This is a genomic window from Occultella aeris (assembly GCF_902703175.1).
In the GTDB taxonomy this organism is placed as follows: domain Bacteria; phylum Actinomycetota; class Actinomycetes; order Actinomycetales; family Beutenbergiaceae; genus Occultella; species Occultella aeris.
Window position 1 is genome coordinate 1 of record NZ_CACRYJ010000067.1, and the last position, 56923, is coordinate 56923.

54 protein-coding genes (1 of these 54 cut by a window edge) are annotated in these 56923 nt (G+C 70.1%); 17 read left to right on the forward strand and 37 right to left on the reverse strand.

Annotated elements, in window-relative coordinates; translation table 11 throughout:
- Positions 1-32 precede the first annotated feature (32 nt).
- The gene (locus HALOF300_RS23240) at positions 33-464 is read right to left on the reverse strand and encodes a hypothetical protein (protein ID WP_331716255.1); all 432 of its coding nucleotides are present in this window, start codon (positions 462-464) and stop codon (positions 33-35) included.
- Positions 461-817: a hypothetical protein gene (locus HALOF300_RS23245; RefSeq protein WP_156743273.1), complete on the reverse strand. Its 357-nt coding sequence runs from the start codon at positions 815-817 to the stop codon at positions 461-463. Before HALOF300_RS23245 ends, HALOF300_RS23240 begins: the two co-directional genes overlap by 4 nt.
- An 85-nt stretch (positions 818-902) precedes the next feature.
- Between HALOF300_RS23245 and HALOF300_RS23250 the strand changes: the two genes are divergently transcribed.
- The 4 genes from HALOF300_RS23250 to HALOF300_RS23265 all read left to right on the forward strand — a co-directional run bounded on the left by HALOF300_RS23250 (position 903) and on the right by HALOF300_RS23265 (position 6924).
- Complete coding sequence (locus HALOF300_RS23250; RefSeq protein WP_231955716.1) at positions 903-2405, forward strand: leucyl aminopeptidase; 1503 nt, start codon at positions 903-905, stop codon at positions 2403-2405.
- A 117-nt stretch (positions 2406-2522) separates the two neighbouring features.
- Positions 2523-3908 carry a dihydrolipoyl dehydrogenase gene (gene lpdA / locus HALOF300_RS23255; RefSeq protein ID WP_331716256.1) on the forward strand — a complete coding sequence of 462 codons (1386 nt, stop codon included), beginning with the start codon at positions 2523-2525 and terminating at the stop codon, positions 3906-3908.
- A 25-nt stretch (positions 3909-3933) separates the two neighbouring features.
- The gene (gene sucB / locus HALOF300_RS23260; protein WP_156743276.1) at positions 3934-5853 is read left to right on the forward strand and encodes a 2-oxoglutarate dehydrogenase, E2 component, dihydrolipoamide succinyltransferase; all 1920 of its coding nucleotides are present in this window, start codon (positions 3934-3936) and stop codon (positions 5851-5853) included.
- 183 nt (positions 5854-6036) lie between these two features.
- On the forward strand, positions 6037-6924 hold the full coding sequence (locus tag HALOF300_RS23265) for a TIGR01777 family oxidoreductase (RefSeq protein WP_156743277.1): 888 nt from the start codon (positions 6037-6039) through the stop codon (positions 6922-6924).
- A 17-nt stretch (positions 6925-6941) separates the two neighbouring features.
- Here the strand turns inward: HALOF300_RS23265 and HALOF300_RS23270 are convergent, their stop codons facing one another.
- The 12 genes from HALOF300_RS23270 to HALOF300_RS23325 all read right to left on the reverse strand — a co-directional run bounded on the left by HALOF300_RS23270 (position 6942) and on the right by HALOF300_RS23325 (position 22597).
- The gene (locus HALOF300_RS23270) at positions 6942-8279 is read right to left on the reverse strand and encodes an NAD(P)/FAD-dependent oxidoreductase (protein WP_331716257.1); all 1338 of its coding nucleotides are present in this window, start codon (positions 8277-8279) and stop codon (positions 6942-6944) included.
- Between the two features lie 99 nt (positions 8280-8378).
- On the reverse strand, positions 8379-9839 hold the full coding sequence (locus HALOF300_RS23275; RefSeq protein WP_156743278.1) for a protein kinase domain-containing protein: 1461 nt from the start codon (positions 9837-9839) through the stop codon (positions 8379-8381).
- Between the two features lie 67 nt (positions 9840-9906).
- Complete coding sequence (locus HALOF300_RS23280) at positions 9907-10887, reverse strand: hypothetical protein (protein WP_156743279.1); 981 nt, start codon at positions 10885-10887, stop codon at positions 9907-9909.
- The gene (locus HALOF300_RS23285) at positions 10884-11234 is read right to left on the reverse strand and encodes a PadR family transcriptional regulator (RefSeq protein WP_156743280.1); all 351 of its coding nucleotides are present in this window, start codon (positions 11232-11234) and stop codon (positions 10884-10886) included. The genes HALOF300_RS23280 and HALOF300_RS23285 overlap by 4 nt, the downstream gene beginning before the upstream one ends.
- Before the next feature lie 123 nt (positions 11235-11357).
- Entirely contained in the window at positions 11358-12290 is a 933-nt protein-coding gene (locus HALOF300_RS23290) for a glycoside hydrolase family 43 protein (protein ID WP_197522803.1), read from the reverse strand.
- Positions 12287-14602 carry a family 43 glycosylhydrolase gene (locus HALOF300_RS23295; protein WP_156743282.1) on the reverse strand — a complete coding sequence of 772 codons (2316 nt, stop codon included), beginning with the start codon at positions 14600-14602 and terminating at the stop codon, positions 12287-12289. Before HALOF300_RS23295 ends, HALOF300_RS23290 begins: the two co-directional genes overlap by 4 nt.
- A 173-nt stretch (positions 14603-14775) precedes the next feature.
- Entirely contained in the window at positions 14776-17055 is a 2280-nt protein-coding gene (locus HALOF300_RS23300) for a hypothetical protein (RefSeq protein ID WP_156743283.1), read from the reverse strand.
- Positions 17056-17063: 8 nt separating this feature from the next.
- Positions 17064-18686 (reverse strand): type 2 periplasmic-binding domain-containing protein, encoded by a 1623-nt coding sequence (locus tag HALOF300_RS23305; RefSeq protein WP_156743284.1) that lies wholly within the window; start codon positions 18684-18686, stop codon positions 17064-17066.
- Between the two features lie 59 nt (positions 18687-18745).
- Positions 18746-19657: a carbohydrate ABC transporter permease gene (locus HALOF300_RS23310; RefSeq protein WP_156743285.1), complete on the reverse strand. Its 912-nt coding sequence runs from the start codon at positions 19655-19657 to the stop codon at positions 18746-18748.
- Entirely contained in the window at positions 19654-20571 is a 918-nt protein-coding gene (locus tag HALOF300_RS23315) for an ABC transporter permease (protein WP_197522790.1), read from the reverse strand. Before HALOF300_RS23315 ends, HALOF300_RS23310 begins: the two co-directional genes overlap by 4 nt.
- A gap of 207 nt (positions 20572-20778) precedes the next feature.
- On the reverse strand, positions 20779-21834 hold the full coding sequence (locus tag HALOF300_RS23320; RefSeq protein ID WP_156743286.1) for a LacI family DNA-binding transcriptional regulator: 1056 nt from the start codon (positions 21832-21834) through the stop codon (positions 20779-20781).
- A gap of 142 nt (positions 21835-21976) precedes the next feature.
- Positions 21977-22597: a histidine phosphatase family protein gene (locus HALOF300_RS23325; RefSeq protein ID WP_156743287.1), complete on the reverse strand. Its 621-nt coding sequence runs from the start codon at positions 22595-22597 to the stop codon at positions 21977-21979.
- A gap of 186 nt (positions 22598-22783) precedes the next feature.
- Between HALOF300_RS23325 and qcrB the strand changes: the two genes are divergently transcribed.
- From qcrB to HALOF300_RS23345, 4 genes are all read left to right on the forward strand, one after another.
- A complete protein-coding gene (gene qcrB, locus HALOF300_RS23330; RefSeq protein WP_231955717.1) occupies positions 22784-24418 on the forward strand; it encodes a cytochrome bc1 complex cytochrome b subunit in 1635 nt (544 codons plus the stop codon).
- A gap of 53 nt (positions 24419-24471) precedes the next feature.
- Positions 24472-25167: a lipoyl(octanoyl) transferase LipB gene (gene lipB / locus HALOF300_RS23335; protein ID WP_156743288.1), complete on the forward strand. Its 696-nt coding sequence runs from the start codon at positions 24472-24474 to the stop codon at positions 25165-25167.
- Between the two features lie 94 nt (positions 25168-25261).
- A complete protein-coding gene (gene lipA, locus HALOF300_RS23340; protein ID WP_156743289.1) occupies positions 25262-26263 on the forward strand; it encodes a lipoyl synthase in 1002 nt (333 codons plus the stop codon).
- 54 nt (positions 26264-26317) lie between these two features.
- Positions 26318-27031 (forward strand): DUF4191 domain-containing protein, encoded by a 714-nt coding sequence (locus tag HALOF300_RS23345; protein ID WP_156743290.1) that lies wholly within the window; start codon positions 26318-26320, stop codon positions 27029-27031.
- A gap of 73 nt (positions 27032-27104) precedes the next feature.
- Here HALOF300_RS23345 and HALOF300_RS23350 read toward each other — a convergent pair whose 3' ends face one another.
- The 6 genes from HALOF300_RS23350 to HALOF300_RS23375 form a co-directional block, all read right to left on the reverse strand.
- Positions 27105-28349: a hypothetical protein gene (locus HALOF300_RS23350; RefSeq protein ID WP_156743291.1), complete on the reverse strand. Its 1245-nt coding sequence runs from the start codon at positions 28347-28349 to the stop codon at positions 27105-27107.
- A gap of 195 nt (positions 28350-28544) precedes the next feature.
- Positions 28545-29717 carry an NAD(P)/FAD-dependent oxidoreductase gene (locus HALOF300_RS23355; RefSeq protein ID WP_156743292.1) on the reverse strand — a complete coding sequence of 391 codons (1173 nt, stop codon included), beginning with the start codon at positions 29715-29717 and terminating at the stop codon, positions 28545-28547.
- Between the two features lie 114 nt (positions 29718-29831).
- Positions 29832-30677 (reverse strand): class I SAM-dependent methyltransferase, encoded by an 846-nt coding sequence (locus HALOF300_RS23360; RefSeq protein WP_156743293.1) that lies wholly within the window; start codon positions 30675-30677, stop codon positions 29832-29834.
- Between the two features lie 77 nt (positions 30678-30754).
- A complete protein-coding gene (locus HALOF300_RS23365; RefSeq protein ID WP_197522791.1) occupies positions 30755-31138 on the reverse strand; it encodes a type II toxin-antitoxin system VapC family toxin in 384 nt (127 codons plus the stop codon).
- A gap of 5 nt (positions 31139-31143) precedes the next feature.
- Positions 31144-31389, reverse strand: a complete 246-nt coding sequence (locus tag HALOF300_RS23370; protein WP_156743295.1) for a type II toxin-antitoxin system Phd/YefM family antitoxin — start codon at positions 31387-31389, stop codon at positions 31144-31146.
- 56 nt (positions 31390-31445) lie between these two features.
- Positions 31446-31838, reverse strand: a complete 393-nt coding sequence (locus tag HALOF300_RS23375) for an RDD family protein (protein WP_156743296.1) — start codon at positions 31836-31838, stop codon at positions 31446-31448.
- Between the two features lie 162 nt (positions 31839-32000).
- Here HALOF300_RS23375 and glnA point away from each other — a divergent pair, with 162 nt between their 5' ends.
- Entirely contained in the window at positions 32001-33425 is a 1425-nt protein-coding gene (gene glnA / locus HALOF300_RS23380) for a type I glutamate--ammonia ligase (RefSeq protein ID WP_156743297.1), read from the forward strand.
- 111 nt (positions 33426-33536) lie between these two features.
- Here the strand turns inward: glnA and HALOF300_RS23385 are convergent, their stop codons facing one another.
- Positions 33537-34463, reverse strand: coding sequence for a LysR family transcriptional regulator (locus HALOF300_RS23385; protein WP_156743298.1), 927 nt, complete (start codon positions 34461-34463; stop codon positions 33537-33539).
- Between the two features lie 100 nt (positions 34464-34563).
- On the opposite strand from HALOF300_RS23385, the gene HALOF300_RS23390 reads away from it, so the two are divergent.
- From HALOF300_RS23390 to HALOF300_RS23400, 3 genes are all read left to right on the forward strand, one after another.
- Positions 34564-35427: an aldo/keto reductase gene (locus HALOF300_RS23390; protein WP_156743299.1), complete on the forward strand. Its 864-nt coding sequence runs from the start codon at positions 34564-34566 to the stop codon at positions 35425-35427.
- Positions 35428-35468: 41 nt separating this feature from the next.
- A complete protein-coding gene (locus tag HALOF300_RS23395; protein WP_156743300.1) occupies positions 35469-36404 on the forward strand; it encodes an aldo/keto reductase in 936 nt (311 codons plus the stop codon).
- A gap of 86 nt (positions 36405-36490) precedes the next feature.
- Positions 36491-37537, forward strand: a complete 1047-nt coding sequence (locus tag HALOF300_RS23400; RefSeq protein ID WP_156743301.1) for an aldo/keto reductase — start codon at positions 36491-36493, stop codon at positions 37535-37537.
- 23 nt (positions 37538-37560) lie between these two features.
- On the opposite strand, the gene HALOF300_RS23405 is transcribed toward HALOF300_RS23400, so the two are convergent.
- The 6 genes from HALOF300_RS23405 to HALOF300_RS23430 form a co-directional block, all read right to left on the reverse strand.
- Entirely contained in the window at positions 37561-38181 is a 621-nt protein-coding gene (locus HALOF300_RS23405) for a VOC family protein (protein ID WP_156743302.1), read from the reverse strand.
- A 135-nt stretch (positions 38182-38316) separates the two neighbouring features.
- A complete protein-coding gene (locus tag HALOF300_RS23410) occupies positions 38317-39150 on the reverse strand; it encodes an alpha/beta fold hydrolase (RefSeq protein WP_156743303.1) in 834 nt (277 codons plus the stop codon).
- Between the two features lie 5 nt (positions 39151-39155).
- The gene (locus HALOF300_RS23415; protein ID WP_156743304.1) at positions 39156-39719 is read right to left on the reverse strand and encodes a dihydrofolate reductase family protein; all 564 of its coding nucleotides are present in this window, start codon (positions 39717-39719) and stop codon (positions 39156-39158) included.
- Between the two features lies 1 nt (position 39720).
- Positions 39721-40617, reverse strand: coding sequence for an NmrA family NAD(P)-binding protein (locus tag HALOF300_RS23420; RefSeq protein ID WP_231955718.1), 897 nt, complete (start codon positions 40615-40617; stop codon positions 39721-39723).
- Between the two features lies 1 nt (position 40618).
- Positions 40619-41434: an alpha/beta fold hydrolase gene (locus HALOF300_RS23425; RefSeq protein ID WP_156743305.1), complete on the reverse strand. Its 816-nt coding sequence runs from the start codon at positions 41432-41434 to the stop codon at positions 40619-40621.
- A gap of 56 nt (positions 41435-41490) precedes the next feature.
- Positions 41491-42213: a helix-turn-helix domain-containing protein gene (locus HALOF300_RS23430; protein ID WP_156743306.1), complete on the reverse strand. Its 723-nt coding sequence runs from the start codon at positions 42211-42213 to the stop codon at positions 41491-41493.
- Positions 42214-42511: 298 nt separating this feature from the next.
- Between HALOF300_RS23430 and HALOF300_RS23435 the strand changes: the two genes are divergently transcribed.
- Positions 42512-43813 carry an erythromycin esterase family protein gene (locus tag HALOF300_RS23435; protein ID WP_156743307.1) on the forward strand — a complete coding sequence of 434 codons (1302 nt, stop codon included), beginning with the start codon at positions 42512-42514 and terminating at the stop codon, positions 43811-43813.
- On the opposite strand, the gene HALOF300_RS23440 is transcribed toward HALOF300_RS23435, so the two are convergent.
- From HALOF300_RS23440 to HALOF300_RS23460, 5 genes are all read right to left on the reverse strand, one after another.
- Entirely contained in the window at positions 43783-44814 is a 1032-nt protein-coding gene (locus tag HALOF300_RS23440; RefSeq protein WP_156743308.1) for a hypothetical protein, read from the reverse strand. The two genes, HALOF300_RS23435 and HALOF300_RS23440, sit on opposite strands and share 31 nt — an antisense overlap.
- A gap of 75 nt (positions 44815-44889) precedes the next feature.
- Positions 44890-45540, reverse strand: coding sequence for a response regulator (locus HALOF300_RS23445; protein ID WP_156743309.1), 651 nt, complete (start codon positions 45538-45540; stop codon positions 44890-44892).
- Complete coding sequence (locus tag HALOF300_RS23450; protein ID WP_197522792.1) at positions 45522-46652, reverse strand: sensor histidine kinase; 1131 nt, start codon at positions 46650-46652, stop codon at positions 45522-45524. Before HALOF300_RS23450 ends, HALOF300_RS23445 begins: the two co-directional genes overlap by 19 nt.
- Positions 46653-46742: 90 nt before the next feature.
- Complete coding sequence (locus HALOF300_RS23455) at positions 46743-47849, reverse strand: sensor histidine kinase (protein ID WP_231955719.1); 1107 nt, start codon at positions 47847-47849, stop codon at positions 46743-46745.
- Positions 47850-47873: 24 nt separating this feature from the next.
- Positions 47874-48530, reverse strand: coding sequence for a hypothetical protein (locus tag HALOF300_RS23460; RefSeq protein ID WP_156743312.1), 657 nt, complete (start codon positions 48528-48530; stop codon positions 47874-47876).
- A gap of 134 nt (positions 48531-48664) precedes the next feature.
- Between HALOF300_RS23460 and HALOF300_RS23465 the strand changes: the two genes are divergently transcribed.
- On the forward strand, positions 48665-49234 hold the full coding sequence (locus HALOF300_RS23465; RefSeq protein ID WP_197522793.1) for a hypothetical protein: 570 nt from the start codon (positions 48665-48667) through the stop codon (positions 49232-49234).
- Positions 49231-49881: a response regulator transcription factor gene (locus HALOF300_RS23470; protein ID WP_156743313.1), complete on the forward strand. Its 651-nt coding sequence runs from the start codon at positions 49231-49233 to the stop codon at positions 49879-49881. Before HALOF300_RS23465 ends, HALOF300_RS23470 begins: the two co-directional genes overlap by 4 nt.
- Before the next feature lie 27 nt (positions 49882-49908).
- On the opposite strand, the gene HALOF300_RS23475 is transcribed toward HALOF300_RS23470, so the two are convergent.
- From HALOF300_RS23475 to HALOF300_RS23490, 4 genes are read right to left on the reverse strand one after another with little or no spacing between them, the layout of a single operon-like run.
- Positions 49909-51510, reverse strand: coding sequence for a dipeptide ABC transporter ATP-binding protein (locus HALOF300_RS23475; protein WP_156743314.1), 1602 nt, complete (start codon positions 51508-51510; stop codon positions 49909-49911).
- The gene (locus tag HALOF300_RS23480; RefSeq protein ID WP_156743315.1) at positions 51507-52487 is read right to left on the reverse strand and encodes an ABC transporter permease; all 981 of its coding nucleotides are present in this window, start codon (positions 52485-52487) and stop codon (positions 51507-51509) included. Before HALOF300_RS23480 ends, HALOF300_RS23475 begins: the two co-directional genes overlap by 4 nt.
- Positions 52484-53452 (reverse strand): ABC transporter permease, encoded by a 969-nt coding sequence (locus HALOF300_RS23485; protein WP_156743316.1) that lies wholly within the window; start codon positions 53450-53452, stop codon positions 52484-52486. Before HALOF300_RS23485 ends, HALOF300_RS23480 begins: the two co-directional genes overlap by 4 nt.
- Entirely contained in the window at positions 53449-54990 is a 1542-nt protein-coding gene (locus tag HALOF300_RS23490; RefSeq protein WP_156743317.1) for an ABC transporter substrate-binding protein, read from the reverse strand. Before HALOF300_RS23490 ends, HALOF300_RS23485 begins: the two co-directional genes overlap by 4 nt.
- Before the next feature lie 108 nt (positions 54991-55098).
- On the opposite strand from HALOF300_RS23490, the gene HALOF300_RS23495 reads away from it, so the two are divergent.
- Complete coding sequence (locus tag HALOF300_RS23495; RefSeq protein WP_156743318.1) at positions 55099-55734, forward strand: DUF1028 domain-containing protein; 636 nt, start codon at positions 55099-55101, stop codon at positions 55732-55734.
- Positions 55735-55928: 194 nt separating this feature from the next.
- Here HALOF300_RS23495 and HALOF300_RS23500 read toward each other — a convergent pair whose 3' ends face one another.
- The gene (locus tag HALOF300_RS23500) at positions 55929-56510 is read right to left on the reverse strand and encodes a helix-turn-helix domain-containing protein (protein ID WP_156743319.1); all 582 of its coding nucleotides are present in this window, start codon (positions 56508-56510) and stop codon (positions 55929-55931) included.
- A 167-nt stretch (positions 56511-56677) separates the two neighbouring features.
- On the opposite strand from HALOF300_RS23500, the gene HALOF300_RS23505 reads away from it, so the two are divergent.
- Positions 56678-56923: the beginning of a TM7S3/TM198-like domain-containing protein gene (locus HALOF300_RS23505; RefSeq protein WP_156743320.1), read on the forward strand. The gene runs 393 nt beyond the window's last position; the window shows 246 of its 639 coding nt (coding positions 1-246); the start codon lies at positions 56678-56680; its stop codon lies off the right edge, out of view.

Consider the following 56923-nt stretch of genomic DNA (forward strand, 5'->3'; position numbering starts at 1 on the left):
GGGCTGGAGACGGGGGCTTGGGCAGGGTGGCGTCAGCCGGCGGCGATCCGTGCCGGGCTGGACCGCCACATCCAGAACAGCCCGAGGATCGGCAGCACCAGCGGCACGTAGCCGTACCCCTGGCCGAAGTTCGACCAGACGGTGTCCCTCGGGAAGTACTCGGGGTGCAGCACGCTCAGGGTTCCGACGGTCAGCACTCCGACCAGCTCGAACGAGACGGTGATCCAGCCGACCCGGCGCATCCGGCGGCCGTTGTGCGCCAGTGCCACGGTCGCCAGGATGTACACGACTGCGGACAGTCCGGACAGCGAGTACGCGAACATCGCCTCGGAGGAGTCCCGGATCAGCTGCACGGTCGCCCGGGCCGTCGCGGCGAGGGCGAAGATCCCGTAGACGAAGATGAGGACTCGGCCGGCCCCGTACGCCGGGCGCCGGGTGTCCTCCGTGTCCTCAGGGGCCGTCACGACGTCATCCATACCTGGTTCACCCGTATCTGCATCACGATCAGGACGGCCCCGGCCACGGCCAGCACCACCGAACTCCACCGGCTGCGCTCGGCGAACGCCACCACCGCGGCGACCGGCATCATCACCAGTGCCGTGATCAGGTAGCCCCAGAAGGTGACCGGGTCGCCGAGTTCGTGTCCGCCGCCGAGGCTCACGCCGGCCACGATCATCTGCGCGATCAGCGCGACCTCGATCACGCCCGCCCCGATGAGCTGGTTGAACGTCACCGAGGTGTTGCGCACGGCAAGCACCAGGGCCCAGACCGCCAGCACCAGGCAGCAACCCACGATGATCCATGACACGACTGACACATCGTGCAGGGTAGTGCCCGCCCGGTCGTCGGCCCGCATCCGCGCCGTTTCGCCCGCGAGGCGCGGGACCTCCTACGATGGGCGGGTGACCGAACTAGTGCTGAGTTCCTCCGACCCTGCCCGCCTGGCCACCGACGCCCTCGTGATCGGGATCACCCCCGACGGCACGGGCGCGCGACTGCTCGGCGCCGACGCCCTGCCCGGCCCCGTCCGCGCCGCCCTGGAGAGCGCGATCGCTGTCCTCGGCCTGAAGGGCACGGTCGACGAGGTGACGAAGATCCCGGCCGGCGACGGCGTCAAGGCGTCGCTGCTCGTCCTGACCGGTCTCGGGGTGGTCGCCTCGGGCAGGAAGTCCGACGGCGCCCCCACGCTCGAGAACCTGCGCCGCGCCGCGGGCGCGGCCACCCGCCAGCTCGCGGGCACGGCCGCAGTCGCGCTCGTCCTGCCTGCCGACGACGTGGCCCAGGCCTCCGCCGTCGCCGAGGGTGCCCTGCTCGGCGCCTACGCGTTCGGCGACTACCGCACGAGCCGACCGGCCGCCGTCGCCCCGGTCGCGACTCTCACCCTGGTGACACCGACGGCTCGCAAGAGCGCCACGAAGGACGCCGTCGCTCGCGCGCGGGTGCTCGCCGCAGCGGTGCACGACACCCGCAACCTGGTGAACACGGCCCCGAACGACCTGTACCCGCAGACGTTCGCCGACCACGCCCGGGCCAGGGTGAAGGGCACGAAGGTGAAGATCAGCGTGCTCGACGACGCCGCGTTGCGCGAGGGGGGCTACGGCGGGCTGATCGGCGTCGGACAGGGCTCGGTCCGGCCGCCCCGGCTGGTCAAGCTCACCTACGCCCCGGCTCGCGTGAAGAAGCACTACGCACTCGTCGGCAAGGGCATCACGTTCGACTCCGGCGGCCTGTCCATCAAGCCGGCGAAGTCCATGGAGACGATGAAGTCGGACATGGCCGGCGCCGCGGCTGTGCTGAACACGGTCCTGGCCGCCGCCGAGCTCGGGCTGCCGATCAAGGTCACCGGGTGGCTCGCCCTCGCCGAGAACATGCCGTCGGGCACCGCGCAGCGGCCATCCGACGTGATCACCATCCGCGGCGGCAAGACCGTCGAGGTCCTCAACACCGACGCCGAGGGCCGCCTGGTCCTGGCGGACGCGATCGTGGCGGCGGGCGAGGAGAAGCCGGACGCGATCATCGACATCGCGACCCTGACCGGCGCCCAGATGATCGCCCTCGGCAACCAGGTCAGCGCCGTGATGGGCACCGACGACGTGCGTGGCGCGGTGATCGGTGCCGCCGAGCGGTCCGGCGAGCAGTTCTGGCCGATGCCGCTGCCCGAGGAGCTGCGCGCGTCCATGAAGACGCCGATGGCAGACCTGGCGAACATGGGCGAGCGCTACGGCGGCATGCTCGTGGCCGGGCTGTTCCTCCAGGAGTTCGCCGGGAGCACGCCCTGGGCGCACCTGGACATCGCGGGCCCGTCGTTCAACGAGGGCGGGCCGCGACACTACGTGCCCAAGGGCGGCACGGGCGTCGGGGTGCGCACCCTGCTGGGCGTCCTCGAGGACGCAGCGGGCGCGTGAGGTGAGCAACCTCACGGGCCCGGTCGTGGACCTGGTTGGGTGAGTGCGGAAGACAGTGCCAAGATGGACGGAGCCGGTAAGCATGGCAGCCCCGGCACGGTGGACGAGGAGACACACGTGACGCAAGCACCAGGCGAGGCCTACGACGTCGTCATCCTGGGTGCGGGCAGCGGTGGCTACGCGGCCGCGCTGCGCGCCGCCGAGCTCGACCTCTCGGTCGCGCTGATCGAGTCGGACAAGGTCGGTGGCACCTGCCTGCACCGCGGGTGCATCCCGACGAAGGCGCTCCTGCACGCCGGTGAGCTCGCCGACGAGATCCGCGAGAGCGAGCAGTTCGGCGTCAACTCGACGTTCGAGGGCATCGACATCAACGGCGTGAACTCCTACCGCGACTCCGTGGTGGCCCGCCTGTACAAGGGCCTGCAGGGCCTGGTCTCCTCGCGCAAGATCGAGGTGATCAACGGGTACGGCCGCCTCGTCGGGCCGGACACCGTCGAGGTCGACGGGCGCCGGGTCACCGGCCGCAACGTGGTCCTCGCGACCGGCTCCTACGCGAAGTCACTGCCCGGGCTGGAGATCGGCGGCCGGGTCATCACCTCCGAGGAGGCGCTGACGCTGGACTGGGTTCCGAAGACGGCGATCGTGCTCGGCGGCGGCGTGATCGGCGTCGAGTTCGCGAGCGTCTGGAAGTCCTTCGGCGCGGACGTGACGATCGTCGAGGCCCTGCCGCACCTGGTCCCGAACGAGGACGAGGCGCTCAGCAAGGGCCTGGAGCGCGCGTTCAAGAAGCGTGGCATCAAGTTCTCCCTCGGCGTGAGGTTCGCGGGCGTCGAGCGCAGTGACGACGGCGTGGTGGTCACCCTCGAGGACGGCACCACCTACGAAGCGGACCTACTGCTCGTCGCCGTCGGCCGCGGGCCGTCGACGGCGGACCTCGGCTATGAGGAGCAGGGGCTACGGATCGACCGTGGTTTCGTCCTGGTCGACGACAGGTTGCACACCGGCGTCGAGAACATCTACGCCGTCGGGGACATCACCCCCGGGCTGCAGCTCGCGCACCGTGGTTTCGGGCACGGCATCTTCGTGGCCGAGCAGATCGCCGGGCTGGACCCCGCGCCGATCACCGAGAGCGGGATCCCGCGGGTCACCTACTGCCAGCCCGAGGTCGCCTCCGTGGGGCTCACCGAGGCCCAGGCCAAGGAGCAGCACGGCGCGGACGGCGTCGAGGTCCTCGAGTACAACCTCGGAGGGAACGGCCGCAGCCAGATCCTCAAGACCACGGGCTTCGTGAAGCTGGTCCGCGCGAAGGACGGCCCCATCGTCGGCGTCCACATGCTCGGCGCGCGGATGGGCGAGCAGATCGGCGAGGGCCAGCTCATCGTGAACTGGGAGGCCTACCCCGAGGACGTCGCCTCGCTGATCCACGCGCACCCGACACAGAACGAATCGCTGGGCGAGGCCGCGTTGGCCCTGGCCGGTAAGCCCTTGCACTCCCACAACTGACCACCCAAGAAGGAGACACCCGGTCATGTCGCAGTCCGTGCAGATGCCCGCACTCGGAGAGAGCGTCACCGAAGGCACCGTGACCCGTTGGCTCAAGGCCGTCGGTGAGACGGTCGAGGTCGACGAGCCGTTGCTCGAGGTCTCCACCGACAAGGTGGACACCGAGGTGCCCTCCCCCGTGGCCGGTGTGGTCGAGAAGATCCTGGTGGAAGAGGACGAGACGGTCGAGGTGGGCGCCGAGCTGGCGATCATCGGTGACGGCTCCGGAGGCGGCGAGTCGGGTGACGCTCCCGCGGCTGCCGCCGAGGCGGCGCCTGCCGCCGAGCCGGAGCAGGAGTCCGCACCCGAGCCGGAGCGGGAGCCCGCACCCGAGCCGGAGCAGAAGTCCGCACCCGAGCCGCAGGGCGAGACCGCCGCGGACCAGGGCGAGGCCAAGGAGGCCGCTGCCGAGGAGGCACCGGCCCCCGAGTCGAGCGCCACCTCCGGATCGGGTGGGGAAGCCGCCGGCGATCGTCAGGCCGTGACGCTGCCCGCACTGGGCGAGTCCGTGACCGAGGGCACCGTCACCCGCTGGCTGAAGGAGGTCGGCGACGACATCGAGGTGGACGAGCCTTTGCTCGAGGTCTCCACCGACAAGGTCGACACCGAGGTTCCCTCCCCCGTGGCCGGCAAGGTCCTGGAGATCCTGGTGGCCGAGGACGAGACCGTCGACGTCGGCACCACGCTCGCGTACATCGGTTCCGGTGCCGCGGCCCCCGCCGCTGCGTCCGCCCCGGCTGCACCCGAGCCCGAAGCCACCCCGGCCGAGCCCGAGCCGGCAGCGGCCGCGCAGGCCCCGGCCGCCCCGTCACCCGCGCCCGCCGCCCCGTCACCCGCGGCCGCGTCGCCCGCACCTGCGGCTCCGTCGCCCGCCCCGGCCGCTCCCAGCCCCGCGGCGCCCGCCCAGGCCGAGCCGGCCCAGCAGGAGCCCGCCAAGGCCGAGACGTCGGAGGAGGGTTCCGGCTCCTACGTGACCCCGCTCGTGCGCAAGCTAGCCGCAGACAAGGGTGTGGAGCTGTCCTCCGTCACCGGTTCCGGTGTGGGTGGCCGCATCCGCAAGCAGGACGTGCTCGCCGCCGCCGAGGCGGCGGAGAAGGCCGCCGCCGCGAAGTCGGCCGCAGCCGCTGCTCCCCCAGCCGCCCCGGCTCCGGCCGCGCAGGCTGCGAAGTCGACGCCGGCCGTCTCGCCGCTGCGCGGCACCCGGGAGAAGATGACCCGGCTGCGCAAGATCGTCGCGTCCCGGATGGTCGAGTCGCTGCAGGTGTCCGCCCAGCTGACCACCGTGGTCGAGGTCGACGTCACCAAGGTGGCTCGCCTGCGTGCCCGTGCGAAGAACGACTTCGCCGCCCGCGAAGGTGCGAAGCTGACGTTCCTGCCGTTCTTCACGCTGGCGGCGACGGAGGCTCTCAAGGAGTTCCCGAAGCTCAACGCCAGCATCGACGGCGAGGAGATCGTCTACCACGGCTCGGAGAACATCGGCCTCGCCGTGGACACCGAGCGTGGTCTGGTGGTCCCGGTCATCAAGGAGGCCGGTGACCTCAACATCGCCGGGATCGCCCGCAAGATCGCCGACCTGGCCGCCCGCACCCGGGCGAACAAGGTCACCCCGGACGAGTTGTCCGGCGGCACCTTCACGATCACCAACACCGGCAGCGGTGGGGCCCTCTTCGACACCCCGATCCTGCTCCAGCCGCAGGTCGGCATCCTCGGTATCGGCACGATCGTCAAGCGCCCGGTAGTGGTCGCCGACGCCGACGGCGCCGAGGTCATCGCGGTCCGCTCGATGGTCTACCTCGCACTGTCCTACGACCACCGCCTGGTGGACGGTGCGGACGCGGCCCGGTTCCTCATGTCCATGAAGAGCCGGCTCGAGGAGGGTGCGTTCGAGGCCGACCTGGGCCTCTGACCACCTCTCGCAAGACGAGCAACGCCCGACGGCGGCCGTCCCCGTTCGCGGGACGGCCGCCGTTTCGTTGTGGTGAGTCCTGGCGGCGCTAGCCGCGTCAGCGGCGGCGCGATCGCGGCCCCCGCCCACGAGGCGGCCGACCGCGCGGCGTGACATGGTGCATCGAACAGAGGGAGGGCAGACATGAGCGCTGTCGTACTGGCCGGGGCGTCCGGGCTGATCGGGACGGCGCTGGCCGATGCGCTGCGCGCGCAGGGCCGCGAGGTGCGGGTACTCGTGCGCCGCGAGCCACGAGCGCCGGGCGAGGTCCGGTGGGATCCGGATTCCGGGCTCTTGCCGGACGAGGTGTTCGACGGCGTCGCCGGGGTCGTGAACCTCGGCGGCGCCGGCGTAGGTGAGCGCCGCTGGAGCCCGGCCCGCAAGGCGCACCTGATCAGCTCGCGCGTGGCGGGCACGTCACTGATCGCCACCCGGCTCGCCAGGCGCAAAGAGCCGATCCGGCTGATCCAGGCCTCCGCCGTCGGGTTCTACGGGGACACCGGCGAGGCGGTGGTCCGCGAGGATCACCCCGCCGGGACCACGTTCCTGTCGGGGCTGTGCCTCTCCTGGGAAGCGGCAAGCGAGCCCGCCGTGGACGCCGGACTGCCGGTCGCCATGGTGCGCTCGGGGATCGTGCTCAGCCGCACCGGCGGCGCCCTGGGCCGACTGAACCTGCTCCTGCGGTGCGGCGTCGCAGGCCCGATGGGATCGGGGCGGCAGTGGTGGCCGTGGATCACGCTCGCCGACCAGGTCGGCGCGATCATGCACCTGCTCGATTCCGACGTCACCGGGCCGGTGAACCTGACCGCCCCCGAGCCCGCCCGGAACTCCGACCTCATCCGCACCCTCGCGGCCGCGCTGCACCGGCCGGCAGTGGTGCCGGTGCCGGCGTTCGCGCTGCGCATCGCCCTCGGGGGGTTCGCCGGCGAGCTGCTGCAGTCCCAGCGGGTGGTGCCCGGGGTGCTGCAGGCGGATGGGTTCGAGTTCGCGCACCCTGAACCGGAGTCCGCAGCGCGTTACCTGTACGGCTGACGCACCTGTCCCGCTCGTCAGCGTCGGGAGCGCTCCAGTGCACGGCGGGCGAACACCTGCTGCTCAGTGACGGTCCGTTCGGACCGGCCCCGGCCGACGAAGCTGACCATCCAGTGCAGCAGAGTCGTCACCTGGGACTTGAATCCGATGATGTACACCAGGTGCACGGCGAGCCACGCCAGCCACGCGATGAAACCGGTGAGCCGGATCCGTCCCATCTGGGTGATCGCCCGGAACCTGGAGATCGTGGCCATGCTGCCCTTGTCGTGATAGCGGAAGGCGCGACCGGTCGGCTCCCCGCGGTGGGTCCTACGGATCTCGGCGGCCGCGTGCCGGGCACCCTGGATGGCGACCTGCGCCACGCCGGGCAGGTTGTCCAGGGCGATCATGTCTCCGATCACGTGGACCTCCGGGTGCCCGGGCAGCGTCAGGTCCGCCTCGACCGGGATCCGCCCCTGCCGGTCCACCCGCAGGCCGACCTGATCGGCGAGGTGCCTTGCAAGCGGGTTCGCCGCCACCCCGGCCGCCCAGACCTTGGTGACCGCCTCGACCCGCGTACGTTCGCCGTCCGGCCCCTCGAGATCGAGTCCGTCGGCGTCGACGCCGATGACCGCGGTGGACAGCCGCACCTCGATGCCTATCCGTTCCAGCGCGACGCGAGAACTCTCCTGCAGATGTGGATGGAAGGCACCGAGGACCGCGGGGGCGACGTCGACCAGGACGACGCGCGAGGTGGCCGGGTCGATGTGCCGGAACTCCCGACGCAGGGTGCGCCTGGACAGCTCGGCCAGCTGCCCGGCCATCTCCACGCCGGTGGCTCCGCCGCCGACCACCACGAACGTCATCAGGCGTGCCACGTCCTCGTGCCGGCCCTGCGCAGCTGCCAGCTCGGCAAGCTCGAATGCGCCGAAGATGCGCCCGCGCAGTTCCAGCGCGTCGTCGATGCTCTTCAGCCCGGGCGCGAACTCCGCGAACTGTGGGTTGCCGAACCAGGACTGGTCGGTGCCGGCTGCAACGATCAGATGGTCGTAGCCGTGGCGGTGCGTGCGCCCGAGCGTGCTGGCCGTGACGATCCGCCGGTCCAGGTCGATGTCGCCGACCTCGCCGAGGATCACCTGCGTGTTGCGTTGCCGGGACAGCACCTCCCGGGTTGCCGGGGCGATCTCGCCAGGCGAGAGGATCCCGGTGGCGACCTGGTAGAGCAGCGGCTGGAAGAGGTGGTGACCGGTCCTCGCGATCAGCGAGACGTCCACGTCGGCACGCCCGAGCGCGCGTGCGGCGAACAACCCACCGAAGCCCGACCCGATGATGACGACCCGGGGTCGGGTCCTGGCTGCCTGCGACATGTGCTCCATGGGATTCAGCGTGCCGCGCGCAGCATGAGGTGCCCTCCCCCGGGCGAGGGAACTGCTCGCCCGGGCCTCACCCAGGTGGGTGAACGCCCGCGCGGCCGGTCAGGGCGGGCACTCGGCCACGTCTGCGATCCGCCAGTCCCCCTCGACGAGGGCGAGCGTGAACTCCAGGCATCGCGGCGACAGTGCCACTACGGTCGCCACGTCGCCACTGCCGGCCACCGTGCGCTGGTGCTCGCCCTGGGTCAGGACAGCCCGCACCACGGACTCCTCTCCCGGTTCGCTCACCAGCTCGACGTCGGTCACCGCGGTCCCGAGCCCGGACAACGTGAGTCCCGCCGTCGCGAGCGCCGCGAGGAGCTCGGCGTCGGCTGCGGCGGCAGGCGAACCGGGCACGCTCACCGCGGCGAGCGCCTGTGCGTCGCCCGCCGCCAACGCAACGTCCCGCGCCGCCGTCAGAGCCGGCACCGCTGCGAGCAGGGCGGCTGCCGGCGACCCACCCGTGCGGCCGGTCGGGTCCTGGGTCACGTCCGGTTCGCCGGGGCCCTGCGGATCGGAGGCCACCGGTCCCCAGCCATTGAGCGATGCCGTGCCCACGAGCGCGCCGAGCACCATCGCGGCGCAGGCGACCACCCGCCATCGCCGGGATCGGCGGTGCCGGGCGCGGCCGCGCGGGCGGCGGACCGGCCGCCGGATCGTCTCCTCCCGTCGGGCGTGCTCGCGCAGGCTGGCCCCGGCCAGGGTGCCGGCGTCCGGCAGGCGTATCGGAGTGACATCGTGCTCGATGAGCCGGGTCCGGACGTCTGTGAGGGATGGCCGGCGCCGGGGTTCGCCCGCGGTGAGCTCGCTGGTGATCTCGCGCAACGCCAGACGTTCGGCGTCCGCCACCGCCCACCGGGCGACCGCGCCGATGCTGAAGACGTCCGCCGCCGCGGACGCCTCCTGCCCCGTCCCGACCTCGGGTGCGCGGAACCCTTCCGTGCCGGCGTCGGTTCCGGTCCCGCCGACCAGGTCGACCAGTACCGGCCGGCCGGTGCCGGGGTCCGGCGGAGCCGGTGCGCCGACCGTCGCATCGGAACGTTGCCGCTGCTCGACCGCCCGCGTAGCCGGGTCCTTCGGTCCACGCGGGGGCGTTCTCAGCAGGATGTTCGCAGGCGAGATGTCGCCGTGCACCACCCCGGCGGCGTGCAGCACGCCCACCGCGTCGGCCAGGGCGGCGACCAGGCCGAGCGTCTCGGCCAGGTCGAGACCGTGCCGCCCCGCGCGGACAGTCGCCAGGGTGGGCCCGTCGATCAGTTCCTGGACCACGGCACAGCGCCCGTCGTCGCGCTCGTGCACCGCGAGCACCCGGGCCAGCCCGGGATGGTCGAGACCACCGAGCGCGCCGAGCCGACGCCGTCGGGCCCTTGCACGGTCGTCGCCGACCGGCTCGAACACGCGGATCGCCACCGCGCGGCCGCCGCGCGCCGGTGCCTCGCGGGCCGACCACACCCGTGACGGCGCCCCGAATCCGAGCGGTCCCGCCACCTGGTAGCCCGGGATCTCCGGCACTGTGCCGCTCATGCCTCAAGCAAACACCGGCGTCCGGTTTCCTGCTGCGGCCATCCACAGGTGCCTGCGGCGCGCGGTCCTACCCCGCGAGCTGTTCCTGCCGGGCGCGACGGGCCTTGACGAATCCGTCGATCGGCCAGACTGCCGCGCCGGCGACGACGCTGACGGCGAGGACCGACGCAACCACACCTCCCGAGCCCAGTTGCTCCACCGCATCCGTCCAGTCGGTGCGCGCCAGGTACTCGGGATTCAGCAGTGTTCCCGTGGCCAGCGTCGCCGCGATCGGCAGGGCCGCAGCGGCGGCGAGCACCAGGCTTGCGAAGACGAACCGGAAGGACCATCGCCCATGGCGCAGGAGCAGCAGCCAGAACGCGAGCTGGGCGACCAGCACCGCCAGCAGGTACCACTGGAGCCAGGCCCAGGTCGCGGGCTCGAAGAACGGCACCGAACCCGCGCCGTCCGGCGACGGGATCAGCCCGGGCCCGACGAGGATCGCCAGGGCGGCGAGCACGATCAGCACGAGATTGCTGACGACGTCGATGCGGATCTGGTTGCGCGGCGGCTCGACCACGACCGGAAGTTCCTCCGGCTTCCACTCGAGGACGGACGTGCCGCCGCTGACCCGGTCGATGAAGGCGAACACCGCCGTCGTCCAGAAGGCGAGGTGCACCGTGACGTTGATCAGCACCACGACCGTGCCTCCGTAGATCTCGCCCATGGCGGCACCCGAGATCAGCTGCGACAGCACGTAGGCGAACGCGACGCACGGCAGCACGATCGCGAGCAGCAGCCTCAGCAGGCGCTTCCAGAGGAGGTAGTGGGCCGGGCCGATGAGTTGCAGCGGCCGGTCCGCGTAGGCGGCGGCGAGTGCGTCAGGGTTGCCGAGCTCGGTGAGCACGTCCAACTCGGCCGCCTCGCGGTCCGCCCCGCCCTCCACCTTCGCGTCGATCGAGTCGCCGATCCGCTCGGCGAGCTCGCTGCGGAACTCGTTGCGCTGCGTCTGCGGGACGCTTCGCGCGGCGGCGAAGAGATATCGGTCGGTGAGTGTCGATGTCTTCATGATTCCCCTCCGTCGACCAGGCCGCGCAGCGCGGCGTCCAGTCGGTGCCAGTCGTCTGTGAGGACCCGGGCGAGCCGGTCCCCTTCGGGCGAGGTGCGATAGAACTTGCGTGGTCGCGCCTCCCCCGTGCTCCACTCACTCGTGACCAGGCCCTGCTTCTCGAGCCGGCGGAGCAACGGATAGAGGGTGTTCGCGTCGACGTCGATGCCGTCGGTGCCCAGCGACTCGAGCAGCGCGTAGCCGTAGTCGGGAGTGCGCAACCGGAGCAGGCACGCGAGGCCGACGGTGCCACGCCGCAGTTCCTGCCGGTGGCTCGCCTCGATCTCGTCGAACTCATCCCCATACACACATCACACTATACTGTGTGTCACACACTAATGGAAGACGAACAGGTCACAGCGCGGGCCTACTAGGTCTACCGGGGCGAGTTCGGGGGCCGAACGGTGCTCCCGCGCAAGCGCCACAGGACGTCACGCTTGCGCGGAGGCAGTCCCGACACGCACTCGGGGACCGTCGAGCACCGGAGCACCGTCGGTCCACCTCAGCTCGGTGAGCCACATCGTGCGCCCCGGAGCCTTGGCGCCGACGGCGTCCGGCGGCCACGCGTGGTGGACGTACCAGGTGCGTCCACTGGTCTCGACAACCATCCCGTGCCCGGGCCCGGCGGCATCGTCCGTACTGCGCATGAGGGGGACATCGGTCGGTTTCGTGTACGGCCCCAGTAGCTCGTCGGCGACGACGTAGCCCACACCGTAGTCGGCTGACGCGTAGTCGTTCGCCGAGTAGAAGAGGACGTACCGGCCATCATGGATCCACAGGAACGGCCCCTCGACGAGGTTGCCCTCCCAGGCCTGGTCATGGGTGATAAGCCTCTGCGGCTCCCCCACGAGTTCGAGCCCGTCGGGGCTCAACTGCTGGAGGTACACCCAGCTCTCGACGCCGATATGGTTGCCGTCGTTCTTCCAGAGCAGGTATCGGGTGCCGTCGACATCGGTGAACGGGCTCGCATCGATCGATCCACCCTCGTCGTGCTGACCGATGAACGGCACCTCGGCGGTGTCTTCGAACGGCCCCTCGGGTGAGGCGGCGACGGCGATCCCGATGCACTGGTTCCGGGTCACCCGCTCCGTCGCGGTGTAGTAGGCCACGTAGCGGTCGGTGCCGAACGCCGCGATCTCGGGAGCCCAGTGGCGTCCGGCGACGGACCAGGGGGCCAGCCTCGGCATGCCATCGCCCACCACGTCCCAGGTGACGAGGTCGTCCGACCGCAGGATCGGAAGGGTGCCGAGCTCGCCCTGGGTGGCGTACCCGTACCACCGACCGTCCACCTCCAGCACGAACGGGTCGGGAAAGTTCCGGGCGTGGACGGGGTTCGTGAAGGTCACGGTGCCACGGGTGCTCACCGGACGTCGAACACCCGGACGTAGTCGAACGTGGCGACCGCCGGCGGAGCGGCGCCGCCGCCGGCGTACAGCCCGATCCGGGGGTCGGATCCGGCCGGCAGCGTCCACGTCGCTCCCCATCGCCACGACTGTCCGTCGCGTGAGGTCGCGGAGCGGTAGAGCAGGTCACCGGTGGCCGGATCGACGGTGTGGTGCAGCTGCAGCCATATCGTCGGTGCGACCGGCCCGCCGAGGTGCGCGCCCCAGTTGAACCGCCCGTCCTCCACCAGTTCCTTGCCGAACTCCGCCTGCCGGCTGCTCCAGATCGCGACCGTGCCCAGGCGCAGGAAGTCGTCATCGGAGTTGTGGACGATCAGCCCGGCCTGCTGGTAGTTGCGGATCGTGTCCACCCCGAGGTCCAGGGTCACGCGGGTCTGCATGATCCACTCCCCCTCCGGAGCGTCCCGGAGCAGGAGGGCTCCCGTGTTGCCCTCGCCGACGATGTCGACCGACTCGAGCGGCCACTGGAGCTGGGCGTCCGTGACGGTGGTCCCGGTGGCGGGGCGCACCCACTCCCAGCCGGGCTGCAGGTCACCGTCGAACTCCTCTGCGAAGAGCACGGAGCCGGGTTCCGGCTCGGCGACCCGCTCCGTCGCCGGAGTGTGTGCCGCGACGACGCTCAGGTTGTCCACCTGCACGGCGCCACCGGTGGACGCCAGCTCGACGGGTCGCTGCTTCTGCGCGCCCCGCGGCAGGTCGATCTCCACCTCGGCGAGCACGTCGCCGAGGCGGCTCTCCGACAGGACCGCGCGCAGGACGCCGTCGCGCGCCTCGACGGTCACTGAGGTGAAGGCGTCCGGACTGAACAGGCTCGTCAGCGGAGCCGCCTCGACCGTGGTGCGAGCGCCCTGCGTCACCTCCGCACGCAGTTCCCCGGTGGTCCGGTCGACGGTGACCGCGATCGCGTTGCGCCCAGCCTGCGCCAAGCCCACCGCGAACGTCTGAGCGTCGTCGAGGAATCGGACGTCGGCCTCCACGCGCACGTCCCTCGGGGTCGGGCGGTTCGAGACCACGCGCGCGGCCTCGCCCGTCGAGTCGAGCACGCCGACCCCGCCGGCGTCGTTGAGATCCTCGACAGCGGCGTGCCAGGTCCCCGCGGTGGCGCGCAGGGCCTGGTTCGCGGCCGGGTCGCCCTGGTCGATCCCGAGCGCCGATCCCGTCACGGGTCCGGTCAACGATCCCTCCGTCGGTCCGGCACCCGCATTGGCGACCGGCCAGCCGTCGATCCAGTCCAGTCGGTCGACGAACGTTGGCCGCTCGTTCACCCCACCCGGGGCATCGAGCCAGGCGTCGTCGCGTTCGATGCCGTGATAGAGGATCCAGTCCTGACCGCTGGTGTCGGTGAAGATCGCGTGGTGCCCCACGCCGATGATGGAGTTCCCGTTCTGGGCGAGGACCTGCGTGCCGCCAACCCGGGAATCGAGCAGCGAGACGCCCTCGTGGTCGACGAACGGGCCGCGCGGCGAGGTGGACCGCCCCGCATACACGCTGTACCCGGTCACCGGCCCGGCGCAGCAGTTCGCCGACGACGCGGTGAGGTAGTAGTAGCCGTCGCGCTTCACCACGAACGAGCCCTCGTACCGGTCGGGCCGCGCCACCCGGGTCGGCTCTCCGACGGCCGTGAGGCCGCTCTCGTCGAGCTCGGTGACCCACAGGCCGCCGTGATACCCGCCGAAGTACAGGTACCGGACGCCGTCGTCGTCGACGAACAGCGCGGGGTCGATGGTGTTGAAGTAGCCGTCACCGCCGTCGGATCGAGGCTCGACGACGGCGGCGCCTGAGTCGGTCCAGGGTCCGGCCGGGGTGGGCGCAGTGGCCGCGCCGATCGCGTAGTTCGACCCACCGGGGTCTGCCACCGTGTCGGTCACGGTGTAGTAGAGAACGTACTCTCCGGCCACGTACCGGATGTCCGGCGCCCAGAGGAAGGAGCCCGACGTCGCCCAGTCGGGCCGGGTCTCGTCGTCGAAGACGGTGCCCAGGTACTCCCAGCTGGAGAAGTCGTGGCTGCGCGCGATGTGCATCAGACCGAACGGGCTCGGCGCCTCGGTGAGCGGGTCGCTCGTCGCGTACATGTACCAATAGCCGTCCTTGCCGCGGATGATCGCGGGATCGGCGTAGGTGTCGGAGAACTCGTCCGAGATCGGGTTCGTCACGGTCACGGCCGGTGGAGCTGACGACGACGGGGCCGGACCTGCTGTCGCGGCCTGGAGCCCGGAGCCGAGCAGGCACAGGCTGGCTGCAGCGGCAAGGACCGCACGGATACAGGGACGCATGGGTGTCAACCTTTCGGACCGCGACAGCTTCGGTGATGTGGCGCCTGCGTCCTGTCTAGCGAAATCTTCCAACGTTGTAAAGGGGGTGGCGGGTCCTGCCGGCCGAGCGAGCCCCGGGCGTCGTCGCCCGCGTGCGGGCGAGGGCGGCGGTGCGTACGCGCCGCCCTCGCCGGTCAGCGCGTGTGCTCGATGACGCGCGCCTGGAGTGGCGCGACGCTCAGCGAGCCCGACGCGGACCCGCCGGACGTGAGTTCCCGACCGCCGCCGTCGGGCACCTCGAAGAGCACCTCCGACTCGGTGGGGTTCACCACGACCGTCCAGGACCGCCGGTCCGCGGACCGCACCCGCCACGCCCGGGCACCGCCGGCCTCCGGCACCGCGACGCAGGCCGGGGCCGACGACTCCGGGCCGGGGTCCTCCACGTGGACCAGGTAGGCCGCATCCACGATCGGAGTCCGCGGAGGGATGTACGCGGGACCTCCGAACGCACCGATGGCGAGCGTCTCGACGCCCAGCGAACGCAGTGCGGGGCCACCGTGGGGCGCCGTCCGTCGCAGCAGCTGCACGGGCTGGGCATCCAGGGACCGAACGGTCAGCCGTCCGTCGACGCTGACCTCGGAGCCCAGATCGCGCACAGACTCCTCGGTCGCGGGGCCAGCGAGGGTGAGTGTCTCGTCCCCCGTTCGCAGCAGCCGACGGTGGGCGTTGTAGGTGTCGTTCGGGATGCCCAGGTTCAGCCCGTGGCCGCCGAGCAGGCCGACATGCCAGTCCGACGTGGTGACGAGTTGGAGGCCGAGGACCGTGGCGTCGTCCGGAAGCGCGATCATCGCTATCACGCTCACGGCTCCGGGCCCACCGCTCCAGCCCTCGGCGATCGTGAGCTCGGCGCCCTCGGCGACCTGCCCGACGGTCGCGAAACCACCGGCGAAGCTGCCCTGCCAGTACTGCAGAACCCGGCGGGACGGTTTGCCGGAACCGTACTGACCCAGAGCCGCCTGATCGCCCTCGAAACTCAACTGCGGAGCGAGGTTCAGGTGATACTCGGCCAGGTCTCCGCGCTCGACCGGCAGGCAGAGCCCCTGGGTCGTGGTGAATGCGCGCCAGCTGTGTGCGGCGAACCGCCGCGCCCCGCGGGTGACCAGCACTCCGTGCTCGTCGTCGTGCCAGACGTCATCCTGCGCGGCGGCAGTACGGACGGGCACCACCGGGGTCGGCACGGTCCGGTCCGGTACCGCCGGGAGCCCCGCCACCCGCGCACCGTCGAGGTTGGCGGCGACGACGGCCAGGGCGTTGGCGCGGTCCGCCTCGAGCCGCACGTAGTAGTAGGGGCGCCGACGGGCCAGGTGATCGAACCGGCGCCGGTAGAAGGCACCCTTCTCGTTCGGCTCGGCATCGACCAGGTCCAGGTAGGCCGCGACCAGATCCGCCGCCCCGGCATCACCCAGGTGGTGCTGTGCGTAGAGCGCGCCGACGGGCACGTACTCCTGGCAGTAGGCGTACCGGACCCGGCTGTCCCCACCGATCCGGATCAGCCTGCCGTCGGGTGTGACGCAGGAACTCAGCCGATCCCAGAGCATGTCCTGGTGCAGGTGCAGGGACTCCGGGACCGGCAGGCCGGCACGCACCTGGTCGAAGTAGAGCAGTGCCGCCTGGCTCGCGCAGATGGCCATGTACCCGGCGTTGAGATAGCCGTGGTGGTCCAGCGCCATCGAGTCGAAGAAATTGGCACCGAGGTGCCGTTCCCGCAGTGGCCGCCCGTCGTAGATCGTCTCGTCGGTGGCGTCGGCCGCGAGGGAGACCCCGTTGGCCAGGAACCGCAGGGCCGCCTCCCGGAAGCGCGGCGCCTGCTCGGCGTCGGGCCAGCGGGTGGCCGTTCGCCACAACAACGCCCCGTTCCAGAGGTTCGACTCGGGGTGGTTGTGCCCTGAGGCGTCCCAGACGTCGGCCTGGACGCCCGGGTCCTTGCCGCGGTGATAGTCGGTGGTGAGCCACTCGGACTCGCTGAAGAGCACGGCCCGTGCCGCGTCCGCGACGCCGGTCGCACCCTGGCCCCGCAGGAGTTCGACTCCGAACCAGGCCCGTTCGATGCCGAGGGCACTGATCCAGGTGTGCCCCCACTGCGTCCCGTCGGCACACGTGCCGGTGCCGGACACGTGCGAGTCCCAGGAGAACCGGTAGCTGGCCTCGGCACGCCTGCGGGCGAACGCCCTGGTCCCGGGATCGTCATGGTGGACCGCGACGACGGCCGCTGCCGAGGCGTACTTGAGGTTCGTCTGCGCCCCCCAGACGTTGTAGCCGGTACCGAACCAGCCGGTCCCGTCGGGACCGTCCGTCCACCACGGCTCCATCGCGTGCAGCCAGCGGCCGAGGCGCGCCACGATCCGGGTGTGCTGCCGGTCGACGCCGACCACCTGCGGGTCCGAACCGGTCAGCTGCTGCTCGGTTGCGCTCATTCGGGCGTTCACCCCTGCTTCTCGTCGAAGGCTGCCTGGTACTCGGCGAGGATGTCGGCCCCGCCGCCGCTGTTGAACTCCTCGACGGCGACGCTCCAGTCGCTGACCGGCCGGCGCCCGAGCATGATGTCCAGCTCCGCGTCCTCCAGCGTGCCCTGGAGCGAGGCGAGCTTGCGGCTGGCGGTCTCCGAGTACAGGCCGAGCGTCGGGTCCTGGAACGACTTCTCCGTGACCCGGTTCTGGTGGTCCCACGCCGCCTGGACCACGGCGTCCCGGTTGGGGGCGTACACCACGCGCGCGGCATCGGAGATGTAGAGGGATCCGATGTTCACCTCGCTGGCGGCATCCGTCGGCACCGGGTCCGTGCCCTCGAGCTCGTAGTTGACCCCCTCGATGCCGAACTTGCAGAACAGGTACTCCTCGGTGCCGAACGGCGCGGCGAGGTAGTCGGCAACCCTCAGCAGGGTCTCGACCCGGTCCGCCGAGTCCGCACTGATCGCGGTGATGCCGTAGTTCGGCTTCGGCACGAACTGGGTGCCGGTGCCGCCGTCGAATCCGATGACCGGCAGCGCCTGGATGTTCAGCCCGGGTACCGAGCCGTGCTGGACGTACAGGCTGAACCACGCGATGAACGAGTCCTCGTGGAAGATCGACCTGCCGGCGCCGAACCAGTCCTTCCTCGCCGAGCCCGGCGCGGACGGGGCGTCCGGGTTGACGACGCCCGCCGCCTGGAGAGCCCGCACGGCGTCAAGCGCCTGCTCGTGCCGCTCGTCGTCGAGCGTGCTCGTGAACGTCCCGTCGACCACCATCCAGTAGCTCGGGATGTCCACGGTGGCACGCGCGTAGGCAAGCGGCAGGCTCCCCCACGCCCAGGTGTTGCCGCCGGTCAGCTCCGTCGAGAGATCGCTCAGCTCCGCGAAGTTCTGCGGCGTCTCGGTGATCCCCGCGGCGTCCAACAGGTCCTGCCGGGCGAACAGCGTCGGCAGGTTGACCAGCCCGCGCTGGATCGGGATGGCTCGGATCCGACCGTCGAAGGCGCACTCCTGCCACGAGGCGGTCGGGATGTTGGCCAGCCCGGGGTAGGCGGCGATGGCGTCGCCGGAGAGGAATTCGGTGAGGTCCGCGGCCTCGGAGGCCATGAACTGCGGCAGCGACTGGGTCGAGCCCACGTGGAAGAAGTCCGGGAGCGCGCGGCCGGCGACGGTGGTCGCGAACTTGGCGTCGTACTCACCGGCGGGCGTCAAGGTGATCTGGAGTTCCGAGCCGAGCCGCTCGTTCATCTCCTGCCAGAACGCGTTCTGATCCATCGCGGGTGGAAGCGCGAACGAGGTCGGTCCCATCGCGGTGATGGGCTCACCGTCACTGGGGGTCCCCGTGGAGATCGCGGCCGGGCCGGCCGGGTAGGCGAAGAACCCGCTCGACGTACGACCGTCCTGGACCGGCAGGTCGGCTTCGACGCCCTCGAAGGGGATGTAGTCGGGCAGCGCGGCCGCGGCGCCGCCGCCCGAACCGCCCTGGCTGTTGCCGCCGTCCGGATTGCTCGAGCAGGCCGCGATGCCGGCCAGTGCTGCGATCCCGAGGCCGGTCGTGAGAACTGCTCGCCGGGACGGGTGAGGAGTGTGCGCGGACATGGTCGGTCCTTCCATGGTGGGTGGTGCGGGGGTGAGTTGGGGGTCGGCGGACGTCGGCGTCAGCCCTTGACCGCTCCGGTGAGCGCGCCCTTGGCGAAGTGGCGCTGCAGGAACGGGTAGACGCACACGATCGGCACGATCGAGACCACGAGGATCGCCATCTGCAGGGTCACCTGGGCCGGGAGGATCCCGGAGGCGAGGTCGGCGGAGCCGATCTGGTTGTCGTTGGTGACGTAGGACCGCAGCACCAGTTGCAGCGGCCACAGCTTGGGGTCGTTGATGTACAGCAGCGCGGAGAAGAAGGCGTTCCAGTACCCGACGGCGTAGAAGAGCCCGATGACGGCAAGGGCGGCCTTCGACAACGGCAGCACGATGCGGGCCAGCATGGTGAACTCGCTGGCTCCGTCGATCTCGGCCGCCTCCAGGACATCCGTCGGAAGGTTGCTGAAGAAGGCGCGCAGCACGATCACGTTGAACGCGTTCAGGCAGGTGGGAACGATGAGTGCGGCAAGGCTGTCGAGCAGACCGAACTGCTGCACCGCGAGGTACATCGGAATGATCCCCGGGTTGAAGAACAGGCTGAAGATCAGCAACATCGTGATCAGCCGCCGCCCCGGCAGCGCGGACCGGGTCAGCGCGTAGGCGAGCATGGAGGAGACGGTGAGCGAGAGCACGGCGCCGACGATCGTGACGATCCCGCTGACTCCCAGTGCCCGGGTGACCACGCCACCCGACAGGATCGCCTGGTAGGCGGTGATGTCGAGGCGCTCGGGCCAGAGCACCATCCCGCCGGAGTCGGTGACCTGCGCCGACGGTGCCAGGGACGTCGCGATGATCGCGACGAACGGAACCAGCACGAGGGCACACGCGATGGCGAACACGAGCAGCTTGACGACGCCGAACAGGGGCGACGGGTGCTGCTGACCGTTGATGAGGGTGCTGCGCCGGGCGCGGCGCGGGGAGTTCGTCATGACCGGTACAACCCGTCCTCCCCGAAGAGGTGGGCCAGCTTGTTCGCACCCAGCACCAGCAGGACGGAGACGATGCCCTTGACCAGCCCGACCGCCGTCGCCTCGCTCCAGCTGCCGTCCACGATGCCGACGTTGTAGACGTAGGTATCCAGTACCTCGGACGCCTCGATACCGACGGCCGGCTGCTGGAGGATGATCTGCTCGAAGCCGACGCTGAGTGCGTCCCCGAGCCGCAGGATCAGGAGCAGGATCACGATCCCCTTGAGCGCCGGCAACGTGATGTGCCACATCTGCCGGAACCGTCCGGCGCCATCCATCGTGCTCGCCTCGTACAAGGTCGTGTCGATCTGGGACAGCACCGCCAGGAACAGGATCGTCGCCCAGCCGGCGTCCTTCCAGATCAGCTGGCTGGTCACCAGCGGGATGAAGAGGTCGGCGTTGCCAATCAGGGAGAACGTGTCCAGGTCGTTGGCCCGGAGGAAGTTGTTGATCATCCCGGCACCCCCGAGGAACTGCTGGAAGACGGCCACGACGATCACCCAGGACAGGAAATGGGGCAGGTACAGCACCGACTGGACGAGCCGTTTGATCCGCTCCGAGACCATGGAGTTCAGGGCCAGGGCAAGCGCGATCGGCACCGGGAAGACGAGCAGCACCTGCACGAGCGTGATGATCAGGGTGTTCGTGAGTGCGTTGACGAAGCGGTGGTCACCGCGCGCGATCAGCTCGAAGTTCTCGAGCCCGACCCACGGGCTCTCCCAGACCCCGACGAACGGCAGGTAGTCCTTGAAGGCGATGACGTTGCCGATGAGGGGGTAGTACTGGAAAGCGAGCAGGAGCAGCACACCCGGTGCCGCCAGCGCCAGCAAGGGGGCGCTACGCCGCAGCCGGGCCGCCCGTTTGGTGGAATTCACGCCTAGAACAGCTCCATTGCCTGTGGAAAACCTACGGTCTGTACCAAAATGAACGCGCGATCATTGCGAGTTCCGTGAACCTAGCGGGCTCCTCGACGGACTGTCAACTGCCATCTCGACGGGCGGTCGGCAGCGACGCCTCCGACGGTCCGAGTGGTCGGCCCCGCCATGGCCGGCACGACCAACGACGTGCCGCTCGCTCCCCGTTCAGGACTGGAGCGCGCCGCCGAGCACCGCGTGCGGGCCGTTTGCGGCAACGGTGGATCGGCGCACCACCAGTTCGCCCGGGACCAGCCGGTACGACGGTGGACGATCCGGCTCCGCCAGCCGCCGCACGCACTCCTGGACGGCCAGTGCCCCCCGTTCGTGAAGGGAGGTGGCCACAGTCGTCAGACCGGGGCCGAAGAACTCGGTGATCGAGAGCCCTCCGAATCCGGCGACCGCCAGGTCCTCCGGGATCCGCAGCCCGAGTTCGGATGCCGCCTGCATGGCACCGAGTGCCATCTCGTCAGTGGCAGCGAAGACTCCGTCCGGGCGAGCACCGCGGGCCACCGCTCGGTGCAGGGCCTCGTAGCCTGCCCTGGCAGTCCACTCGTCGGCCGTCTCGAAGAGGTCGGCCTCGTCGACACGCGCCCGCCAGCCGTCCCATCGGAACCGTGACACCAGCGTCTCGTGGCGAGCTCCGATGTGCAGGATCCGGCTCCTGCCGATCTCCAGCAGATGCCCCATCACGACGTCGACCGCACCCAGCTCGTCCAGAGCCGCGACCGAGCACGGCGAGCCTGGGCCCAGATCGGTGGTGCTGATGATCGGGAACGGCACGTCCGCCGCCGCCAGAACCTCCGCGTTCAGACTGGTCGCCGGCAGGACCATGACCGCAGCCGCCGACTGTTCGACCATGGTGTTGAGGCAGCGTCGCAAGTCCTCACCGTCCGAATCGGTGGCGATCGCGACCGCGAGCGTGTACCCAGCCGAGGTCGCGGCCTCGTTGATGCCGCGCAGCAGCAACGCGCTGGCCCGGCCCGGTGGCTCTCCGAAGATGACGCCGAGGGTCCTGCTCGCGCCCATGAGTGCCTGGGCCGCCCGGTTCGGGCGGTAGCCCAGTCGCTCGATGACCTCCCGGACGGCCGCGGCGGTGGCCTCGACGACGGCGGGATCGCGGGTGAGCACCCTGGACACGGTCGCTCGAGAGACACCGGCGGCCTCGGCGACATCTGCCATCCGCACCCGTTGCGACGGCGTGTCGCGCCCTCTTCGGCTCATCGTCCGCTCCCTTCCGCCCCAGTCCCACGAGCTTCGACACGCCGAGCATATCGAGGCCGAGGGCTCCGACCGGCTGGAGTGTACTCGCGTACATCCGCGTGGCGACGGAGTTGGAGATGAACGCTCTCGCCGACTCCTGCGATCAGTGCCCCGCGACCGCCATGTCGGTGCTGCCCGGCCAGGTCTTCAGCAACCAGCCGTCCGCGTCCACGTGCACCTCGGCGACGCCGCACGGCGGGATCCAGCGCGATTCGGTCATACCCGGCTCTGCTGCCGCGAGGTGCGGCAGCACCAGTGACATCGCGCCGCCGTGGCTGATCACCAGCACGGTCTCGCCGCGGAACCGGTCGGCGATCTCCTGCGCCGCGCCGGCGAACCGGGTCACGACCTGCGTGCCGGACTCCCCGCCCGGCAGGGCGGCGTCGAGGTCACCGTCCACCCAGCGACGCATCACCTGCAGTGCCCGGGCTTCGCCGTCGGGGGTCTCGGTGTCCGGACCGAGGTCGAACTCGACGAGACCGGGCAGCGCCTCGGGTCTCAGCCCGAGCTGTTCACCGACCACGGCGCCGGTCTCGACGGCGCGGCGCAAGGTGCTCGTGAACAGCCCGGCGACCCTGCGGTCCCGCAGCGAAGCGGCCAGGGCGCGGGCCTGGGCGACGCCGTCCGGGGTGAGGCCGAGGTCACCGTCGGTCCCGGGTTCCGGCTCGTAGGCATGCCCGTGCCGGGCCATCAGTAGCACCGCCGCGCACTGCAGATCGCTCACCCGTTCGACGGTACTGCACGGTGGACGCCCGCCACAGCGCCTCCGGGTCGAGCCCGAGTACGGACCCCCAAATGTGACGTCCGCCTCGTCTCCCCGGGTGGATGTCACAAACCGTCCCGCTACGGCGTCATCCAGGTACCCGGCTCCACGGGCCGGGCATCGAGTAGGGAACGGAGTGAGTGCCACGTGAGCGCAGGGAGCGCGCAGGGCAGTCAGACTATGGACCGGCTCGCGGACCGGTTCGCCCGGCGGACCCGGCTGGGCACGATCATCACATCCTGGCGGGTGCACGCCTTCACAGATCACTGGTCCCTACTGCTCGGTCAGATCGTCGTCGCGAGTTTCGTCGTATGCGCCCTCACGGGCGCCTTCCTCACGTTCTTCTACGACCCGTCGGTCGCTCCGGTTGTCTACGACGGCCCGTACGGACCCCTCCAGGGCGTCGAGATGTCGCGCGCCTACGAGTCGACCTTGGAGATCTCGCTGGAAGTTCGCGGTGGCTTGTTGATGCGCCAGCTCCACCGGTGGAGTGCCAACCTGATGATCGCCGCGCTGCTGCTGCACATCCTGCGTGTCTTCTTCACCGGCGAGTTCCGGCGGCCTCGCGTGAAGAACTGGCTCATGCTGTTCGGCGTCCTGTTCGCGGGCATGGGCGCGGGCCTGACCGGCGCGCTGCTTCCCGACGACATGCTCTCCGGCAGCAGTCTCGCGGTGCTCGACGGGCTCCTCAAGAGCGTTCCGGTGGTGGGGACCAGGCTGTCGGGTCTCGTGTTCCAGGGACAGTTCCCGAGCGGCGCGATCGCCACCTTCTACCCGGTCCACGTGTTCGTCCTGCCGGGCGTCATCGCGGTGCTCATCGCGGTGTACGCCCTGCTGAGCGCACGAGGCGGGCCCGCTCGCCCCGAACCGGGACGCGGATCGCAGGGCGCGGTCCGGCGTCGTCCGACGGCATCCGCAACGAAGCGAGGCGGTCTGTTCCTCATCGTGTTCGGCAGCCTGACCCTGATGGCCGCACTCGTGACCGTGAACCCGATCTGGGACTACGGGCCCGCCGATCCGGGCAACACCTCGGCCGGTGCCGGCGCGCTCTGGTATCTCGCCTTTCTCGACGGAGCGCAGAAACTCGTCCCTCCCGGCTGGGAGTTCGTCTGGATGGGCGGGACCTGGATCCTCGCCCTCCTCGTGCCGGTCGCCGTGTCCGGTCTGTACCTGGTGACCGCGATGCTCTACCCGTTCATCGAACGCTGGATCACCGGCGACCGACGCGAGCACCACGGGCACACCAGGCCGCGCAACGCGCCGACCCGTACCGCGATCGGAGTCGCCGGCATCATCTTCTACGGCGTTCTCTGGGCAGCAGCCGGATCGGACACCATCGCGCTGCAGTTCGGAGTCGCCTTCGAAGGGATCGTGCTGGCGCTCCAGATCACGCTCCTGCTCGGACCCGTCCTCGGGTTCGTCCTGACCAAACGCATGTGCATCGCACTACAACGAAAGGACCGAGAGCTCGTGCTCCACGGCCATGAGACAGGCAGAGTCGTCCGGACGTCGACGGGTGAGTACGTCGAGGTGCATCGGCCATTGGATCCCTACGAACGGTGGCGGCTCGTCGACTACGAGGTGGACGAGGCCCTGACCCTCGAGCCGGACGCCACCGGACACGTCCGGTGGCGGACGCGGGTCCGGGTTCGTCTTTCGCAGTGGTTCTACCGCGACCGCATCCCTCCGGTCACCCCCACCGAGCTCCTCGCTGCCCGTGACCGGGCCGCACCCCACGGTGCGGACGCGGCAGAACGGAGCGTGCTCGAGGACTCACGCTGAGACCGAACTGCGAGGGAGCCCGCTCCGGGCGAATCGAGTTCTATGGTGTCCCCATGCTGACGCATCGCTGGGGCCTGGGCACCGAGCTCGTGGACTACGAGGAGGCCTGGGCACAGCAACGGGCTATCCACGAGCGCGTGGTCGCCGGCGGCACGGACGAGATGCTGCTGCTCGAGCACGCCGGCGTCTACACGGCAGGCAAGCGCACCGCGAAGTGGGACCGGCCCACCGACGGCACCCGGGTGGTCGACGTCGACCGCGGCGGCCGGATCACCTGGCACGGCCCCGGGCAGCTGGTGGTCTATCCCATCGTGCGGCTGGTCGAGCCGGTCGATGTGGTCGCCTACGTCCGGGTGCTCGAGCAGGCGGTCCTGGATCTGTGCGCAGAGCTCGGCCTCGCCGCCGCGCGCGTCGAGGGGCGCAGCGGGGTCTGGGTCCTGGGCGTCGACGGCGGCCAGGACCGCAAACTCGCAGCGATCGGTGTGCGCGTGGCCAAGGGCGTGACGATGCACGGCGTCGCCGTGAACTCGTGCCCGGATCTGGTCGCGTTCGACGCGATCGTGCCGTGCGGCATCGAGGACGCCGGTGTGATCTCGCTCACGCAGTTGCTCGGCCGGCACGTGAGCGTCACCGAGTGCGCGGACCTGCTCACCCCGCACCTGGCGCGGAACCTCGCGCTGGTGCGGGCCGCCGTCGCCCCCGGCGCGGTGAGCGAACAGAACCAGGCGAGGGCCGCCGTCGTCCACTAGATGGACCATGCGCCCGCGGCACGCGGCGCGGACCGACGGCGGGTCGTAGTGTGAGCGAGCAGCAATCGAACCGATGCAGAAACGGGTGAACCGGGTGACCATCGCGCCAGAGGGACGACGCATGCTTCGGGTGGAGGCGCGCAACTCCGCCGTCCCGATCGAGAAGAAGCCCGAGTGGATCAAGACCCGCGCCACCATGGGCCCGGAGTACACCGAGCTGAAGCAGCTGGTGCGCCGGGAGGGTCTGAACACGGTCTGCGAGGAAGCAGGCTGTCCGAACATCTTCGAGTGCTGGGAGGACCGCGAGGCCACGTTCCTCATCGGCGGCAACCAGTGCACCCGGCGCTGTGACTTCTGCCAGATCGACACCGGCAAGCCGGACGCGTTCGACGCCGACGAGCCGCGCCGGGTCGCCGCCTCGGTGCAGGCGATGGGCCTGAAGTACGCGACCGTCACCGGGGTGGCCCGCGACGACCTGGACGACGGCGGCGCCTGGCTCTACGCGGAGACCGTCCGGCAGATCCACCAGGTCAACCCCGGCACGGGCGTCGAACTGCTGATTCCGGACTTCAACGCAGACCCCGACCAGCTGGCCGAGGTGTTCTCGTCCCGGCCGGAGGTGCTCGCGCACAACCTGGAGACGGTGCCGCGGGTGTTCAAGCGGATCCGCCCCGGGTTCCGGTACGAGCGCTCGCTCGAGGTGATCCGGATGGCCCGGGATGCCGGGTTCGTCACGAAGTCGAACATCATCCTCGGCATGGGCGAGACGTTCGAGGAGGCCGCGTCCACACTGCAGGACATGCACGACGCCGGCTGCGACCTGATCACGATCACCCAGTACCTGCGCCCCTCGCTGCGGCACCACCCGGTCGACCGCTGGGTCAAGCCGGAGGAGTTCGTGGCGCTGTCGGAGGAGGCCGAGGACATCGGCTTCCTCGGTGTCATGGCCGGGCCGCTGGTGCGCTCGTCCTACCGCGCCGGACGGCTGTGGGGGCAGGCGATGGCCCGCCGTGGCGAGGCGGTCCCCGAGGCCCTGCAGCACCTGACCGAGCCGACCACGGCCCGCCAGGAGGCGGCCTCGCTGTTGCACCGGTGACGGCCGTCGGCGCGCCCTGAGCCCCCTCGCGCGACCGGTAGGCTTGACCCCATCATGGCGAAGAACTCATCCCCCGACGCGGCGGCCCCGAAACCGAAGAAGAAGCGCTGGTATCACCAGCTGTGGGACGTCTACAAGATGGTCCGCGAGGCGCAGCCGTCGATCACCTGGCTGCTGCTGCTTATCATCATCGGCGGCACTGCCGTGGGTTTCGGGCTGGGGGTGCTGTTCAACCAGCAGGTCTACTTCACGATCCTGGCGCTGCCGTTCTCGCTGCTCGGGGCGATGTTCCTGCTCGCCCGGAAGGCGGAGTCGACGGCGTATCGGCGCATCGAGGGCGAGCCCGGCGCGGTCTCCGCCGCCCTGGGCACGATCAAGCGCGGCTGGAACATCGAGGAGGAGCCGGTCGTCATCGACCCGCGGACCCAGGACATGGTGTTCCGCGCCGTCGGCAAGCCCGGTGTGGTGCTGATCTCCGAGGGCCCGCCGCACCGCGTGAAGAAGCTGCTCGAGAACGAGCGCCGGCGCACCGCCCGCGTGATCCCGAACGTCCCGTTCGTGCTGCTCGAGTGCGGGCAGGAAGAGGGACAGATCCCGCTGCCGAAGATCGCCTCCCGGGTACAGCGGCAGAAGGGCAAGCTCACCAAGAACGAGGTGGCCGAGGTCTCCAAGCGGCTGCGCGCGCTGCACCGGAACACGCTGCCGATCCCCAAGGGCGTGGACCCGCGCAAGGCACGGCCGGACCGCAAGGGCATGCGGGGACGCTGACGCCCTCGCACTGCAGACGCGCATCACCACGGGTCAGCAGACCCCGATCCGCGCGGGTTGGGAGTTCCACCCGTCACCTGGTGAGGTCGTAGACGGCACGCCAGTCGAAGTACACGATCGCCTTGGCGTGGCTCATGTCGAAATCGAAACGATCGTCGGGCTGCGCCTGGTAGACCTCGTTGCCGACCCGGTGCGGCTTACCGTCGAGACTCCACTTCCCGGTGGGCCCGTCGGCGACGAGCATCTTCGGCCCGGTGAGTTTCTGGACCTCGGGGTCGGCGGCAACGGCCTCGATGATCAGCCGACGCGCGGCGGTCTCGTCGGCGATCTCGCCTGCGGTCAACTTGACCTTGAGTGCCGCTCGCGCCAGCGGGAGCAGCCTGCTCCAGTTGATGTCAGCTGTCAGGTCGGTCCGCGTCTGCGAGCCCTTCGTCGACTTCTGGTAGTGGACGGTTCGGCCACCGATGTCCTTCTCACGGATCACGAGGATGTGCTTCGCGGCAAGCAGTACCTTGAGGTACGTCTGCCCGAGCGGGGACGCTGTCAGCAACGGTGCCACGTCGGAGCGCCCGGCGGCCTCCGCACTCGGCGAGAGCAGACGAGCCACGAGAGTCGGCACGATCGCACCGTTCGCGGGGTCCCAGTCGGTGACCGCCTCGTCGACGATCCCCTTCACGAGGACACCGAGGGAGGGACTGTTCGCACTGGCGTTCGTCTTGCGGCTCCACTCGTCCAGGTTGAAGCCGATCGGTCCTTGCCCGCCGATGTCGAACTCGTATTTCCAGTGGTGCTTGAGGTCTACTTCGGCATCACCGGCGACAGCTGTGCGCGCCTGGTCCAGCTGGAAGAGTGCAGCCAGACGATTCGCCTCGGTCACCCAAGCGTCGAGCGTCTGCGCGCTGGCGACCGCAAGCGCCGGATCCTTCACGTCGATCATCTTGAGGCTGGCCATCAGTTGTGTTGCCACGCTCGGTTGGTGACGCTTCAGGCCCGCGGCGATACGCCTGGCCTCCGGCTGGAACTTCCGCGTCGCGGCCTGGTCCGAGACGGCCAGCGACTCGATGTACGCCGACAGGCGCACGAACGCCGTCGCGGCGTTGTTGCCGACATGGGCAGCCGGCATCACGTTGAAGAGGCCCTGAACGCTGGGCTCGCCGGCGCGGTCGAGGACACGTTGGACGGCCCGATTCCCGAGTTGTTTCTGCAGCTGCAGGATCTGATCGACCGGTCGCCCCGCCTCGGCCCCCGAGCGGACCGCACGTCGGTCGTCGGTGCGGACGTGCACGCCGGGTGTCAGGGGTCGACTGCCAGCGGCCATCTCGTATCGATCCCTTCCGGCTGTCCCAACGGCGCACATCAACGACGAGCACCTACCGTGGGAGATCAATCTCGCCGATGCAGCCGATCGGATCCAGCGTCGACGGCCCTCCGTCGGGGACGCATCGCTCGCCCGATCGGGCATGCCCAGCACGGCCCATCGCGGCGGACCCGCGCGCCGTAATCCAGCGGCGCGTTACGCCCGAGCCTCCACCGGCACCCAGTCCCGACCGAACCATCGCCGCGCCCGGTCCGCCCCGAACGCCTGTTTCTCCGCCCCGTTCGGCAGCGAGGGCCCGTCCATCCCACCGAACGGCGCTTGCCCCGGCTGGAAGGTCACGTCCACCTTCGCGACCTGCCCGCCGCCGAACTCCATGTAGCAGATGCCCTGCCCGCCGTACTCGGCGTCGGAGGTGCTTCCGTTGACTCGCGCGATGAGCTGTGCGGCCACGACCCTCGCCTGGCCCTCGGAGAACACACCCGCCTTGGGCGTGCCAACGCTCGTCACGTCCCCGATCGCGAACACGTCACCGAACTTCGTCCGCAGTGTCCTCGGGTCCACCGGGATCCAGCCGTCCTCGGTCAACCCGGCCTCGACCACGACCGGCGGCGCGACGTGCTTGGGCACCGCGAGGAGCAGATCGAAGCCGATCTCCTCGCCGTCGCCGAGCACCGCGACCCGACGCGCCGGATCCAGCGAGCGCACCAATGACCCCGGGTGCCACCCGATCCCCCGCTCCTCGAACGCGGCGAGGATCGCCTCCGACGCAAGGGGCGACGGCGGGATCGGCCTCGGCAGCGGCATCACGAGGTCGATGCTCGAGCGCCGACGCAGGCCCCGCTCGGTCAGGAAGTCGTGCACCAGCAGTGCGGTCTCGCTCGGCGCGGGCGGGCACTTGAACGGAGTCGACGTCACGGCGATCACCACCCGGCCGCCGTCGAAGGCGTCGAGCGCATCCCGCGCGGCGATCGCGCCGGGCACCGTGTAGAACTCGTGGCCCGCCTCGACCAGTCCCGGTGTCGCGGACGGGTCGAGGTCCGCGCCGAGCGCCACCACGAGGGCGTCCGCCTCCAGCGTCTCCCCCGTGTCCAGCGCGACGGTCCGCGCGACCGGGTCGATGCCGACCACCTCGGCGCGCACCATCCGCACGCCCGGGTGGGCGACGTCCGCGTAGGCCAGATGTACCCGCTCGGCGCTCGTGTGCCCGAACATGAAGTCGAGTTTCGAGAACCCGAACACGAAACTCTCCGCACGGTCGACGAGCGTGGTGTCCACGTCCTCGCCGAGCGCCTCCGAGAGCTTCGACGCCACCTCCAGGCCACCGAAACCGGCGCCGAGGATCACCACCCGCAATCCGGTCTTGGTCACCCGGTCATGTTCGCATCGCGGGCGGCGTCAGGTCCGGCGAACGGACCAGCAAATGCCCGACGGCGGCCCCTCGCCCTCCGCATACGCGAGTGCTGTTGTGCCTGCCACTTCCGCTCAGTTCGTTGCCGTGACCAGCCAGGCGCGGGCGACGAACCGGACGACGCCGTCGACCATCCGCTCGCGCACCTCCGCTCGTGCCTCCTCGACCGCTGCGTCCCAGCCCGCAGCGCCGAGGCGAGGTTCGAGGTCGGCGCGTAGGGCTCGGCCGGTCTGTCCGCCGAGCACGATCGCCAGACGCTCCGCCACGCCGTCGCTGCCGTCCACGCCGTAGTCGCAGACGCCGTCGACCGGCTCGACCGCCACGTCACGCCAGCCAGCGTCCGCGAGCACCTGTCGCACGTGTGCCGCCTCGCCGAGGCCCAAGGGGCCCGGAACGCCCGACGGCGGTGGGCCGGGCGGGTCCTCGTGCCTCGCCAGGAGCGTGCGCAGGCCGAGCTCGAACAGGTCCCGCTCCTCCTCGCGCCAGCACACGAACGCGAGGCGGGCGTCCGGCACCGCGGCCGTGCGGAGGTTGGCGAAGGCGGCGCACGGGTCGGCGAAGAACATCACCCCGAACCGGGACACGACCCGGTCGAACGGGGCGCCCGGAGCAGCGGCGAGGAGATCGCCGTCCTGCGCGTCGGCGATGATGACCGAGGCTCCGGGCACCCGGAGCCGGGCCGCGGCGACCATGTCGTCGGAGATGTCGACGCCGACCGGGTGTGCACCGGCCGTGGCCGCCGCCTCGAGCAGGGTGCCGGTGCCGCAGCCCACATCGAGGACCCGCTGACCGGGAGCCAGCTCCGCAGCGGCGAGCACCGCCGTCGTGAACGGCGCGAACGCGGCGTCGTAGATGCGCTGGTGCCGCACCCAGCCCGCGGAGCCGGACGCCCAGACCTCACGCATCGCCTCGTTGCCCATGGGCTCGAACCTAGTGCCGCCGCCGCTGTCGCAACAGGAGGGGCGCTACCGTCGCGCCACGGTCAGGTGCCGCCGAGTCATGCCGGAATGATGTCGACCTCGTACTGCTGCAGGATCCGATCGGCAGTGACAAGCGGCATCCCGAGCATCTGTGCCTGTGCCACGAGGATGCGATCGAAGGGGTCGCGATGGTGGTCCGGCAACTCCCCGGCGCGGAGCGCATGGGCGTGCTCCACCCCGATGGCAGTCGTTGCCGATCGACGCATTCGGTCTGGCACATACGCGGAGGGGACCTCGGGCAGACTCAGCTTTCCGAGGCGGCACTTGATTGCGATCTCCCATGCGCTCGCCGCCGAGAACAGGATCTCGGTGCGCGTGTCCGCAAGCAAGGACTGCACCTCGGCTCGCAGGCGACCCGGCTCAGCCTGCATCCAGAGCCAGACGTGCGTGTCGACGAGCACCCTGCTCACGCCTGGAACTCCGCGAGTACATCGTCTGGGAGTGGCTCGTCGAAGTCGTCCGGGACGACGAAAACTCCTTCGTCCAGTCCCAGACTTCGCACCGAAGGGAGCGAGGCGGGCACCAGGCGAGCCACAGGCTGCCCTCCACGACGAATTTCAACCTCTTCGCCGGCGTCGACAAGGCGCAGCAACTCGGAGAGACGTGTCTTCGCCTCATGGACGCCCACGCTGCGCACCGTTGACTTAGTCATGGACTTAGTCTACTCCTCGACACCCTGACGCCTCTGTAGGGCAGCGGGTGTCCAGGTCAGAGCCGAACGATCCGGGTCTTGGCCCAGATGTCGTGGAGCCCGCGCCCGTCGGGACCGGTGATCACCGGCGGCAGCACCAGGCAGATCGCCACCGTCCGCACGGCTGCGCGCAGCGGCCCGGATGCCCCGCCCTCGATCCCGCGCACCCCGATGCCGAGCAACCGGTGCCCGATCGTGAACCCGAGGGTCGCCACAAGCAGGTACGTCATCAGCGCGAACACACCGAGCGTGGCGAGCGGGTGGTAGTCCAGGAACGCGTAGCTGATGACGCTCGCGAGGGCCCAGTCGATCGCCAGGGCGACCAGACGCCGACCGAGCGGCGCGTTCGCGACGGACGCTCCGCCGTCGGGCGTTGCTCTGCCTTTCGTCCCGGCGGGTCCACCACTCATACTTCGAGAGCGTAGTCCCGCCGCGGCCCGGACGAGACGGCCCGACGGCGCAGGTCGCGTCGCGTTTAACATGGCGGACACATACGGGTCACGGTAGGGAAATGCCGCGCCCCTACCGTGTGTCCGAACCCAGGACGGGTGTCCTAGACCAAGGAGCAACGGATGTTCAGTACTGCCGAGGAGGCCATTGCCTTCACCAAGGAGCAGGGCGTCAAGTTCGTCGACGTCCGGTTCTGCGACCTGCCGGGGGTGATGCAGCACTTCAACATTCCGGTCGAGGCCTTCACGGAGGACGCCTTCACCGAGGGTTTGATGTTCGACGGATCCTCGATCCGTGGCTTCCAGGCCATCCATGAGTCGGACATGAAGCTCGTGCCGGACGTCTCCAGCGCGTTCGTGGACCCGTTCCGCAAGCAGAAGACCCTCGTGGTCAACTTCTCCATCGTGGACCCGTTCACCGACGAGCCCTACTCCCGCGACCCGCGCAACATCGCGGCCAAGGCCGAGGCCTACCTCGCCTCCACCGGCATCGCGGACACCGTCTACTTCGGCGCCGAGGCCGAGTTCTACATCTTCGACGACGTGCGTTTCTCCACCAGCGCGCAGCACTCCTTCTACTACCTCAACTCCAACGAGGCCGCCTGGAACACCGGCCGTGAGGAGGAGGGTGGCAACCTCGGGTACAAGACCCGCTTCAAGGGCGGCTACTTCCCCGTCTCCCCCAACGACCAGATGGCGGACCTGCGCGACTCCATGGTCACCCAGCTGCAGGAGGTCGGCCTCGAGGTCGAGCGTGCGCACCACGAGGTGGGCACGGCAGGCCAGCAGGAGATCAACTACCGCTTCGACAGCCTGCGCGCCGCCGCCGACGACGTGATGAAGTTCAAGTACGTCATCAAGAACGTCGCCTGGGAGGCCGGCAAGTCCGCCACGTTCATGCCCAAGCCGCTGTTCGGTGACAACGGCTCCGGCATGCACTCGCACCAGAGCCTGTGGAAGAACGGCGAGCCGCTGTTCTACGACGAGCGGGGCTACGGCGGCCTGTCCGACATCGCCCGCTGGTACATCGGCGGACTGCTCAAGCACGCCCCGTCGCTGCTGGCGTTCACGAACCCGTCGGTGAACTCCTACCACCGCCTGGTGCCCGGCTTCGAGGCCCCGGTCAACCTGGTCTACTCGGCGCGCAACCGCTCCGCGTGCATCCGGATCCCGGTCACCGGCACCTCGCCGAAGGCCAAGCGCGTCGAGTTCCGCGTGCCGGACCCGTCGTCCAACCCCTACCTCGCGTTCTCCGCGATGCTGATGGCCGGCATCGACGGCATCAAGAACCGGATCGAGCCGCCGGAGCCGGTCGACAAGGACCTGTACGAGCTGCCGCCTGAGGAGCACGCGCAGATCGCCCAGGTGCCGGACTCGCTGCCGGCCGTACTGGACGCGCTCGAGGCCGACCACGACTTCCTCACCGAGGGTGACGTGTTCACCCCCGACCTGATCGAGACGTGGATCGACTACAAGCGCTCCAACGAGGTCGACGCGCTGCGGCTGCGCCCGCACCCGCACGAGTTCGAGCTGTACTACGACATCTAGACCGCGGTCTTCCTGACCTGCGGCTGCTTGCCGAGAACGGCGCCTGATACGGGAAACGTCCTTCGACGTTCCCCGTGTCGGGCGCCGTTCGCCGGTGAGGGACCCGCTGGGTCAGGCTCCGCCAGCGCGCAGCACGGCTGGCTCCGGGGTGACCTGTGGCTGGCTCTTGGGTGGGTCGAGGAGTTCGAGCAGCCGTGCCGCTGAGGCGTCGGCCTGATTTGCGGAGACGACGGAGACGACCCACTCGGGGGTTGACTCGCCGGGCAGGTGCACCGCGGTGAGACCGGCGGCTTGGGGCTTCTCCGCCACGTGTTGCGGCACCAGGGCGATTCCCAGGCCGCGATGGATCAGGTCGAGGAGCGTATGGATGTCATCGACGGTGCACCGGACTCTTCTCGACACACCACGCGCCGAACAGGCCGCGTCGTTGAGCGATCGCACCCCCCACGACTCGCGGAAGTCGATGAACTCGTGATCGCGTAGCTGAGCCCATTCCACGCTCGCGGCGACCCCGAGGGGATGCCCCGGTGGCACGAGCAGCACGACCGGCCGCCGCCCGAGCTCAACACTCTGGGCGGTGGCCAGGTGCTCGGTCGTGGCAACGAACGCGATGTCCAGGTCGCCCGCGCGGATCTGCGAGACGAGGTCATGCGAGCCGGCCTGGGTGAAGTTGATGTCGACGAGTGGATACCGGCGATGGAACCGCTCGAGCAGCGGGGGCACGTCGACGATGCCGAGGCACTGCTCGGCTCCGACGTGCAGCCTGCCGGAGAGCGAATGGGTCGCACGCACGACGGCGTCACGGCCCGCGGCTGCCTGGGCGAGCGTGGCCCGCGCGAACGGCAGCAGAGCAAGCCCGGCATCGGTGGTGTCCACGCGACGGGTGGTCCGGGTGAACAGCGGTGTGCCGAGTTCGTCTTCGAGGTTACGGATCGCGGCGGACAGACCCGACTGCGAGACTCGGCAGACCGCCGCGGCGCGGGTGAACTGCTGCTCATCGGCGAGAGCGACGACGTACTCCAGCTGCCGGAGATCCATTGATCGATGCCCTTTCTCAATCGCATTACAACTAGTTGTTTTACTTCTAGTCTGCCGCTCCTTAGCGTAGATGTACACGTCATCGACCGAAGGACATGTCTTGCAGCAACGAACCCTGGGCACGCGTACCGTCGGCGCGATCGGACTCGGCGGCATGCCGATGTCGATCGAAGGGCGGCCGGATGAGAGCCGGTCGATCGCGACGATCCACGCGGCCCTCGACGCCGGCGTCACCCTCGTCGACACGGCCGATGCCTACCACCGCGACGCCGGCGAGGTCGGTCACAACGAGGAGCTCATCGCCCGAGCCCTGCGCACCTACCCGGGAGCGGCCGATGATGTGCTCGTCGCGACCAAGGGCGGGCACCTGCGTCCCGGTGACGGCTCGTGGACCCTGAACGGTCGGCCGGAGTACCTGAAGGAGGCGGCCAAGGCGTCCGCACGCCGGCTCGGCGTCGAGGCGATCGGCCTCTATCAGTTCCACCGGCCCGACCCCGATGTCCCCTACGCGGACTCGATCGGCGCGCTTCGCGATCTCCTCGATGAGGGCGTGATCGTCATGGCGGGCATCTCGAACGCGACCGTCGCCCAGATCGACGAGGCCAACGAGGTGCTCGGTGGACGTCTGGTCTCGGTCCAGAACCAGTTCTCGCCGGCGTTCCGCTCCAGTCTTGTCGAACTCGAGCACTGCGCTGCTCTCGGCGTCGCGTTCCTTCCGTGGTCGCCGTTGGGTGGCATCCGACGCGCGGGCGCGGTCGGCGAGCATCACACGGCGGTCCAGACCGTCGCCGACGCCCACGGGGTCAGCCCCCAGCAGATCGCACTCGCATGGGAGCTGTCCCTGGCGCCGGTCGTCATCCCCATCCCCGGCGCCTCCCGCCCCACCAGCATCACCGACTCGGTGCAGGCCACCGAGCTGGTACTGAACGCCGACGAACGTGCCGCCCTGTCGAGTGACGGCTGACGCCGCGCCCGGCAGCCCAACCCTCTGAAAGGACAACCCTCATGAAGACCTTCACCCTGCCGGGAACCGAGATCGTCGCTCCCAATGTCGTGCTCGGCCTGATGCGCATCGCCGACAAGGGCGACGATGAGGTGCGTGCCCTGGTCGGTGCCGCCCGCGACGCCGGTATCGACTTCTTCGACCACGCCGACGTCTACGGCAACGACCTGCACGGATGCGAGCGCCGCTTCGCCGAGGCGATGCACCTGACCCCGTCGCAGCGCGACGAGATCACCATCCAGACGAAGGCGGGCATCGTCCGGGAGGGTCCGTACTTCGACTTCTCCTACGAACATCTCATCGAGTCCGTCGAAGGGTCGCTTGCAGCCCTGCAGACGGACCACATCGACATCCTGCTGCTGCACCGCCCCGATGCACTGGTCGAACCGGAAGAGGTCGCCCGCGCGTTCGACGAGCTCCAGTCCTCCGGCAAGGTGCGAGCCTTCGGTGTGTCGAACCAGACGCCGCGGCAGATCGACCTGCTCCGCAAGTACGTGCGCCAGCCGATCGTCGCCAACCAACTGCAGCTGTCGATCACGCACGAACCCATCGTCGCCCAGGGCGTCGCCGCGAACATGCTCGCCGAGCAGCAGTCCGTCACGCGCGACGGCGGCGGCATCCTCGACTACTGCCGCCTCCACGACATCACGATCCAGGCGTGGTCCCCGTTCCAGGCGGGCTTCTTCAACGGGGTGTTCCTCGACTCGCCCGACTACCCGGAGCTCAACGCCGTGATCGACCGGCTCGCCACCCGCTACGACGTGCCACCGATCGCGATCGCGACCGCGTGGATCACCCGCCACCCGGCCCAGATGCAGGTCGTGCTCGGGACAACCAACCCCGAGCGTGTCGCGGGCGCCGCGCAAGGTTCCGAGATTCCACTGACCCGTGCCGAGTGGTACGAGCTGTTCCGCGCGTCCGGGCACCTCGTTCCGTAACGCTGTTCCCCCGTCAGGGTGCCCGTGACGCCCTTAGTCAGCGTGCACCATCCACCATCCACCATCCAGCTCCAGGAGAACATGTCATGACCCAGGACTCCGTCACCTACCGCACCCTCGGCCGCAGCGGGACGGCCGTCTCAACCCAGGCGCTCGGCACGATGACCTTCGGCGCCGAGGCCGACGAGGCCACGTCGCACGCACTGCTTGACGCCTACGTCGCCGCCGGCGGTAACTTCATCGACACCGCCGACGTCTACAGTGCCGGGGTCAGTGAGGAGATCATCGGCCGGTGGCTGGCCGCACACCCCACCGAAGCCGACCAGCTCGTCCTCGCGACGAAGGGACGCTTCCCGATGGGCGAGGGTCCCAACGACCTCGGAACCTCCCGGCGCCACCTTCGCGCCGCCCTCGACGCCTCCCTGCAACGGCTCGGTGTCGAACACATCGACCTGTACCAGCTCCACGCATGGGACGCGATCACGCCGTTGGACGAGACGCTGCGGTTCCTCGACGACGCCGTCACGGCCGGGAAGATCGGCTACTACGGATTCTCGAACTTCACCGGCTGGCAGCTCACCAAGGCCGTCCACATCGCCCGGGAACAGGGCTGGGCGCCACCGGTGACCCTCCAACCGCAGTACAACCTCCTCGTCCGGGGGATCGAACTCGAGATCGTGCCCGCGGCCCTCGACGCCGGCATCGGGCTGCTGCCATGGTCGCCGCTCGGCGGCGGCTGGCTCAGCGGGAAGTACCGCCGCGATCAGACCCCGGCCGGTGCGACACGTCTGGGCGAGAATCCGAACCGCGGCATGGAGGCCTGGGACAAGCGCAACGCCGACGAGCGCACCTGGCGGGTCATCGACGCGGTGTCCGCCGTGGCCGACGAGCACGCAGTGACTCCGTCGCAGGTGTCGCTGGCCTGGGTGGCCGCGCAGCCCGCGGTCACGTCCGTCATCCTCGGCGTCCGAACCATCGAACAGCTCGAGGACAACATGGCCGCAGCCACCCTTGCCCTGACCGCCGAACAGCTCGACCGGCTCACCGCCGCAAGTGCCCCAGACATCGAGGACTACCCCTACGGCGCGCCGGGCACACGGCAACGCCACCGCAACCTCGCCGGCGGACGCTAGGGCGTACGGTCTGCGGGACAGCGTCAGCCCACCCGTTGCGGCGCGGCCTCCCAGGTGTACCCGTCCGGGTCCGTGAACGGGTCCGCGTCGGCCCCGATCGCCAGCCGGTGTGACCCCGAGCCTTCGGGTGATACTCCGGCGTCCTTCGCGGCGCCCTTGCGCGGGTACAGCGCGAGCTTCACGTCGCCCGGGGCCGCGGTGAACTCGGCGTACTTGCCGCCGAAACTACGCGCGACCTCGAAGCCGCGCGCGACGTAGGAGGCCTTGCTCGCCTTCACGTCGGCGACGCCGAGCAGGAGGACGAGGTCGTCGAACTCGCGGGTGGCCGGGCCGGAGTCCTTCTTCGACGAGCTCGCGATCTTCCAGATCGCTCCGTCGGGTGACTGGACCACGGCTCCGTAGCCCCAGAAGGACTTCTCGGCGGGCTTGAGCACGCTCGCACCGGCCGCGACGGCGGCCGCGACGAGCGCGTCGACGTTACCCGGCTGCGCCGTCACCAGGGAGATGGCGTACCCGCGGAAGCCCTGGCTCGGCGCGCCGCCGGCGCGCACGCCGATCCGGTCGCTCACACCGAGGGCGTCGCACACGGCGGCCGTTGCTTCCGGGTCGGTGGACTCAAGGGTCAAGGTCGTGATGGAGCTCATCGGGTTCACCTGTTCTGATCGACTCTGGGTGGAGCGCCGGATCGGCCAACGAGGTGGCGATCTGGCGTGTCCACCACGCTAGGTCTACCCCGCTGCACGGTGCTTCTCGATTCCTGACCGGCCGTGGCGGATCTCTCACGCCGCGGCGCGCACCGGCCGATGCACCAACTCTCGCAGGTGACGGGCCAGCAGGTCCGGCTGGTCGAGCGGCACGAGCGTCGCCGCGTCCGGGATCCGCACGAGCTCGGCGTCGGGCAACAGGTCCGCCAGGCGCGGACCGTGTTCGGCCGGCATCATCCGGTCGTCGTCGGCCCACGCCACGAGCGTGGGTCCGGTGAACGCGGCGAGTCCGCTCGACCAGTCCCGAGTGGCGGGGATCGGGAACCGAGCGCTGAAGCGGCGCAGGTCCTCCCGAATGCTCGGCTCGCGTGAGGGCTCGAACCATCGACGCATGTGTTCGTCCGGGATGGGATGGGCGGCCATCGAGGCAGCAAGGCGGCGCCGCACCGCCCGCACCTTCGTCAGCTGGCCCTGTACGGCGAGCCCACCGGGGATCCTGGCCATTCGCGCCAGCATGCGCCCCGGTTGCCCGGCGGGCACGTTGTCGAACGCCTCACAGGCGACCAGGGCAAGCCGGGTGACCCGATCGGTGAGGCCCAGCTCGACGATGATCTGCGCGCCACCCCAGTCGTTGAGCACCAGCGTCACGTCATGCAGGTCGAGCGCGACGAGCAGGTCCGCGACGAGCCGGGTCAGTGACTCGTTGGTCAGGTCGTTCCCGGGTGCCGGTCGGCGGTGTGCCCCGAGCGGCAGGGTCGGGGCGATGCACCGCATGTCCGGCAGCCGGTCGACCACCCCAGCCCAGATGCTGCCGTCCAGGAGGGGCCCGTGCAGAAGCACCAGCACGGGTCCCTCGCCGCCGCTGTCGGTGACGTCGAGCGTCGCAGTCTGCAGGTCGATCGCAGTCATGGCCGTCACCGGATGCGCTGGTGGATGGTGACCAGCACGCCGTCCCCGTACGTCGTCGCCTCGGTCAGCCTCCAGGCGCTCTTGTCGGGTGTCGGCGCCCACAGGGTCCGGCCGAACCCGAGGATGAAGGGCGAGACCATCAGGTGGATCTCGTCCACCAGGTCGTGCGCGAGCAACCCCTGGGCGAGCTGGATGCTTCCGGCCACGGAGATCTCGCCGTCGACCTCCCTCTTGAGCCGGGACACGTCCTCCACGAGGTCGCCGGAGAGCACGGTGGTATTGGTCCACGTCGGGTCGGTGAGGGTGCTGGAGACCACGTACTTCGGCATGCTGTTGTACTTGTCGGCGAGCTCACCCTCGTACTGCGGCCAGGCCTGGGCGAACCCCTCGTAGGTCTTGCGGCCGAGCAGCAGCGCGGCGGACTGGAGCGCTTCGACCTCCTTGAACCGTTCGCCCTCGGGTCCGCGGTCGATCTCGAAGCTCCAGTCCGGGTACTTGAAGTCCTCGCCGCCCGGTGCCTCCACGACGCCGTCGATGGAGATGAATTCGGTGATCACGATCTTGCCCATGTCAGTTCTCCTTGGTCCGGTTGTCGGAACCCACTGTGTCGAGGAGCCGGTCGAGGGTGGCTTCGAAGCTGGTGTGCCCGTGGACGCGCCGGTCCCCTCGAGGTGCCAGCAGCCCTTGCTCGTCGGCGCGGTAGAGGTCGGCGACGCTCGTTGCGATGTGCGGGCGCAAGCCCGCGTCCTGGAGCGCACCGGCCCAGGCCTCGTCGGGGAGCGTGGCGACGTGGAGCTGGCGGCCGAGCGCCGCACCTAGCGCCACGGCGACCGCCCGCTCGGAGTACGCGGGGCCGATGATGTCGACCGCTTCGCTCGCGGCGGGGGGTGAGAGGAGTGCGCCGGCAGCTACGGCCCCGATGTCCTGGGTGGCGACCATCGGCTTTGAAATGTCGGCGGATGCCGCGAACACCGGGTAGACACCGCTCTCGCGTGCGACCTCGATCAGGTTGGTGACCTTCTCCTGGAAGTGGCCGGGACGCAGGGCCGTCAGGGTCGTTCCGGTGGCGAGCAGCGCCCGCTCCAATCGGTGCAGTCCGGTGATCGGCCCGGTTCCCTCGGCCAGATCAGCCCCTCCGGAGGAGAGCATGACCACATGCGGCACCTGTCGGTCGGCGACCGCACCGGCGATCGAGTCGATCAACCTGTCGGCGTGCTCGTCGAGGTCGTCGACGGTCAGGTCGAAGGGCAACAGGACGAAGAGTCCCGAGCAGCCGTCGAGCGCTCCGCCCAGGCGGGGACGGTCATCGAGAGTGACCACACGCGCTTCGGCACCCCGTGCCTGCCAGGCTTGCGCATCGGCGTGACGGCGAACCAGCACTCGAACGTTCGCACCCGCGGCGAGCAGGCTTCTCGCGGTGGCCGACCCGACGCGGCCGGTCGCTCCTGCGACGACGATCGTGCCCACGTCAGTTCTCCTTGATGAAGGTGCGCAGCGCGTCGGCGAGCACCTCGGGAGTGGTGCTGTGTTCCTCACCGGGAACCGGCTTGAGGGTCGCGGTGGGCAGGTGCGCGGCGATCGCCCGCGCCGCGTCGGCGAGGAACGGCCAGGTGTCGATGCCGTGCATGGCCAGCACGGGTACCTCCACCCGGTCCCAGAGATCGGCGCGCAACGGCCTGCCGGACATGGCGTCGCCGACCTGACGGGCGTCGTAGGCGATCGTCGGGGCGATCGCCTCGAGGCCCGGCCAGAAGTCCTCATCCCGCATCCCGGCGACCATCTCCTCCGGCATCATCACGGCGGCGGTCATGAACAGGGCGACGGCATCACCCGGCCGGCCGGCGGCCACGGCAGCCTCGAGGCGCTCGACGTAGTCCGAAGGCAGCGGCGGACGTGAGTCGTCGGTCACGGCGTTCGCCTCGAACACGGCCAGCCGCGCGATCGGGACGCCGGACTGGGCAGCGTTCAGGGCCAGGTTGCCTCCGGACGACCAGCCAAAGACCGTCGCCGGACGGCCGTGGCCGGCCTGGTCGATGATCGCGGCCAGGTCCTCGAACTCACGCCCGACGGCGTAGGGCAACTTGTCGCCGCTCTCGCCGCGTCCGCGGCGGTCGTAGTTGATGACGAGGAACTCCTCGGCGAGCAGGTCCGCCGTCCTCTCGTTCTCGGGGGTGCTTGCGCGGTACGCGGTCGCGCCGTCGATGATGACGATCGGATCGCCGTCACCCCACGCCGTGTAGGCGATGGTGGTGCCGTCGACCGAGGTGACAGTGCCTTCGGACATTGATGATTCTCCTCATTGTTGGGACTCGCGGTGTCGATCACCGCCATGAGATGACGCTAGGAACCCACCGGCTCCCGTGGCTTGTACAGGAGCGACATCGGCTCGGCGGCGGCGTCGCGCTGCTGGAGCTGGGTCGCGGTGCGGCCGATGAACCGCTGGAGCGACCGCGCCAGATGCGGCTGGTCGTAGTAGCCGAGCCGGTGCACGGCGTCGAGTGGTGCGGCGCCGTCGCCGAGCAGCACTGCCGCTTCCCGCGCCCGGTGAATCTGCCGGATCGCGCCCTGGGTGAGCCCGGTCGCCGCGGCCACCCGGCGCTGCACGGACCGCGAGCCCACCTTCGCGATGCCGCCCCACACCACCTCGTCCACCAGCGGGTCCCGGACGAGTACCCCGGCGCCGACCAGTTTGCGGACCAGGAACTCGGCGTCGTCGAGGTCGGGGATCTCCCACACGTCGTCCCGCAGCGCGAACGTGCGCCCGGTGACGCGCGGGCTCTCCAACTCGCCATCGACGAGGCCGGCGATCGGCAGGTGCGGCATGGACGTTCCATGCGCGAACGTGATCCCGAACGCCTCGGAGTCGCCGGTGATCGGCACGGTGGACGCGGTCGTCTCCGGTCCTCGGACGGCTGCGTGGCCGACACCCTCGTCCTCCCAGAACACGAGCTCCCACGTCGACGTCGCGACCGAAGTCATGCTCCCGACGCCGCAGGTGCGACCGCGCCAGACCCGGTCCACATAGGGCGAGTCAGAACCACGGTGGAGGCTCTCGATCTGCATGCCACACCTTTCGACACGAGTGCGGAGACCAGCGAAGACCCGTTGACGATATGAGCGGGTCAGCCGGGTCGCGTCGGCTGATGAACGTAAGCGCCGCTACGTCGTCCGACGTACCGACCACGCCAGGCGATGGTCCCGCGGTCAGGCTCTCTTCGGTAGTGCCGAAGTCGGCCGGTCCTCGTCCGGGTCGCACCGAGGTACGTCACACGACGTAGGCGAAATGTCGCGGCTCGCGGTACCTCGTCGGTCCCCGGACGCGCCAGCGTAGATCGTCAACGAACCGATCAAGGAGGTCATCATGAGAATCCGACGTAACGCGTTCGGCCTCGCCGCCGGCGTGCTCGCGCTCGCCCTCGCCGCGCCTGCCGCACCCGCGCAAGCGTCGCCGCCGACATCGACAGCACCGGTCACGCGGTGGGCCGAGTGTCACGCCGTCGCCGTCCCCGACGATCCGGACCGACCGGGTCGCGATCTCGCGGCGATCGCTCGAGCCACCGCCGGCGCTGACGTGATCGGGCTCGGCGAACCCGGCCACACGATCGGCGAGGTCACCACGCTGCAGGCCCGCTACCTGCGACACCTCGTCACCCATGAAGGGGTCCGGGCGATCGCGTTCGAGATGGACTGGACGCTCGCCCTCGGCGTCAACGACTACGTGCTCGGGCTCCGCGACGACCTCGACGCCGTGCTCGACGTGCAGGAACGAATCTGGCAGACGGCCGAGGTGCGTGGTGTGCTCGGGTGGCTGCGCCACTACAACGACACGCACGCCGACGATGTCCGCGTCGCGGGATCCGAGTACTTCGCGACCGGTCAGGCCGCCTACGACGCGGTCGAGGCCTACGTCGCCGCCAACGCACCCGACCGGATGGCCGAGCTCCTGAGCCACTTCGAGTGGGTGCGGCCGGATCCCGACGTCGACATCGGCACCCACCTGGGCGAGTACATGTCGATCGTGGACAAGACGCCCTACGCGGAGGCCGCAGCCGCGGTCGAGCGCCTCGTCGACTCCATCGGAGGCGACGGACACGACGTCGCCGCGCACCACGCCCGGCAGATCCATTCCTGGTACGAGGGCTTCAGTCTGCCCTGGGGCGACATCCCGGACTACCGGGACGCCCGCGCCGCGGAGAACGTTCGCTGGTGGCAGCAGTACACCGGTGCCCGCACCATCTACTGGGCCGCGTCGGCGCACGTCGCCGACGCACCGCAACTGACGATCACCGAGCCGGGTGAGCCGGACACGACGTTCGCGAGCGCGGGTTCCCACCTCGAGGACTGGTACGGGCGAGGCTATGTGCCCATCGGGTTCACCTTCGACCACGGCACCTACCGCACCGAGGACGGTGCGACGATCGAGCTGCCGCCGGCGTCTGCGGGCTGGTTCGAGCAGCCGCTCGCCGACGTCGGGTACGCCCAGTTCGTCCTCAGGTTGGACCGGCACGTCCCACGGGAGGTACGCGACTGGCTCGATGCTCCGTTGACGACGCGGGGTCTTCCGGAGTACGGAAGCGAGTCCGTCGCCCACGGTGGCACCCTTCGGGACTGGTTCGATGTCCTGGTCCACACTCAAGAGGTCACCCCCGCCGATCTCCTGTGAGCGCCGGCGTCGCGGCCGGCTGCGGCCCCGGCCGACCGCGACAGCTGGTCGGAGAGCCGCCGGCGACGTTGGTAGGACAGCGCGGCGAGCGCCAGCGACACACCCCACAACGGCCAGAGCAGGTGCGGCAGCGACACCAAGGGAGACCCGAGGACCCGGTCCCAGGCGCCAGCAGGGGCTTCGAGCATGCCGATCAGGACGGCTCGCGATGCGGCCAGCACCAGACCGGCGACGGCCATCGCCGGGATCACGGCGAGGTCCACGGGCACCCGGCGCCCCGCGAGTCCCACCATCCAGCGTGGGAACCGCTCACCCCATGGGCGCATCAGTCCCCAGGTCAGGATCGCGCCCGTGATCGAGGCGAAGGCCAGGCCCAGCCCTGCGAGCCGGGTCATCTCGTCGAACCCACCGAAGCCTGGCGCCTCGAAGAACATCAAGAGCCGGGTCGCCGCGTACACCAGCGGCGCCTCCATCGCGATCATGGTCCACCGGCGGGTCCGCGCGGTTGCCGCAACCAGCGCGGACCCGACGTCTGCGGGCTGTTCGGCGGGCGCCCGGCGCCGCAGCGCGAGCAGCAGCGCCACGACACCGACGGCGACCGACACCTGTACGGCGAGGCCCGGCGAGGCGAGGTCGGCCACGGCATCGGTGTTGCCCGCGATCAACCTTCCGACGAGCATCGGCAGATAGCCGAGCAGCATCAACAGGGTGTGGTCGAGGGTCAGCAGCCCGAGGATCGCGGCGGCACCCACCACGACACGGCGCGCCGGCCATCGCCGGTCGGCGTCGCCCACAACGGCGGCGAAGGCGGCCAGGAAGGCGGCCGCGACGAGCACGCTCCAGATGCCACCGGCAGTATCGCCGAACGGTGCCAGCGCGCGGCCGAAGTTGTCGTCCGGGTCGGCGAGGGGATGCGGTGTGTCGGCGCCGAAGCCGCGGGCCGCGGCCAAGGTCAGCGAGAGGGGCGCGATCAGGACAGGAAGTGCAGTGCGGATCATCATGGCGTCCAGCCTCGTTCGCCGTCGGTGCGGACAGCCTCCACCTGAAGTGCCGAGGCCCTCCCCCGAAGGTTGGAGTCAGAAGATCCCGTTCTGGTAGGCCCAGACCACGACGTGCAGCCGGTCCCGTACGCCGACCTTCCTGGTCAGGCTGCCGATGTGGCTCTTCACCGTGGACTCCGCGACGAACAGCTCGCGGGCGATCTCGGCGTTCGAGAAGCCCCGGGCCAGGAGCGCCAGGACGTCCCGCTCGCGGTCGGTCAGAGCCGCAGCGACCCCGGCGGCGTCCGGAGCGACCCGTGCGATCCGGTCGATGAGCGCCCTCGTCGCGCGCGGCGACACCATCGAGCGGCCGGCATGAACCTCGCGAACGGCCGCTGCGACGTCCGCCGAAGGGGTGTCCTTGGTGAGGAATCCGGACGCTCCCGCCGCCACCGATCGGAACAGGTACTCGTCGAGGTCGAACGTCGTCAGGATCAGGACACGGCACTGGGGTCGGTGCCTGCGGATCTCGGCACACGCGGCGATCCCGTCCAGCTGTCCCATCCGGATGTCCATCAGAACGACGTCGACGTTCGTCTCGAGTGCGGTTCGCACCGCATCCTCGCCGGATCCGACGGAACCCACCACCTCCTGGTCATCCTGCACGCCGATGACGGCTTCGAGCGCATGTCGCATCAACTCCTGGTCATCGGCGATCAGCACCCGGATCAAGCGATCGGCAGCCATGCCCGCACCTGTGTCCCGGAGCGGTCCGCGGCAATGTCCAGGCGTCCACCGACGGTTCGCGCCCGCTCGCGCATGCCGGCGATGCCGAGGCCCAGCGATGCCGCTGCGTCGGCCCGGATCCCGGGGCCGTTGTCGCGGATCCGGAGCCGGACCTCCCGCTCGTCCACCTCCACCCGGACCTCGCAACGCACCGGAACCGTGCCGTGCTTGGCAGCGTTGGTCAACGACTCCTGGACGATGCGGTACGCGGCGCGGGCCGTCTCGGTGGTCACGCGTTCGGCGTCACCGGCGACGGCGAGCTCGACCTCGAGCTGCGGCGTCCGGATCGCCGGAATCAGCCGGTCCAGGTCACGCAGCGAGGTCACCGGCGCGGTCTCGGGCGGTTCACCGTCCCGGAGCAGCCGCACCGCCGATCGCATCTCCGTCATCGCATCCCGCCCGGTGCGGACCGCGTTCTCCAGCAGCTCACGAGCCCGAGCCGGGTCCCGCTCGCCCACCAGGAGCGCCGCATCCGCCTGCGCCACCATGACGGCCACCGAATGTGCGACCACGTCGTGGACCTCCTGAGCCATCAACGTCCGTTCGCGGTTCACGGCGTCGATCAGGCGCTGCTCCTGCGCTTGCCGGTTCTCCCAGTCTCGGACGCCGAGCGCCACAGTGCTCAGAACAACCGTTGCCGCGAGCGGAACAAGCGCCCAGAACGCGCCCCAACTCAGCGGGTCGGGTACTGCCGACGTGGCACGTAACAGGATCAAGCCGAGGCCGATCATCGTGACCACGAGCGGCAGACGCCACCGGCCGGTCTCGGCGACGACGGCATGCAGCACCGGAAGGTGGCACAGGCTGATCGGCAGCAAGATCATCGGCACACCGTCCGGAAGGTCGGGCAGTGCGAGCAGCACCAGCAGCGTCCCGCAGCAGATCAGGAAGCTCACACGCGGCAGCGCGCGTCGCACGAACAGCAGTGCCGTCAGGACGGCGATGCACGCGCCGCCCAGGGCGACGACCCACGGTGCCGCGGACGCAAGCAGACTGATCGACGTCGGAACGGTGAAGACGACCACCAGTCCGGCAGTGATCCAGTCGCCTGGTTTCAGCCTTCGAAGCCGCATTGATGCCCATCCTGCCGGTAGTCGGTTTTCGATGACGACCGTCCGTCCGCCGGAGCTCGCGGCAAACCGCGTCATCCGATGGTCCCGCGATCAGCCGGGAAGCACCGCGGCCACCCGGAACTCACCGCCACCTGTGCTCACCGTGATCGCACCTCCCACGTCGTCGATCCGCCGACGCATGCCGGCGATCCCGAAGCCCTCGGTCACCTCCGCCAGCGGCGCCATCGGATTGGCAACGTCGACCTCGACGGCATCGGCCGTGTACCGCACCGCAACGCTCGCGTGCCGCTGCGCCGCGTGCTTGGCCACGTTCGTCAGCGACTCCTGCAACACCCGGTAGGCGGCGACGTCGACCGCCGGATCGAGCGCCCGCGGCGTCCCGGTGACGGCCAGATCGACGTCCACGCCGGACTCACGCATCCGAGCGCACAGATCCCCGACGCGGGCCAAGCCGGGTGTCGGAGCACGCGATTCCCGCGCGACGGCCGCCTCGCTCGGCGCGATCGCGGCAAGGGTCGCACGCAGCTCGGCGAGCGCCTCGGCACTGGTGCGGCTGATCGCATCCAGGGCGATGTCCGCCTGCTCGGGCTTGCGGTCCCGGACGTGCCGGGCGATGTCGGCCTGCATCTGGATCGCCGCCAACCCGTGGCCCACGACGTCATGGACCTCGGACGCAAGCCGCAGCCTCTCGTCGTCCAGGGCGCGCCGCTCGGACTCGGCACGCTGACGCTGCGCGGCCTCGACGACGAGACGGCGGGCGAGCCCGATGCTGAACGGCACCACGACCCAGGCGGACCCGGGTAGGAACGTCATCAGCCCTTCGATCGCGGTGCCGTTGGTGAACACGTGCGCGAGCAGCAGCGCCAGCGCTGCTGCTGCGGCCACCACGGCCACCCGGAGCGGTGTCCGGCGGGCGACCGTGTAGGCCGCCACGGCGAGGCAGAGCAGGATCCCTCCGTAGGGGTAGCCGAGCATCAGGTACACCGAGGTCGCGACGGTGCAGATGCCGAAGGAGACCACCGGCCACCGGCGCAACGCCGCCGAGCCCGCGGCCACGACGACGAGGACGACGGCCCACGCGTCCACCGGGCGGGTCTGGGTCCCCCAGGTCACCAGGAACGGCAGGCTCCCCACGGCCACGAGCAACAGGACCACCGTCAGGATGAGGCTCCCGACGAGTTCCCGGCCCGTGTGCATCGTCACCCCACCATGCTGCCGCAGTCAGGCCGCCGTCACGAGGGCTCCGCGGCGGGCGATGCTGACGCCGGCAACGACGAGCGCGACCATGCAGGCGAGGCGCCCGAGCGGCAGGAACAGGGACGCGTAGTAGATCACGGTGGACAGGAGTGAGAGCACGGCCAGGCTGCCCGCGATCCATGCGACGACGCGCACGGACCGGTTCAGGCCGCCCGAGGCGACGATCGCGAGCACGAACACACCGAGCGCGACGACGTGGGTCACCCCGCCGGAGTAGAAGGAGACGTTGCGGATGCCCGAGACGAGTTCGGTGTCCGCCGTGGTCGCGATGAGGGCGAGCACGATGGACATCGCGGCACTGGTCAGGATCGCGGCCACCGCGAGCCAGCCCGCCATCCGCCCGAGCCCTCCCAGCCATGCACGCCTGGCGGGAGCCACGAACTCGCTGGTCAAGGGTCCGCCGACGACCACCGCGAGGCCGAGCCCCGAGAGGCCCTGGAGCAACCCGGTGAGAAGTGACGGAACCGTGTTGGCCGCGAGGTAGTGATGGACCTGGGTGGGCGGGGATCCCGGCAGCGGCAGCTCGCCGACGCTGAACGCTCCGGCGATCGGCGATACCGCCAGGTAACAGAGCAGGAAGGCCAGGGCGCCGATCAGCGGCGACAGTCTGCGTGTATTCATGCGCCCCAGCCTCACCGTGCCGCGGCCGGGCGTCACCGTGCCGGGGGCGTAGGTCGGGATACGTCCGAGGACGTATGCGCCGCCGGACCCTAGTGCCGATACTGGGGTGTCGACTGCGGACGAGAGGAGCTGAGATGACCGTGACCACCCCGGTACGCCACGCGTCGCCCGAGAGCCGGCCCACGCCGTCCGCACGTCGTGTCCTGCCGCGGCTCGGCGCACGCGCCCGGAGGATCACCCTGATCGTGCATCTCGCATCGGCGGGCGCCTGGCTGGGCATGGACGTCGTCCTCGGCATCCTCGTGATGTTCGCGCTCAACGCCCCGTCCACTCCCGCCGCAGCCCTCGCGATCGCGATCGGCACGTTCGTCGGCTGGCCGCTCGTGGGCGCCGCGCTACTCACCCTGCTCAGCGGCGTCGTGCTCGGTCTCGGCTCGAAGTACGGGCTGGTGCGCTACCGGTGGGTGCTGGTCAAGCTCATCATCACGCTGGTCCTGATCGGACTCGTGGTTGGGGTGCTGGTCCCGTCGGTGGCCCAGTTCACGACGACCGCGAGCGCCGCACTCGGGTCCTCCGGCGAGTTCGAGCTGGATCGGCAGATGGTCTTCCCACCGGTGGTGTCGTCGCTCGCCCTGCTGTTCGCGATGACATTGTCGGTCGTCAAGCCCTGGGGCCGGCGCCGAGGAACGGCGGCCGCGCGGTGATTCGCGTGCTGCTGGTCGACGACCAGGACCTCGTCCGGATCGGTCTGCGGACGCTGCTCGAGAACGAGGACGGGTTCGACGTCGCCGGCGAGGCCGCGGACGGGCTCGCCGCGGTCGACGAGGCCATCCGCGTCCGACCCGACGTCGTCCTGATGGATATCCGGATGCCCGGGATCGACGGACTCGAGGCGACCCGGCGGATCGTCGCGCAGGAGACGCTCGCGCAGACCCGGGTGATCGTGCTGACGACGTTCGAACGCGACGAGTACGTCTTCGAAGCCCTCCATGTCGGCGCCTCCGGGTTCCTTCTCAAGGACACCCCGCCCGCCCAGCTCCTCGAAGCCATCCGTACCGTCGTGGACGGCGGTGCGTTGCTGGCGCCGAGCGTGACCCGGACCCTCATCGCCGAGTTCATCTCGGCAGGACGACGCCCCCTCACGCCGCATCCCCAACTCGACCAGCTGACGACGCGCGAGGTCGAGATCGTCACCCTCGTCGCGGAGGGCCTCAACAACCACGAGATCGCCGAGCGCCTGTTCCTGAGCCCCGCAACCGCGCGGACGCACGTGAGCCGGGCGATGATCAAGCTCGGCGCCCGTGACCGCGCCCAGCTCGTCGTGTTCGCGTTCCAGTCGGGTCTCGCCTGACGGCTGCCCCCGGCGAAGGCGGCGCGGTCACCGCTCCAGCGCCGCCCGCGGCCGTTCCGGCGGGATCGCCGCAAGCAGCCGCTGCGTGTACTCCTGCCGCGGGTCGCCGAACAGTTCGGCAGCGGGCCGGTACTCGACGGCGACGCCCTCGTGCATGACCAGCACGTCGTGGCTCATGTCCTGCACGATCGCCAGGTCGTGCGCGATGAACAGGGAGGTCAGCGCCAACTCTTGCTGGAGGTCGCGCAGCAGGTGCAGCACCTGCGCCTGGATCGATGCGTCCAGGGAGGCGGTGGCCTCGTCGAGGATGAGCAGATCCGGCTCGAGCGCAAGGGCGCGCGCGATCGAGACCCGCTGGCGCTGACCGCCGGAGAGTTCGTGCGGGAACCGGGACGCGAACGCCCCGGGCAGGCGCACCAGGTCGAACAGCTCGGCCACGCGCTCGCGGTGCCGGCCGGGCTGGAGTCGATGCACCCGCAGCGGCTCGGCGACGGCGTCGCCGGCGCGGATACGCGGATCGAGCGAGGAGAACGGGTCCTGGAAGACCATGGCCAGGCGCCGCCGTCGGTCCCGCGGCACCTTGCCGAGCAGCGGCTGCCCGTCGAGGTGGGCGTTCCCGTTCGCCCGCACCAGCCCGGTGAGGGCGTTCGCGATCGTGGACTTGCCGGAGCCGGACTCCCCCACCAGCCCGAGGGTGGTGCCACGCCGGACCTGGAACGAGACGTCCTGCACGGCGTGCACATGGGTCCGGCCGGTGGGCGTGGAGACCGGGAACCGCACGTCCAGGTTCGCCACGTCCAGCAGCACGGCTCCGGAGTCGTCCACCGGCGGCGGGGGCGAGCCGCCGAGCTGGGGCCGGGCGGCGAGCAGCACCTGCGTGTACGGGTGCGCCGGGGCGTCCACGAGGTCGACGATCGGCCGGTGCTCGACCACCTCGCCCTGCTGCAGCACGACACAGGAGTCGGCCACCTGGCCGATCACGCCGAGGTCGTGACTGATCCAGACCACCGCAGTACCGCGCTGTTCCTGCAGTTCCCGCACGAGGGCGATGATCTGCGCCTGCGTGGTCACGTCCAGGGCGGTGGTCGGCTCGTCGGCGATCAGCAGCGCGGGGTCGCATGCGAGGGCGATGGCGATCATGACGCGCTGGCGCTGCCCGCCGGAGAGCTGGTGCGGGTAGGCGTCGAGCCGGTCCTGCGGGTTCGGGAGCCCGACGGCGGTGAGCAGCTCGAGCGCGCGGGTGCGGGCCGCGCGGCGGGTCAGGTTGCGATGGGCCTCGAGGGACTCGGTGATCTGCCGTTCCAGGGTGAGTAGCGGGTTCAGCGAGGTTGACGGGTCCTGGAACACGAACCCGATCGCATCCCCGTGCACCCGGCGCAGCGCCTTCGGGGTCTGACCTACGAGTTGGGAGTCGCCGAGCCGCTCGTCGTGCAGGAACGAGGAGCCGCTGACGCGGGCACCGGGCGCATCGAGCAGCCCGGTGGCGGCGAGCACGGTCATGGACTTGCCGGAGCCGGACTCCCCCACGATGCCGAGGGTCTGCTCCTGCTCCAGGGCGAAGGAGACTCCGCGGACGATGTCGGTGCGGCCGATGGACACGTGCAGGTCGGTGACCTCGAGGATGTTCATCGGTGCCGGGACTCCATCCGGGTGCGCTGCTTGGGGTCGAGGACGTCCCGCAGGCCGTCGCCGAGCAGGTTGAACGCGAGCACGGTGACGAAGATCGCCAGGCCCGGGAACACGCTCATCCACCACGCCTGGGTGACGAACCCCTGGGCGGCGAACAGCATCCCGCCCCAGGACGGCTGCGGCGGCTGGATGCCCAGGCCGAGGAAGGACAGCGCCGCCTCGGACAGGATCGCGAACGCCAGGGACAGCGACGTCTGCACGATCAGCGGTCCGGCGATGTTCGGCAGTACGTGCCGGCGCATGATCCGCCACCACGGCGTGCCCATCGTCTGGGCCACCTGCACGAAGGGCTCGGTGCGGACCGACAGGGTGCTGGCCCGGGCAACCCGGGCGAAGATCGGGGTGTACACGATCCCGATGGCGAGCATCGTGGTCGCGATGCCGGGTTGCAGGATGGCCACGATCGCGAGTGCGAGCAGCAGCACCGGGAACGCGAACATCACGTCCACCACGCGCATCGAGACGGTGTCGAGCCACCCGCCGACGTAGCCGGAGATGATCCCGAGCGGCACTCCTACGCAGAACGCGAAGGTCACCGAGACGACGGCGACCTGCAGCGAGGTGCCGGCGGCGAGCATCACCCGGGACAGGATGTCGCGGCCGAGATCGTCGGTGCCGAACGGGTGCGCCCAGGTCGGCGACTGCAGCGCACCGGCGACGTCCACCTCGTTCACCCCGTACGGCGCGAGCCACGGGGCGAACAGCGCGACGAACACCACTACCGCGAGCACCACGGCCGCGGCCACGGTGACCGGGTTGGCGGCGAGCAGCCGCCACGAGGCGACCCGGCGCTCGGGCACGGAACCGTCCACCCCGCCCGGACCGGCAACGCCGGGTCCACCCACCGGGTCCACCCCGCCGACGGACGCCGAAGCGCCCAGACCAGGCTCCGCCGTCGGGCGTTGGTCGGCCGTCATGAGAGCCGGATCCGCGGATCGACGATCGCGTAGAGCACGTCCACGATCAGGTTCACGAGCAGGAACAGGACCGCGATCAGCAGCACGGCGCCCTGGATGAGGGCATAGTCGCGGGCGGCGACGGCGTCGTAGACGAGCCGGCCGAGCCCGGGCCAGGCGAATACGACCTCCACCACGATCACGCCGGACAGGATCGTCGCGAGCTGGATCCCGACGATGGTCAGCACCGGCACCAGCGCGTTGCGCACGATGTGCCGCCCAGTGACCACGCTCGGCGCGAGGCCCTTGGAGCGCGCGGTCCGCACGAAGCCGGCGTGCGCCACCTCGAGCACGGCGGCGCGGATGTACCGGGTCAGGATCGCCGCGGCCACCAGCCCCACGGTCAGGGCCGGCAGGATCACCCGGCGCGCCCATCCGGCCGGGTCCTCGGCGAGCGGGGCGTATCCGCTGGACGGCAGCCAACCGAGCACTCCGGCGAACAGCGTGATCAGCAGCAGTCCCATCCAGAAGTCCGGGATGGACACCCCGAACTGCGAGGTGACCCGCACGATCCCGTCGGCCAGGCGCCCCTCTCGCAGCCCGGCCCAGATCCCGGCGGGCACCGAGATCAGCAACGCGATCAGCACCCCCACCAGGGCCAGCGAGATCGTGGCGGGCAGCCGTTCGAGCAGCAGCAGCGTGACCGGTTGCCCGCTGCGGAAGCTCACCCCGAGGTCCCCGGTCAGCGCCCCGGTGACGTAGGAGAAGAACTGTTCGGACAGCGGCCGGTCGAGGCCGCTCGCGGCCCGGAGCGCGTCGTAGGCCTCCTGGTTGAACCGGGTGCCGAGCGCGAGCCGGATCGGGTCACCGGGCACCAGCTGCACGATCGCGAACGTCACCACGAGCACCCCGAACAGGACCACCGCCGAGTACAGCAGCCGCCTGCCCAGGAAGACCACGAGCGCCCGGGGCGAGCCCGACCTCACGACGCTGCGAGCTCCACGGACCGGAACCGGATGGCCCGGTCCGGCAGCACCTCGTAGCCGGTCAGATCCGGGCTCCACGCCTGGATCACCGAGGGGTTGTAGAGGTAGATGTAACTGGCTTCGTCGGCGATGATCGTCGCAGCCCGGGCGTACAGATCGGCGCGGGCGGCCTGGTCGGTCTCCACCCGGCCGGCGTCGAGCAGCTCGTCGACCTCGGTGTTGGAGTAGCCCTGCGCGTTCGAGGCGCCGTCGGTGTGGTGCTGGGAGTAGTAGAAGTCGTCCGGGTCGATGTTGCCGAGCCAGCCCATCATCAGCATGTCGAAGTTCCCGGTGTTCTGTTCGTCGAGCCAGGTGGAGAAGTCCGGCTGCCGGATCGACACCTCGATCCCGAACGGCTCCAGGTTGGCGGCGATGATCTGCGCGGCCGTGACCGTCTCGGGATAGTCGGTGGTGACGAGCAGGTCGAGGGTGCCGCCGGTGAAGCCGGCCTCGTCGAACAGTTCCTGGGCCCTGGCGGCATCGAGGGAGTAGTTGTCGTACTCGGTGTACCAGATGCTCTGCTCGGGGATCGCGAGCTGGTTCGCGGTGGCGGTGCCGTAGCTGACCGCCTGGATGATCGCGTCCCGGTCGATCGCGAACGCGATCGCCTGCCGCACCCGCGCGTCGCTCCACGGCTCACGGGCCTGGTTCAGGGCGAGGTACCAGTAGTCGCTCGACGGCGCGACGCCGAGCTCGACCGCGTCGTCACCCTCGAGCTCTTCGACCTGCTGCGGTGGGACCACGTCGGTCCAGGCGATCTCCCCGGAGCGGAGCGCGGCCAGGGCCGTGGACGGCTCGGAGATGAACTGGAACTCGACGCCGCCGATGGACGGTGCGCCGCCCCAGTAGTCGGGGTTCGCGGTGAGGCTGATGTGGTCGCCGGAGGCGTACTCGGTCAGGGAGAACGGGCCGGTGCCGATGGGGGCCGTGGTGATCTCCCCGGACTCCACGTTCTCCTGGCTCACGATGGCCATGCCCTTGAAGCCGCCGAGGTTGGAGAGCAGGTTCGGGGTGGGCTGGGACAGGCTGATCTCGACCGTGTACTCGTCCGGGGCCTGGATGTCGCTGATGGCCGCGAACTTCCAGGCGTTCGAGAGTTCCTCGTCGATGATGCGGTTGTAGCTGTAGAGCACGTCCTCGCTGGTGAACTCCGACCCGTCGTGGAACGTGACCCCCTCACGCAGGTGGAAGGTCCAGGTGAGCTGGTCGTCGCTCGTCTCCCACGCCTGCGCGAGGGCGGGCTGCATCTCGAGGTTGGCGTCGGTCTCCACGAGGGTGTCGTAGACGTTCTCGAGGACCTGGAAGGAGAAGTAGGAGGAGGTCTTGTTCGGGTCGAGCTGGTCGGGCTCGCCGCCGATCGCGACGTTCAGGATCTCGCCGGCGGACTGGCCCGGGCCAGTACCGGAGTCGTCGTCCAGGTCGACGGGTTCGCCGGCCGAGCATGCGGCCAACAGCGCGAGGCTTGCCAGGCCTGCGATCAGGGATGCGGCGCGGCGCATGAGGGCTCCTTCGATCACTCTAATGATGATTTGATCAGTATGTGCGAGACTTCGGCTTGAGGCAAGACGACCGCACGACCGTCACCAAAGCGAAACACACGGGTAACCATGACCTACACGGTGATCGCGCTCGACCGCGACCACACCGCCATCGGCGTCGCCACCGCGAGCCGGTCCCTCGCCGTCGGCGCGACGGTGCCGGCGCTCGATCCCGCGGTCGGTGCCGCCGCCAGCCAGGCCTGGACGAACCCGCGCCTGCGCGCCCTGCTGCTGGACGCCGTGCGGACCGGACGCTCCCCCGAACAGGCGATCGCCGGCGTCGGCGACTGGGACGACGAGCCGGAGCTGCGGCAGGCCGCGGTGCTCGCGCTGGACGCGCGTGGGGCCGCGCACACGGGGCGGGCCACCACCGCGTGGCGCGGGCACCTGCTGCACGACGGCGTCATCGTGCTGGGCAATGTGCTCACCGGGGCCGAGGTGCTCGAGGCGATGCTCGCCCAGTTCGGGCAGCCCGCCGCGCCCGACGGCGTCCACTCGCTCGCGCGGGCCCTGTTGCGTTCGCTCGTGGCCGGCCAGGAGGCCGGGGGCGACACCCGTGGCCGGCAGAGCGCGGCGCTGCTCGCCGCCGAGGTCGGGGCCGACGCGCTGGCCTACGATCTGCGCGTGGACGACGACGTGGACCCGCTCGCGCGGCTCGCGGACCTGGTGCGGCTGCGCGCCGCAGACGGCAGTCCAGCCCGCTGAGATCGGACCCGGCGCGGCGAGGTCGCACCTGCGCCGTGTTGGGCCTGCCCGCCACGAGGTCACGCGCCCGGCGAGATCGTACCTACGCACCATCACCTAGTACCTCCGCGCGTACGAAGTCGGCGACTGACGTACTAGGTCACGGGCGCTTCCGCGGAAGCGTCACCGGGGAAGCGCCCCCGGGAACGCGGTGGTCACCGCTCAGACGCAGTGACCGCGCCGAGCACGACTGTGGGCGTGTCGGCCACGTTCGCCCACCAGTGCGGCGTCTCGCATCCATAGGTCGCGGAGTCGCCCGGCTCGAGGGTCTCGCGCCGGTCCCCGTGCGCGAGCAACAGGCGCCCGCTCTCCACGGTGATGGACTCGGTGGCCAGGTGCCGGAACGGCTGTGCCTCGTTCGAGAATCCCACCGGCAGGGTCGAGCGGATCACCTGCAGACGAGTCTCGCCGCGCGGCGTGAGCAGCTCGCGGACCACACGCTGCGACTCGGCACCGTCGCGCACCGGGAGCCGGTGCCGATCGGCCGCACGCACCACGCCAACATCCTCCAGCGCCGGTTCGAGCAGGTCCGCGACGCCCACGCCGAGCACTGCGGCGAGCCGGCGCAGCGTGTGCAGCGACGGGTTGCCGTGCCCGCGCTCCAGCGTGCTGACCAGGCCGAGGCTCACGTCCGCGCGGTCCGCGAACTGCTGCACGGACAGCCCGAGTCGCTTGCGCCCGGCCCGCACGGTCTGCCCGATCGCGCTGACGGCGAGCTCGTCGTCGCTGAGAGTCATGGGTTGTATCCTGCCGTGCCGGTGGCGACCATGACGACCGGGGCGACCCCTCGGCCCGGCGGCTCCGCACCGATGTCCGCCCGTTTCCCAGGCGGGCGCGGCACAATCGTGGAGCGGCGCCGTCCCCGGAGTCGGTGCCGCGCCCTTCGGACCAGGACGGAGACCACATGACCGACGTCGTCGTGGGTGTGCTCGCTCTCGTGATCGGCCTGCTGCTGTGCTTCCGCGGAAGCGGAGCGATGCGGGTACTGCTCGCCCTGTGGGGCGCCTTCATCGGATTCGGACTCGGCGCGGTGCTCGTGGCGGCACTCGCCGATCAGGGGTACCTGGCCACCGCCGCGGGCTGGATCGCTGCGATCGTCCTGGCCGTGGTGTTCGCGGCGCTCGCCTACTTCTTCTTCGCCATCGCCATC

Coding starts and splice junctions, on each gene's coding strand:
- sucB (WP_156743276.1), top strand. CDS start 3,934: ATGTCGCAGTCCGTGCAGATGCCCGCACTCGGAGAGAGCGTCACCGAA.
- HALOF300_RS23265 (WP_156743277.1), top strand. CDS start 6,037: ATGAGCGCTGTCGTACTGGCCGGGGCGTCCGGGCTGATCGGGACGGCG.
- HALOF300_RS23270 (WP_331716257.1), bottom strand. CDS start 8,279: ATGGAGCACATGTCGCAGGCAGCCAGGACCCGACCCCGGGTCGTCATC.
- HALOF300_RS23275 (WP_156743278.1), bottom strand. CDS start 9,839: ATGAGCGGCACAGTGCCGGAGATCCCGGGCTACCAGGTGGCGGGACCG.
- HALOF300_RS23280 (WP_156743279.1), bottom strand. CDS start 10,887: ATGAAGACATCGACACTCACCGACCGATATCTCTTCGCCGCCGCGCGA.
- HALOF300_RS23295 (WP_156743282.1), bottom strand. CDS start 14,602: ATGCGTCCCTGTATCCGTGCGGTCCTTGCCGCTGCAGCCAGCCTGTGC.
- HALOF300_RS23300 (WP_156743283.1), bottom strand. CDS start 17,055: ATGAGCGCAACCGAGCAGCAGCTGACCGGTTCGGACCCGCAGGTGGTC.
- HALOF300_RS23305 (WP_156743284.1), bottom strand. CDS start 18,686: ATGTCCGCGCACACTCCTCACCCGTCCCGGCGAGCAGTTCTCACGACC.
- HALOF300_RS23310 (WP_156743285.1), bottom strand. CDS start 19,657: ATGACGAACTCCCCGCGCCGCGCCCGGCGCAGCACCCTCATCAACGGT.
- HALOF300_RS23320 (WP_156743286.1), bottom strand. CDS start 21,834: ATGAGCCGAAGAGGGCGCGACACGCCGTCGCAACGGGTGCGGATGGCA.
- lipB (WP_156743288.1), top strand. CDS start 24,472: ATGCTGACGCATCGCTGGGGCCTGGGCACCGAGCTCGTGGACTACGAG.
- HALOF300_RS23345 (WP_156743290.1), top strand. CDS start 26,318: ATGGCGAAGAACTCATCCCCCGACGCGGCGGCCCCGAAACCGAAGAAG.
- HALOF300_RS23350 (WP_156743291.1), bottom strand. CDS start 28,349: ATGGCCGCTGGCAGTCGACCCCTGACACCCGGCGTGCACGTCCGCACC.
- HALOF300_RS23360 (WP_156743293.1), bottom strand. CDS start 30,677: ATGGGCAACGAGGCGATGCGTGAGGTCTGGGCGTCCGGCTCCGCGGGC.
- HALOF300_RS23370 (WP_156743295.1), bottom strand. CDS start 31,389: ATGACTAAGTCAACGGTGCGCAGCGTGGGCGTCCATGAGGCGAAGACA.
- HALOF300_RS23375 (WP_156743296.1), bottom strand. CDS start 31,838: ATGAGTGGTGGACCCGCCGGGACGAAAGGCAGAGCAACGCCCGACGGC.
- glnA (WP_156743297.1), top strand. CDS start 32,001: ATGTTCAGTACTGCCGAGGAGGCCATTGCCTTCACCAAGGAGCAGGGC.
- HALOF300_RS23385 (WP_156743298.1), bottom strand. CDS start 34,463: ATGGATCTCCGGCAGCTGGAGTACGTCGTCGCTCTCGCCGATGAGCAG.
- HALOF300_RS23395 (WP_156743300.1), top strand. CDS start 35,469: ATGAAGACCTTCACCCTGCCGGGAACCGAGATCGTCGCTCCCAATGTC.
- HALOF300_RS23400 (WP_156743301.1), top strand. CDS start 36,491: ATGACCCAGGACTCCGTCACCTACCGCACCCTCGGCCGCAGCGGGACG.
- HALOF300_RS23405 (WP_156743302.1), bottom strand. CDS start 38,181: ATGAGCTCCATCACGACCTTGACCCTTGAGTCCACCGACCCGGAAGCA.
- HALOF300_RS23410 (WP_156743303.1), bottom strand. CDS start 39,150: ATGACTGCGATCGACCTGCAGACTGCGACGCTCGACGTCACCGACAGC.
- HALOF300_RS23415 (WP_156743304.1), bottom strand. CDS start 39,719: ATGGGCAAGATCGTGATCACCGAATTCATCTCCATCGACGGCGTCGTG.
- HALOF300_RS23425 (WP_156743305.1), bottom strand. CDS start 41,434: ATGTCCGAAGGCACTGTCACCTCGGTCGACGGCACCACCATCGCCTAC.
- HALOF300_RS23430 (WP_156743306.1), bottom strand. CDS start 42,213: ATGCAGATCGAGAGCCTCCACCGTGGTTCTGACTCGCCCTATGTGGAC.
- HALOF300_RS23435 (WP_156743307.1), top strand. CDS start 42,512: ATGAGAATCCGACGTAACGCGTTCGGCCTCGCCGCCGGCGTGCTCGCG.
- HALOF300_RS23440 (WP_156743308.1), bottom strand. CDS start 44,814: ATGATGATCCGCACTGCACTTCCTGTCCTGATCGCGCCCCTCTCGCTG.
- HALOF300_RS23445 (WP_156743309.1), bottom strand. CDS start 45,540: ATGGCTGCCGATCGCTTGATCCGGGTGCTGATCGCCGATGACCAGGAG.
- HALOF300_RS23450 (WP_197522792.1), bottom strand. CDS start 46,652: ATGCGGCTTCGAAGGCTGAAACCAGGCGACTGGATCACTGCCGGACTG.
- HALOF300_RS23455 (WP_231955719.1), bottom strand. CDS start 47,849: ATGCACACGGGCCGGGAACTCGTCGGGAGCCTCATCCTGACGGTGGTC.
- HALOF300_RS23460 (WP_156743312.1), bottom strand. CDS start 48,530: ATGAATACACGCAGACTGTCGCCGCTGATCGGCGCCCTGGCCTTCCTG.
- HALOF300_RS23465 (WP_197522793.1), top strand. CDS start 48,665: ATGACCGTGACCACCCCGGTACGCCACGCGTCGCCCGAGAGCCGGCCC.
- HALOF300_RS23475 (WP_156743314.1), bottom strand. CDS start 51,510: ATGAACATCCTCGAGGTCACCGACCTGCACGTGTCCATCGGCCGCACC.
- HALOF300_RS23480 (WP_156743315.1), bottom strand. CDS start 52,487: ATGACGGCCGACCAACGCCCGACGGCGGAGCCTGGTCTGGGCGCTTCG.
- HALOF300_RS23490 (WP_156743317.1), bottom strand. CDS start 54,990: ATGCGCCGCGCCGCATCCCTGATCGCAGGCCTGGCAAGCCTCGCGCTG.
- HALOF300_RS23495 (WP_156743318.1), top strand. CDS start 55,099: ATGACCTACACGGTGATCGCGCTCGACCGCGACCACACCGCCATCGGC.
- HALOF300_RS23500 (WP_156743319.1), bottom strand. CDS start 56,510: ATGACTCTCAGCGACGACGAGCTCGCCGTCAGCGCGATCGGGCAGACC.